Annotated in this window: 36 protein-coding genes, 1 tRNA gene and 10 pseudogenes (1 of these 47 running past the window's edge); 23 read left to right on the plus strand and 24 right to left on the minus strand. The window is 41.8% G+C overall.

Annotation, left to right across the window (positions count from 1 at the left end; translation table 11 throughout):
- Positions 1–393 precede the first annotated feature (393 nt).
- From bchL to ACLFKQ_RS08230, 3 genes are all read left to right on the plus strand, one after another.
- Entirely contained in the window at positions 394–1266 is an 873-nt protein-coding gene (bchL, locus tag ACLFKQ_RS08220; RefSeq protein WP_448999310.1) for a ferredoxin:protochlorophyllide reductase (ATP-dependent) iron-sulfur ATP-binding protein, read from the plus strand.
- Between the two features lie 260 nt (positions 1267–1526).
- Positions 1527–2930: a ferredoxin:protochlorophyllide reductase (ATP-dependent) subunit N gene (locus ACLFKQ_RS08225; RefSeq protein WP_448999311.1), complete on the plus strand. Its 1404-nt coding sequence runs from the start codon at positions 1527–1529 to the stop codon at positions 2928–2930.
- A gap of 260 nt (positions 2931–3190) precedes the next feature.
- A complete protein-coding gene (locus ACLFKQ_RS08230; protein WP_448999312.1) occupies positions 3191–4663 on the plus strand; it encodes a leucyl aminopeptidase in 1473 nt (490 codons plus the stop codon).
- Positions 4664–4886: 223 nt separating this feature from the next.
- Here the strand turns inward: ACLFKQ_RS08230 and ACLFKQ_RS08235 are convergent, their stop codons facing one another.
- Positions 4887–8867, minus strand: coding sequence for an EAL domain-containing protein (locus ACLFKQ_RS08235; protein ID WP_448999313.1), 3981 nt, complete (start codon positions 8865–8867; stop codon positions 4887–4889).
- A gap of 297 nt (positions 8868–9164) precedes the next feature.
- Here ACLFKQ_RS08235 and ACLFKQ_RS08240 point away from each other — a divergent pair, with 297 nt between their 5' ends.
- Positions 9165–10712, plus strand: a complete 1548-nt coding sequence (locus ACLFKQ_RS08240; protein WP_448999314.1) for an iron uptake porin — start codon at positions 9165–9167, stop codon at positions 10710–10712.
- A gap of 164 nt (positions 10713–10876) precedes the next feature.
- Here ACLFKQ_RS08240 and ACLFKQ_RS08245 read toward each other — a convergent pair whose 3' ends face one another.
- The 3 genes from ACLFKQ_RS08245 to ACLFKQ_RS08255 form a co-directional block, all read right to left on the minus strand.
- Positions 10877–11437: a retropepsin-like aspartic protease family protein gene (locus ACLFKQ_RS08245; protein ID WP_448999315.1), complete on the minus strand. Its 561-nt coding sequence runs from the start codon at positions 11435–11437 to the stop codon at positions 10877–10879.
- Between the two features lie 234 nt (positions 11438–11671).
- A complete protein-coding gene (locus ACLFKQ_RS08250; protein ID WP_448999316.1) occupies positions 11672–13714 on the minus strand; it encodes an EAL domain-containing protein in 2043 nt (680 codons plus the stop codon).
- A 78-nt stretch (positions 13715–13792) separates the two neighbouring features.
- Positions 13793–15694 carry a PAS domain S-box protein gene (locus ACLFKQ_RS08255; protein WP_448999317.1) on the minus strand — a complete coding sequence of 634 codons (1902 nt, stop codon included), beginning with the start codon at positions 15692–15694 and terminating at the stop codon, positions 13793–13795.
- A 684-nt stretch (positions 15695–16378) separates the two neighbouring features.
- Between ACLFKQ_RS08255 and ACLFKQ_RS08260 the strand changes: the two are divergent.
- The 4 genes and pseudogenes from ACLFKQ_RS08260 to ACLFKQ_RS08275 all read left to right on the plus strand — a co-directional run.
- Positions 16379–17676, plus strand: a pseudogene (locus ACLFKQ_RS08260) (IS110 family transposase); the annotation flags it as partial.
- Between the two features lie 724 nt (positions 17677–18400).
- Positions 18401–18808 (plus strand): annotated as a pseudogene (locus ACLFKQ_RS08265) (IS1634 family transposase); the annotation flags it as partial.
- Positions 18809–18921: 113 nt separating this feature from the next.
- Positions 18922–20094, plus strand: a complete 1173-nt coding sequence (locus ACLFKQ_RS08270) for a transposase (RefSeq protein ID WP_448998177.1) — start codon at positions 18922–18924, stop codon at positions 20092–20094.
- Between the two features lie 385 nt (positions 20095–20479).
- Positions 20480–20722 carry a hypothetical protein gene (locus ACLFKQ_RS08275; RefSeq protein ID WP_448999318.1) on the plus strand — a complete coding sequence of 81 codons (243 nt, stop codon included), beginning with the start codon at positions 20480–20482 and terminating at the stop codon, positions 20720–20722.
- On the opposite strand, the gene ACLFKQ_RS08280 is transcribed toward ACLFKQ_RS08275, so the two are convergent.
- A complete protein-coding gene (locus tag ACLFKQ_RS08280) occupies positions 20649–21098 on the minus strand; it encodes a leucine-rich repeat domain-containing protein (protein WP_448999319.1) in 450 nt (149 codons plus the stop codon). The two genes, ACLFKQ_RS08275 and ACLFKQ_RS08280, sit on opposite strands and share 74 nt — an antisense overlap.
- A 351-nt stretch (positions 21099–21449) precedes the next feature.
- Between ACLFKQ_RS08280 and ACLFKQ_RS08285 the strand changes: the two genes are divergently transcribed.
- Positions 21450–22682, plus strand: a complete 1233-nt coding sequence (locus ACLFKQ_RS08285) for a sodium-dependent bicarbonate transport family permease (protein ID WP_448999320.1) — start codon at positions 21450–21452, stop codon at positions 22680–22682.
- Positions 22683–23256: 574 nt separating this feature from the next.
- Positions 23257–23823, plus strand: a pseudogene (locus ACLFKQ_RS08290) (reverse transcriptase N-terminal domain-containing protein); the annotation flags it as partial.
- 30 nt (positions 23824–23853) lie between these two features.
- On the opposite strand, the gene ACLFKQ_RS08295 reads toward ACLFKQ_RS08290, so the two are convergent.
- Positions 23854–24285, minus strand: a complete 432-nt coding sequence (locus ACLFKQ_RS08295) for a hypothetical protein (protein ID WP_448999321.1) — start codon at positions 24283–24285, stop codon at positions 23854–23856.
- A 145-nt stretch (positions 24286–24430) separates the two neighbouring features.
- Here ACLFKQ_RS08295 and ACLFKQ_RS08300 point away from each other — a divergent pair, with 145 nt between their 5' ends.
- The 4 genes from ACLFKQ_RS08300 (at position 24431) to ACLFKQ_RS08315 (ending at position 29944) form a co-directional block, all read left to right on the plus strand.
- Complete coding sequence (locus tag ACLFKQ_RS08300; RefSeq protein ID WP_448998433.1) at positions 24431–25756, plus strand: ISNCY family transposase; 1326 nt, start codon at positions 24431–24433, stop codon at positions 25754–25756.
- A 444-nt stretch (positions 25757–26200) separates the two neighbouring features.
- Positions 26201–26620, plus strand: a complete 420-nt coding sequence (locus tag ACLFKQ_RS08305) for a hypothetical protein (protein WP_448998286.1) — start codon at positions 26201–26203, stop codon at positions 26618–26620.
- A 103-nt stretch (positions 26621–26723) separates the two neighbouring features.
- A complete protein-coding gene (locus ACLFKQ_RS08310; protein WP_448998287.1) occupies positions 26724–28562 on the plus strand; it encodes a glycoside hydrolase family 15 protein in 1839 nt (612 codons plus the stop codon).
- 467 nt (positions 28563–29029) lie between these two features.
- The gene (locus tag ACLFKQ_RS08315) at positions 29030–29944 is read left to right on the plus strand and encodes a DUF5996 family protein (RefSeq protein WP_448999322.1); all 915 of its coding nucleotides are present in this window, start codon (positions 29030–29032) and stop codon (positions 29942–29944) included.
- Positions 29945–29960: 16 nt separating this feature from the next.
- Here ACLFKQ_RS08315 and ACLFKQ_RS08320 read toward each other — a convergent pair whose 3' ends face one another.
- Both ACLFKQ_RS08320 and ACLFKQ_RS08325 read right to left on the minus strand, forming a co-directional pair.
- The gene (locus tag ACLFKQ_RS08320; RefSeq protein WP_448999323.1) at positions 29961–30173 is read right to left on the minus strand and encodes a hypothetical protein; all 213 of its coding nucleotides are present in this window, start codon (positions 30171–30173) and stop codon (positions 29961–29963) included.
- Positions 30174–30184: 11 nt separating this feature from the next.
- A pseudogene (locus ACLFKQ_RS08325) lies at positions 30185–30694 on the minus strand (transposase).
- A gap of 711 nt (positions 30695–31405) precedes the next feature.
- Here ACLFKQ_RS08325 and ACLFKQ_RS08330 point away from each other — a divergent pair.
- Positions 31406–31765 carry a hypothetical protein gene (locus tag ACLFKQ_RS08330; RefSeq protein WP_448999324.1) on the plus strand — a complete coding sequence of 120 codons (360 nt, stop codon included), beginning with the start codon at positions 31406–31408 and terminating at the stop codon, positions 31763–31765.
- Positions 31746–32963 (plus strand): mechanosensitive ion channel family protein, encoded by a 1218-nt coding sequence (locus ACLFKQ_RS08335; protein ID WP_448999325.1) that lies wholly within the window; start codon positions 31746–31748, stop codon positions 32961–32963. The genes ACLFKQ_RS08330 and ACLFKQ_RS08335 overlap by 20 nt, the downstream gene beginning before the upstream one ends.
- A 488-nt stretch (positions 32964–33451) precedes the next feature.
- Here the strand turns inward: ACLFKQ_RS08335 and ACLFKQ_RS08340 are convergent, their stop codons facing one another.
- From ACLFKQ_RS08340 to ACLFKQ_RS08360, 5 genes and pseudogenes are all read right to left on the minus strand, one after another.
- The gene (locus ACLFKQ_RS08340) at positions 33452–33640 is read right to left on the minus strand and encodes a hypothetical protein (protein ID WP_448999326.1); all 189 of its coding nucleotides are present in this window, start codon (positions 33638–33640) and stop codon (positions 33452–33454) included.
- A 33-nt stretch (positions 33641–33673) separates the two neighbouring features.
- Positions 33674–33850, minus strand: a complete 177-nt coding sequence (locus tag ACLFKQ_RS08345; protein WP_448999327.1) for a hypothetical protein — start codon at positions 33848–33850, stop codon at positions 33674–33676.
- A 64-nt stretch (positions 33851–33914) separates the two neighbouring features.
- Positions 33915–34421: pseudogene (locus ACLFKQ_RS08350) on the minus strand (ISKra4-like element ISPle2 family transposase); the annotation flags it as partial.
- 552 nt (positions 34422–34973) lie between these two features.
- Positions 34974–38276: a Swt1 family HEPN domain-containing protein gene (locus ACLFKQ_RS08355; RefSeq protein WP_448999328.1), complete on the minus strand. Its 3303-nt coding sequence runs from the start codon at positions 38274–38276 to the stop codon at positions 34974–34976.
- Between the two features lie 66 nt (positions 38277–38342).
- Positions 38343–41231, minus strand: a pseudogene (locus ACLFKQ_RS08360) (DUF1156 domain-containing protein).
- A 325-nt stretch (positions 41232–41556) separates the two neighbouring features.
- On the opposite strand from ACLFKQ_RS08360, the pseudogene ACLFKQ_RS08365 reads away from it, so the two are divergent.
- Both ACLFKQ_RS08365 and ACLFKQ_RS08370 read left to right on the plus strand, forming a co-directional pair.
- Positions 41557–41856: pseudogene (locus ACLFKQ_RS08365) on the plus strand (type II toxin-antitoxin system RelE/ParE family toxin).
- Positions 41857–41875: 19 nt separating this feature from the next.
- Positions 41876–42955: a HigA family addiction module antitoxin gene (locus tag ACLFKQ_RS08370; protein ID WP_448999329.1), complete on the plus strand. Its 1080-nt coding sequence runs from the start codon at positions 41876–41878 to the stop codon at positions 42953–42955.
- A gap of 69 nt (positions 42956–43024) precedes the next feature.
- Here ACLFKQ_RS08370 and ACLFKQ_RS08375 read toward each other — a convergent pair whose 3' ends face one another.
- Positions 43025–46621: a helicase-related protein gene (locus ACLFKQ_RS08375; protein WP_448999330.1), complete on the minus strand. Its 3597-nt coding sequence runs from the start codon at positions 46619–46621 to the stop codon at positions 43025–43027.
- A 251-nt stretch (positions 46622–46872) separates the two neighbouring features.
- Positions 46873–48042, minus strand: a complete 1170-nt coding sequence (locus ACLFKQ_RS08380) for a tyrosine-type recombinase/integrase (protein ID WP_448999331.1) — start codon at positions 48040–48042, stop codon at positions 46873–46875.
- 206 nt (positions 48043–48248) lie between these two features.
- Between ACLFKQ_RS08380 and ACLFKQ_RS08385 the strand changes: the two genes are divergently transcribed.
- Positions 48249–48322, plus strand: a tRNA-Pro gene (locus ACLFKQ_RS08385).
- A gap of 103 nt (positions 48323–48425) precedes the next feature.
- Here ACLFKQ_RS08385 and ACLFKQ_RS08390 read toward each other — a convergent pair.
- Together ACLFKQ_RS08390 and ACLFKQ_RS08395 are read right to left on the minus strand one after the other, a co-directional pair.
- Positions 48426–48680 (minus strand): sigma factor-like helix-turn-helix DNA-binding protein, encoded by a 255-nt coding sequence (locus ACLFKQ_RS08390; RefSeq protein WP_448999332.1) that lies wholly within the window; start codon positions 48678–48680, stop codon positions 48426–48428.
- Between the two features lie 28 nt (positions 48681–48708).
- Positions 48709–48858: a hypothetical protein gene (locus ACLFKQ_RS08395; protein WP_448999333.1), complete on the minus strand. Its 150-nt coding sequence runs from the start codon at positions 48856–48858 to the stop codon at positions 48709–48711.
- Between the two features lie 249 nt (positions 48859–49107).
- On the opposite strand from ACLFKQ_RS08395, the gene ACLFKQ_RS08400 reads away from it, so the two are divergent.
- The 3 genes from ACLFKQ_RS08400 to ACLFKQ_RS08410 all read left to right on the plus strand — a co-directional run bounded on the left by ACLFKQ_RS08400 (position 49108) and on the right by ACLFKQ_RS08410 (position 50737).
- Positions 49108–49353 carry a DUF4160 domain-containing protein gene (locus tag ACLFKQ_RS08400; RefSeq protein WP_448999334.1) on the plus strand — a complete coding sequence of 82 codons (246 nt, stop codon included), beginning with the start codon at positions 49108–49110 and terminating at the stop codon, positions 49351–49353.
- A gap of 5 nt (positions 49354–49358) precedes the next feature.
- Positions 49359–49781, plus strand: a complete 423-nt coding sequence (locus tag ACLFKQ_RS08405; RefSeq protein WP_448999335.1) for a DUF2442 domain-containing protein — start codon at positions 49359–49361, stop codon at positions 49779–49781.
- A gap of 101 nt (positions 49782–49882) precedes the next feature.
- Entirely contained in the window at positions 49883–50737 is an 855-nt protein-coding gene (locus ACLFKQ_RS08410; RefSeq protein WP_448999336.1) for a tyrosine-type recombinase/integrase, read from the plus strand.
- Positions 50738–50948: 211 nt separating this feature from the next.
- Here the strand turns inward: ACLFKQ_RS08410 and ACLFKQ_RS08415 are convergent.
- The 5 genes and pseudogenes from ACLFKQ_RS08415 to ACLFKQ_RS08435 form a co-directional block, all read right to left on the minus strand.
- Positions 50949–51644: pseudogene (locus ACLFKQ_RS08415) on the minus strand (IS1 family transposase).
- A 78-nt stretch (positions 51645–51722) separates the two neighbouring features.
- A pseudogene (locus ACLFKQ_RS08420) lies at positions 51723–52466 on the minus strand (IS481 family transposase); the annotation flags it as partial.
- Between the two features lie 20 nt (positions 52467–52486).
- A complete protein-coding gene (locus ACLFKQ_RS08425; protein ID WP_448999337.1) occupies positions 52487–52843 on the minus strand; it encodes a hypothetical protein in 357 nt (118 codons plus the stop codon).
- Between the two features lie 247 nt (positions 52844–53090).
- Positions 53091–54416 carry an ISNCY family transposase gene (locus ACLFKQ_RS08430; RefSeq protein WP_448998174.1) on the minus strand — a complete coding sequence of 442 codons (1326 nt, stop codon included), beginning with the start codon at positions 54414–54416 and terminating at the stop codon, positions 53091–53093.
- An 83-nt stretch (positions 54417–54499) separates the two neighbouring features.
- Positions 54500–55414 carry a transposase gene (locus tag ACLFKQ_RS08435; RefSeq protein WP_448999338.1) on the minus strand — a complete coding sequence of 305 codons (915 nt, stop codon included), beginning with the start codon at positions 55412–55414 and terminating at the stop codon, positions 54500–54502.
- A gap of 130 nt (positions 55415–55544) precedes the next feature.
- Here ACLFKQ_RS08435 and ACLFKQ_RS08440 point away from each other — a divergent pair.
- Positions 55545–55916: pseudogene (locus ACLFKQ_RS08440) on the plus strand (IS701 family transposase); the annotation flags it as partial.
- Positions 55917–55934: 18 nt separating this feature from the next.
- Here the strand turns inward: ACLFKQ_RS08440 and ACLFKQ_RS08445 are convergent.
- On the minus strand, positions 55935–57200 hold the full coding sequence (locus tag ACLFKQ_RS08445; RefSeq protein ID WP_448999339.1) for an IS701 family transposase: 1266 nt from the start codon (positions 57198–57200) through the stop codon (positions 55935–55937).
- Positions 57201–57308: 108 nt separating this feature from the next.
- A protein-coding gene (locus ACLFKQ_RS08450; protein ID WP_448999340.1) for a hypothetical protein crosses the window boundary here: on the minus strand, positions 57309–57671 show its 3' portion. Its footprint extends 3 nt past the window's final position; the window shows 363 of its 366 coding nt (coding positions 4–366); the start codon falls outside the window, past its right edge; the stop codon is at positions 57309–57311.

Consider the following 57671-nt stretch of genomic DNA (forward strand, 5'->3'; position numbering starts at 1 on the left):
TATCACTACGCTCGTATATCCCTCAGAGTATAGCTTTTAGCTGGCTAGTATTTGTAGTTGTTGAAGCACCGAGTTACAGGGACTGCGACAAATAGTCATGGCAATGATTATTTTTGCTTTTTGTTTTTATTTAATGAAATTGAAACTATAAAAATCAACTTAAGTCTATAAATCCGCTCCAAAACAGACTAGTAAGAACCAGAGCCGACAAAATACTTTTTTGTTTTATTAACTCTGTTTTAGAAATAATTTCATTCTAGAACTACCTTTATTTTCGAGAAGAGTTAATTGATAATGCAGACATGAAAGCTTTGGCGAGGTAAAACCTGACAAGAGCGATCGCTATTTATATAAATAAATATCCCTATTAAGAACTTCAGGAGAACAACTCAAATGAGTCAGATTAGATTAGCAGTTTATGGCAAAGGCGGTATTGGCAAATCTACGACTAGCTGTAATATTTCCGCAGCCTTGGCAAAAAGAGGTAAAAAAGTCTTACAAATTGGTTGCGATCCTAAACACGACAGTACCTTTACTCTTACGGGATTTTTAATTCCCACTATCATCGATACTCTACAAGAAAAAGACTTTCACTACGAAGACATCTGGCCCGAAGATGTAATTTATGAAGGATACGGCGGTGTGCACTGCGTAGAGGCTGGCGGTCCTCCTGCTGGTGCTGGTTGTGGCGGCTATGTCGTCGGAGAAACAGTAAAACTACTTAAAGAATTAAACGCTTTCGACGAATACGATGTGATTCTCTTCGACGTACTCGGTGATGTAGTTTGTGGTGGTTTTGCCGCACCCCTCAACTATGCCGACTACTGCATGATCGTTACCGATAATGGTTTTGACGCTTTGTTTGCCGCCAACCGTATTGCAGCTTCAGTTAGAGAAAAAGCCCGTACTCACTCCTTACGTCTGGCTGGATTGATTGGCAACCGTACTTCTAAAAGAGATTTAATCGATAAATATGTTTCTCACGTACCGATGCCAGTCTTAGAGATCCTGCCTTTAATTGAAGACATTCGCATTTCTCGCGTTAAGGGTAAAACACTCTTTGAGATGGCTGATGGGGATCCTGCACTAGAATTTGTCTGCAACTACTATCTCAACATCGCCGATCAAATATTGGCACAGCCAGAAGGCGTAGTTCCTAGCGAAGCCCAAGACAGAGAGCTTTTCTCTTTGCTGTCTGACTACTATCTCAATCCTCCAGTTGAGAAACAAACAGAAGAAGACGAACTAGATCTAATGATGGTTTAGTTACGCTCCCCAAGTTTGATTCTTGCCCCCCTAGTCCCCAAGTTTGAGGGAAGTACTAAAAGTCTCAAAAGCTCTAAGCTATTTACCTGAGAGAACACATCAAAGTATCCCAGAATTGGGGGATTTAGGAGCTGGATAAAGTAAGTAAAAGCTTTTTTAAAGTTTGCCATCGCTTCTGGCAAGCATAAAGCAGAATTAGCTAAAAAACAAACAAAAACTAATTTAGAAAATCTCGACCGATTTAGAGAGGAAATAAAAACATGACCGCTACACAACAACCTAGTGCGTTGAACTTCGACTGCGAAACTGGTAATTATCATACCTTTTGTCCAATTAGCTGCGTGGCATGGCTTTATCAAAAAATTGAAGATAGTTTCTTTTTAGTAATTGGCACCAAAACCTGCGGTTACTTCCTGCAGAATGCGATGGGAGTAATGATTTTCGCCGAACCTCGCTACGCCATGGCAGAATTAGAAGAAGGTGATATTTCCGCCCAACTCAAGGACTACGAAGAATTAAAAAGACTCTGTTTGCAAATTAAGCGCGATCGCAACCCTAGCGTAATCGTCTGGATTGGTACTTGTACTACCGAAATCATCAAGATGGACTTGGAAGGATTAGCACCCAAATTAGAAGCCGAGATTGGTATTCCCATCGTAACCGCTCGCGCTAACGGTTTGGACTACGCCTTTACTCAGGGAGAAGACACCGTACTTGCTGCCATGGCGCACAAGTGCCCTAAAGAAGCCCCCCAAGCCGAAGCCGAAAAAGAAGAACGCAATGCCATTTCTAAGTTACTCAACTTTGGTAAGAAGAAAGAAGAAAGCAATCGCGAAGAACCAGAATACAAAGACCATCCACCTCTAGTATTATTCGGTTCTTTACCCGATCCGGTTGTTACCAACCTTACTTTGGAACTAAAAAAACAGGGTGTTAAAGTCTCTGGTTGGCTACCTTCCAAGCGCTATACTGAATTACCAGTAATTGAAGAAGGCTACTATGTAGCTGGCGTTAACCCGTTCCTCAGCCGTACCGCTACTACCTTAATGCGTCGCCGCAAAACTAAACTCATTGGCGCACCTTTCCCCATTGGTCCTGATGGTACTCGTGCTTGGATCGAGAAAATTTGTTCTGTCTTTGGCATCGAACCCCAAGGCTTGCAAGAAAGAGAAGCTAAAATTTGGCAAAATCTAGAAGACTATATCCAGCTAATTCGGGGTAAGTCAGTTTTCTTTATGGGAGATAACTTACTAGAAATTTCCCTAGCCCGTTTTCTAATCCGTTGCGGCATGACTTGCCAGGAAATTGGTATTCCTTACATGGATAAGCGTTATCAAAAAGCAGAACTCGATCTTCTAGAAAAAACTTGTCAGGATATGGGCGTACCCGTTCCTACCATTGTCGAAAAACCCGACAACTACAACCAACTCCAACGCATCAAGGAACAAAAGCCAGACCTCGTAATCACCGGTATGGCACACGCCAACCCCTTAGAAGCCAGAGGCATCAATACTAAGTGGTCGGTAGAATTCACCTTCGCCCAGATACACGGCTTTACCAATGCGCGGGATATTTTAGAGTTAGCCACTCGACCGATGCGTCGCAATCAAAATCTAAAAGAATTGGGTTGGGAGAAGTTAGTCAAAGAAGAAGCTAAAGTCTAGAAAATCATCTAAATACCCAGAATCTAGGTCTGAACCGGGGTGAGCGAAATTTACCGTGGAAAAATTATTTTTTGCGTTGTTTAAGTAATTTAAGTAAGAAGTATAAACTCATTACTTCTTTCTTTTTTATTCCCACACCTTTTTCGTTCACCCTCTTAATCAGAACCCATTCTCTTTACTTCTGTTTTTCTTGTCTAAATCCACCCAACATAGTAGTTAAACTTAACTATAGTTACTTTACGAGATAAAGACGAGAAAGGATGCAGATTAAAGCAACCGAGACATCATTACTAGATTGGACTGGCGATCTCCTCGCCATAGGATTTTTTGAAGGAGAAACCAAATTAACAGGAGATTTGGCACAACTGGATGAGAAATTAGCCGGTACCCTTAAAGAATTAATTGCTGACGAAGAATTTGAAGGTAAAACAGGAAGTACGGCAATCAGTCGTGTTGGCGGTAAAAACCTCGTACGCAAAATTGCCTTAATAGGATTGGGCAAATCAGAAGACCTCAAATTAGACACCTGGCGCAGTGCCACAGCCGCGATCGCCCGTTTGGCAGCAAAAGAGAAAACTCTCGGTATTAGTCTGCCTGTCGGCTCGGAAACTGCCGATAAGATCGCCCAGGCAATGGCGGAAGCAATTGTCTTGGCACTGCATCAAGATAATCGGTTTAAGTCAGAACCAGAAGACAAACAAACCAAATTAGAAACCGTAGACCTAATCGGTTTGAACGGTCGAGATGCGGCAATTGCTAGGGGGGAAACTATCGCCTCTGGGGTAATTTTAGCCAGAGAATTGGTCAACGCTCCTGCAAATGCCATTGACCCCGTAACCATGGCAGAAACCGCCCAGAAGCTCGCTGAAGAATGTGGTTTGGGGATTGAAATTTTAGACAGAGATGCCTGCGAACAATTCGAGCAAGGCATGGGAGCTTATTTAGGTGTTGCTAAAGCTTCTGATTTACCACCAAAGTTTATTCACCTTACTTATAAACCAGAAGGAACTGCCAAACGCAAAATTGCCATTGTCGGTAAAAGCGTTACCTTTGACTCTGGCGGTTTGAATCTTAAAGTTAGCGGCAGCGGTATCGAAACTATGAAAATGGATATGGGAGGAGGTGCAGCTACTCTCGGTGCGGCTAAAGCGATCGCCAAGCTCAAGCCAGATGTGGAAGTTCACTTTATCTGTGCGGCAACCGAAAATATGATTAGCGGTCACGGAATGCACCCGGGAGACATACTCAAAGCCTCCAACGGTAAAACTATCGAAGTCAATAATACTGATGCCGAAGGTCGATTGACACTTGCCGATGCTTTGGTTTTTGCCGAAAAATTAGAAGTCGATGCGATCGTCGATTTGGCTACTCTTACTGGTGCTTGTATCGTCGCTCTGGGTAACAATATAGCTGGTTTGTGGAGTAGTGATGAATCTCTGGCTGAAGAGATCCAAACTGCTGCTGAATCAGCAGGAGAAAAATTCTGGCAGTTGCCCTTAGAAGAGAAATACTTTGAAGGCTTAAAGTCAGAGATTGCCGATATGAAAAATACTGGACCTCGTGCTGGGGGTTCCATTACTGCAGCTTTATTTCTCAAGCAATTTGTCAAAGATACGCCTTGGGCGCATCTAGACATTGCAGGTCCGGTTTGGGCAGAAAAGCCCCAAGGCATCGATAACAAAGGCGGAACTGGCTTTCCTGTAAGAACTTTGGTCAACTGGGTTACTAGCTAGATTTGGGTTGGATAACTATAGATTTAGATTAGTAACCGAAATCATCTTGTAATTTGAATAAATAGATAGGGGAAAAATCAGATTTTTTCCCCTATTGTTTGAGCAATGCTCAATCGATTGCTGGATTTTACATCCAGCGACCGATTGAGTAGCGTTATGGGCTTAGCGTTGTTTGCTATTGTGTTACTATTTGAATGCTAATTTGAATTTGGTTACAGATTCCTCAACTGAGATCGACTGCTTTTAACCATTTCTCTATGGTCGTGCTATCCCTGGGAGGAGAGAACCAGTAACCTTGTCCATAAGGACAGCCCAATGACTGAAGAAACGTTAATTGTTCGACTTTTTCTATGCCCTCGGCGATTACCTCTATTCCTAGTTCATCTGCCGTACTTACTATGGCGCGGACAATGGCATCATTAGAGCTATTATCTTGCTGGCGAGCGATAAAAGAATGATCGATCTTAATGCTGTTAATCGGGAAACGCTGCAAATAACTTAACGAAGAATAACCCGTGCCAAAGTCATCGAGACAAACCTGAATTTGTCTGTGTTGTAGTTGCTGGAAAATTTTTGCGGTTGATTGGGCATTTTCAATCAATACGCTTTCGGTAATTTCTAGCTTTAGCTTTTGCCCTTCTAGTCCAGTTTCAGCAAGAATGCGATCGATTTGTGGGATTAGATCCAGTCGGGCAAACTGCTTGCCAGAAAGATTAACAGATATACTCAAAGGAAGATCGGGATGAAATTGCTCTTGCCAGTGACGAAGTTGATGACAAGCTTGCCGCAGTACCAAGCGATCTAGGGGAATAATTAGTCCGGTTTCTTCAGCCAGGGCAATAAAATCATGGGGACAAATTATTCCTTGCTCTGGATGCTCCCAGCGTACTAACGCCTCAAAACCCTGAAGTAAATTAGTTGCTAGAGAAAAGATCGGTTGATAATAAACAACAAGTTGGTGAGAATCAAGTGCTCGCCTCAATTGATTTTCCAAAGTCAGTTGCTTGAGTGCCCGAGCGTGCATGGAGGAAGTAAATACTTCATGGCGTGCTTTACCTCGAACTTTAGCAACATACATTGCCGAGTCGGCATCTCGTAAGAGAGAATCAGCTTTAATGTAGTGTTCGGAACTGAGAGTAATGCCAATACTAGCCGAAACGAAAACCTCATGACTATTGAGAACGAAGGGAAGCCTTAGCTCGTGTTGAATTCTTTCCGCCATTCGTATAGCATCATCTATGCTACTGATATTTTCTAGAAGAATGACAAATTCATCTCCCCCTAGACGAGCGATAGTATCGCTAGCTCTTTGGCATTTTTGCAGACGCCGTGCCAGAGCAATTAGTAATTGGTCTCCTACTAAATGTCCCCAACTGTCGTTGATAACTTTGAAACGGTCTAGATCTAAAAAAAGTACGGCAAATCGCTCTTCTTGATAACGTTGGTTGCGCTCGAGCGACCTTTTTAAGCGATCCATTAACAATGTTCGATTGGGTAATCCCGTTAATGTGTCATGAAGGTTATCGTGTCGCAATTGTTCTTCCGCTTCTCTGCGCTCGGTTATATCCTCGGCTACTCCGCACCAGCGGTAAACTTCTCCTTTTTCATCCAGAATTGGAAAACAGCGATCCCATACCCAACGCAGCGCACCATCGGGACGGATAATGCGATATTCACAGCGAGTAGTTTCTCCTCGTTTTTGACGCTCTAGAGAATCGATGACTACAGAGCGGTCTTCTGGATGTACGGTTTCGAGAAAGGAAGAAAGCCTTTCGTACAAGCTCTGGCGGGTACGTCCCCAAATTGTTTCGTAAGCAGGGTTAATATATAGTATTTTGCCCTCTCTAGGATCTGATAGATAAAAAATTTCATGAATATTTTCAGCAATTTGGCGAAATTTTGCTTCACTCTCTCGTAATGCTTTCTCTGCTCGTTTGCGATCGCTAATTTTGCGGACGATTGCAATTATTTGGTCTGTCTCTATAGGAACGAGGCGAGCTTCATAATATTCCTCCCCGCTATTCATGGGTAAAGAATACTCGATACTTACTAAAGATTTAGTTTGTAACACTCTAGCGATCGCTTCTTGGCATTTTTCTCCTACCTCTCGAGGCAATACCTCTAAGAACGATGTTCCAAGAAAAGATTGAGGCGAAGTATATAACTCGGTTCGATGAGGTGCTTGATAATCTAAAATGATTCCCTGGGAATTTACCCGAAAAAATAGATCGGGAAAAGCACTCAACATCGCTTGCATTTCTGCATTTTTTTGTTTCAAATCATTTTCTGCTCGTTTGCGGAAAGTAATATCTTGCCCGATACCGATACTCGTTCCATCAGAAAGTCGTATATTTGCCCAAGAAGTATCGATAATTCGTCCATTGCGAATCCGAGTTTTGAAATCCAACCAGCCTGAAGAAGTAGGTTTGAGCATCAAGTCTAAAACCTGTTGCCGGTCGGCTGGATTGGGATAACATACGGCGAGTACATCGAGCTCTTGTAAATCCCTTACCGACCAACCTAAAGTTTCTTCGAAAGCTCGGTTGGCCATTTTAATCTGTCCGTTGCGGTCGTAAAATATTAACATCACCGGAACGTTGTCAAAAATTGTTTGAAGAATTTCTGTTTGCTGTTTGAGAACTTTCTCTGTCTCGATACGCTCGGCAATTTTCTCTTGAAGTTTTTGGTTGGCTATAGCTAAGGCTGCAGTTCGCTGCTGCACTCTCACCTCTAAGTTCCGATTAAGTTGCTTGAGGGCTTCTTCTGCGTGTTTGCGCTCGGTAATGTCGATTTGAATTCCAGCTATCCCTATATAATCGCCTCGTTCGTCATAAGTTATTTTGCCAATGCCCCTCAGCCAGCGTACCCTATTATCGGGTAACAGCACTCGGTATTCTAGATTTAAGTTAGTTTTTTGTTGAAGAATTTGTTTGATGCGAGAACTTACTCTGTCTCGTTCTTCCGGATGAATGACCTTAAGCCAGTTTTTATAATTTGCTTGACAGCTATTTGGTTCGTACCCTAATAGTTTAAAAGTCTGTTCCGACCAAATAGCTTGATTTTGGTTGTTTGTCCACTGCCACATTCCCGCTTTGGCAGCTTTGAGAGCAAGAGACAAACGTTCTTCACTATTTCGTAGAGTTGCTTCTGCTACTTTGCGCTCGGTAATATCTCGCTGAATGCCAAAGTGTCCTGTTATTCTGCCTCGCGCGTCATAAAAACAGATATAGTCTCCTTCAATCCAAATTGGTGTGCCATCAAGCTTGCACTCATAGGTTTCGAGCTGCAACTTGCCGCGGTCGAAGAAACGCCGCCAGATTTCTCTACCATAGGTAGGTTGGTGAGCATAAAAGTCGTTGGGAGTTAAACCTAAAAACTGCTCCTCAGTAGCACCATATTGCTCTAAAATAGCCTGATTTGCCTTGGTTATTCGCTGGTGAGCAAAAACGTAATCGAGGGTTTTTTCCTTGTCAACCGTATCGTCCCACTGTACCGGCTCATCTAACATCATGAAAAAGAAGCCATCGAGGGACTGGGAAAAAAATAACTCTAGCTGACTTCTAACTTTTTGTAGCTGCTCTTCGGTCTGTTTGCGCTCGGTTATATCTGTGACAAAGCCTCCCAAACTCAAAAGCTCTCCTCGTTCGTCAAAAATACCCTGTCCTCTTTCCCAAACCCATTTTTGTTCTCCAGATTTAGTAATAATCCGATATGTACATTCATAGGCTTCTCTCGCTGCAATTGCTTGTTGTACCAGTTCCCAGACTGAATCTCGATCCTCGGGATGAACTTCTCGTCCACAAGTAATCGTCCGCTCGACTAGATATTCTTCCTGTTTGTAACCCGTGACTTCATAAACTCGTTGGCTAATAAATTCAGGAGTGTAATCAGAATCTTTGGCAACTAGATAAAAGTAACCGGGCATGTTACTAATTAAATTTGAGAATCGACATTCGCTGGCTCGCAGAGTAGCTTCAACTTGCTGTTGCCCGTCAATTTTTTGCTTTAATTCCTCGTTGGCTTCTTGCAATCGGTCTCGAGCTTGCTGGAGAAGATAGAGCCACCGGACGACTAAGGCGATCGCAATCAGCAATAATAATCCAATTAGTGCCACTAAAATCAAAACAGATAAACTCGAAGCTTCAGACCGATTCAAACAGAGTTGCCCAGTCTCTGCTCGACCAATAAAAACTGCACTCAACATGAATTTAGTTGCTTATCTTCAAAATTTAAATCCCGATATAAATATTTAATTTTAATTTTTTTAGTTTTTAAAATTTTATCCTTTCACTAAAATTTAATTCACAAAATACGTTTTAGATGGTCAGCTCCAAACAATTTAGCATTAGCGAGCGCCGCAATTGCAGATTTATGTATAGCTCAATACACAAATTTTGAAAATAAGTTTTATAATTTTAGGCTAATTGCTACCAGGTTAACGTCGTATTAAAATCCGACAAACAAACTAAGTGGCTGATTTTTTTACAGGGTGTGAGGAAAAATGTTCAAACTAATAACCAAACTATTACTGGTCAGTCCAGCGATCGCTGGTATTGTCCTGAGCTGGCAATCATCTATCATCGCTCAAACTCCAGTAGAAGAAAATACCATACTCGATGGTGTCAATCGCTATAGCCAAGAAAGCAACGACAACTCGGTCAATCAAGTAACCAACGTCAATCAACTTCGCGACGTAGAGCCTACAGACTGGGCTTATGAAGCTCTCCGGAGCTTAGTCGACCGTTATGGCTGTATTGCAGGTTATCCCAACCAAACCTATCGCGGTTCTCAAGCTTTAACTCGTTACGAATTTGCCGCTGGTTTGAATTCTTGTCTCAATCAAATCGAGCGTCTGATTGCTTCTTCCGAGGCAGTTACTAGAGAAGATTTAGATACGATGAGCCGTCTCGCTCAAGAATTTGAAGCAGAGCTTGCTACCTTAGGTGGACGCATCGATAATCTTGAAAGTCGTACTGCTTTCTTGGAAGACAATCAATTTTCCACTACTACCAAACTCGAAGGCGAGGTTGTTTTTGGTATTGCTAGCGAATTTAACTACGATAACGAAACTGTTTTTCAAGACCGGGTTCGTTTGGCTTTCGTCTCTAGTTTTACGGGTGAAGACGCTCTATATACCCGTTTAGATGCCTCTAATGCCAGCCCGTTTGAGGAAATAGATACTGGAGCTTTGACCTATCAGACTGCCGATAGCGACAACGAGGTTAGTATTGGTTGGCTAGCTTACTACTTCCCTATCGGCGACAAAATTGACGTATATTTACCCGCCGCTTTTCCTCTATGGCAGGATTTCGTACCTACACTTAGTCCCTATTTAGATGCCTTTACCGGAGCGACTGGTTCTCTATCCAGTTTTGCTGAATCTAGCCCAATCTATAAAATCGGTTTGGCTTCTGGTGGGGGCTTGGGAGTAAACTATACTCCTCTAGAGTTTGTAACTATCAGTGGGGGATATTTTGCCGATACATCCTTCGATCCATCCGAAGGCAACGGTCTATTTAACGGTGGTTATTCGGCGCTCGGACAGGTCACTCTTAGTTTCTTAGAAGATCGTTTACAAGTAGCTGGAACTTACGTTCGAGGATACTTTACTGATGAAAACCCCGAAATCTTCGATTTAGGTGTTGGTGTATCTAGCGGCGTCAATCCATTTGATACCGCTACTGCTACTAACTCTTATGGTGTAGAAGCTGCTTTTCAATTCACTGACCGTATTGCCTTTAATGCTTTTGGAGTTTACACCGATGCCAATGAACTAGGAGGTGATGGTGAAGAGGATATTTGGTCTTATGGTGCGGGAGTTGCTTTTCCCGACTTAGGAAAAGAAGGTAACTTAGGGGCGATTTTTGCTGGTGCCGAACCTTATGGAGGAAATAGTGATGTTCCGATTCATCTGGAAGGTTTTTACAAATATCAGCTTAACGATAATATCTCTCTTACTCCTGGGGTAATTTATATTATTTCACCCAATGGTAATAACGATGAGGATGATGCTATAGTTGGCGTGCTTAGAACCACCTTTACCTTCTAGACTTATTCTCAGTTTTTTGGAGTGTAAATCGACCTCGTCTAAACACGAGAATAAATTTCTGAGATAGAGGGAAAGATTTTAATTTCTAAGTCCAAAAAGTACTGATTTTGAAATAGATGGTGTTTAATTCAGAATTCTTTTGAAAGAATTCTGAATTTTTTTGTTTATCTCTCTCGTAATTTAACCGCACCATACTCAATAGTCAGATCGTAGTTACCAAAAAAGTTCTGACCCAAAAGACCTATAGGCATAGACGGAGAAACTACTACGGGAACATTTTCTGCTACCGCACCTGCGGTCGCAATCGATCGTACTTGACCCCAGGGAAAATAAACTAATTCGTTGCTCGGGGTTTGTATTGGCAAACTTCCTTGAGATTTGAATCCGAGGATTTTTGCCATCTGCTCGGTCAAAACTGTAATACTCGCTCCCGTATCTAACATCATTTCAAACTCATACTTATCATTAAACTTGACTTTAATTACAGGAATTCCTGCATTTCTTCTTACAATTGGTATGGTATGTACTCCTGGCTCATAGGCTGGTTTAGAACGAGATTGACCCAGGTTGGGCGAGTTAGGAGAATAATTGCCACAAAGATAGCTCAAATCCAGTGGCTTGCCGTTGGCATCTTGCATAAAACAAGCTTGTTCTTGAGCCTGAGCTTCGCTCGAAAAGTAAACTAAAGTCAAAGATAGTAGTAACAAGTTAGATATGTTTTTCATCGTCTAGTAAAAACTTTAGTCAAAGGTAAAAAATGTTCTTTTATTTAAGATTTCCCTAAGACCACAGTTTAATTAACAATCGATTATTAATATCTAGTCAAATAATTTAGAGTAGTAGTAATCGATCTTAGCTACATTCAATCTAAACTTTAGAGAATATTAGAGAAAAATTATTGTTGTCTTTTGGCTTTTTTAAATACCATTATTAGTTTTTCGACAACACCGAATGAACTACTAGATAGCTGCGGAAAATAAAAATCCCTGTCCGTATTGACACTCTAAATTTTGTAGTAGATGCAATTGCTTTAAAGTTTCAATTCCTTCAGCTACTACGTCTAATTGTAGATTTTTGCCTAAAGCCACGATCGCCCGCACGATTTCCAAACTTTCTGGTTCGCTATCGATTTTGCTAATAAAAGAACGGTCGATTTTGATCGAACTTACGGGAAACCGATGTAAATAGCTTAGAGAAGAATAACCCGTACCAAAATCATCTAAAGATACATCGATGCCAAATTTTCTTAATTTTAACAGGAAGATTGCAGCGAGATCGGGATCGATCATCATGGCACTTTCGGTAATTTCCAATCGTAAATTACGAGGTGACAAACCAGTTGTGCGGACAATTTCCTCAATCTTTTCAATAAGATTAGTTTGTAAAAATAGCTTGCTAGAGAGATTGACGCTAATCTTTGCCGACGAGGCAACCCGCTGTCTTTGTTGCCAGACTTTCATTTGACGACAGGCTTCTCGTAATACCCACCAGTCAATTGCAAAGATTAATCCGCTTTCTTCGGCAATGGGAATAAATTCCGCAGGAGAAATCGCTCCCCATTGAGAATGATGCCAGCGTACCAAAGCTTCAAATCCAACGATACTTCGAGTGACTAACGAGACGATGGGTTGATAGTAAATTGTAAGTTCCTTACGCTCGATCGCCCCTCTCAATTCATTTTCTAACTGCGAAGCGATCGCGATCGAATCGCGAGTAATCGGATCGAAAATTTCATAGCAATTTCTCCCCTTAGCTTTGGCACGATACATTGCCATATCGGCATCGCGCATCACTTCCTCGATGCGCTGGTAGCCAATGGAACTCAGGACGATTCCAATACTGGTGCTGGTATATATTTCCCGTCCTTCAATGTTAAACGTAACGATCAACTCCTGCTGAATTCTGCGGGCGACTTTAACCCCTTCGCTCTCATCTTGAAGACTTTCGAGTAAGATGGCAAATTCATCTCCACCCAAACGAGCTACAGTATCGTTGGGACGTACTGAGTTTTCCAGTCTCGAGGCAACTGCAGCCAGTAAGCGATCGCCAATTAGATGACCGAGACTGTCGTTAACTACTTTAAAGCGATCGAGATCTAGTAGTAAGACTCCAAATAAATAATCTGAATTTCGCTTAACTCGTTCGATTGCATCGGTAAGAAGTTCGTTGAACCAAACACGATTGGCCAAATTGGTTAAAGAATCGTAGTATGCCTGACGATGTAGTTTTTTAGCTACTAATCGTTGCTGGCTAACATCCCGAAAGACGATTACCACACCGATGTTAGAGTTTTTGTTGTCTTTAATTGAAGTTACGGTAGCCTCAATGGGAATTTCACGACCGTTTTTGTTGACTAACAAGGTATGTTTTGGTAAATGAAGAATTTCACCCGTGGCTAAAGTTGTCTCTATAGGATTGACAATTACTTTACGGCTAATTTCATTAATTAAATTAAAAACTTCTAATAAGTTTTTACCTACTGCTTGCGGTGATGTCCATCCCGTTATTTGTTCTGCCACAGCATTGAGGGAAGTAGTACGGCTATGAGTATCGGTAGTAATTACCCCATCTCCAATACTATCAAGCACTGTAGACAACCACTTCTGACTTTCCCGTAATTGTCGCTCTACTTGATGTTTGTAAAGTGCAATTTCAATCGCGATTTTGATTTCTTGTTCCTGAAATGGTTTGAGTATGTACCCGAAGGGTTGACTAATTTTGGCTCTTTTTAAAGTATCGGGATCTGAATGAGCAGTAACATATATTATTGGAATATCAAAATTTTGATAAATTACATTAGCTGCGGTAATGCCATCCATATCGCCAATCAGCCTGATATCCATCAGAATCAAATCTGGTTTTAGCTGCGCTGCTTTTTCTATAGCTGACTCACCAGAATCGGCTATAGCGGGTACACCATAGCCCATAAACTCTAAAATTGCTTGTAAATCCTGAGCGACAATAGTTTCGTCTTCTACAACTAACAAAGTATTATGGGACATTTAGGATAACATGAGCGATTAATATTTTTATTTATATATATCTAGTATTTGGTTTAGTACTTAACTACACATTACCTACTATGAGGATGGAGCCAAGTTTTTTCCTAAGGACAAAATTATTTTATATTGAGTTCCTCTATCGGTATTCAACTCTATTTTGCCACGAAGCTGCTCGGTTAAATTTCTAACTAATTTTAGTCCTAAGGTTTGACTTTTTTCTAAATTAAAATTCGCTGGCAAACCTTTACCATTGTCGGCAATAGTTAACAGTATATTATTATCATAATTGGCTTCAAGTTTAACTTTAATTTCTCCATTAATATTAGGTTCAAAAGCATATTTTAAGGCATTGGAAACTAGTTCGTTAATAATTAAACCACAAGGGACTGCCGCATCAAGGTCTAGCCAAAAATTTTGAATGATTTCAGTTTTTAACTCGACTTTTTTTCCTGTGATTAGATAAGAGCGAAATAAGCTATGGGTTAGATCGCAGATATATTCTGACAAGTTGATTCGAGAAACATTTTCCGATTGATAGAGTTTTTCATGAATTAAAGCAATAGACTGAACTCTATTTTGAATTTCTCGTAATTGTTCGACCGTAGACTGGTCTTGTAAAGTACGAGTTTGAAGGTTTAGCAGACTACAAATTACTTGTAAATTATTTTTAACCCGATGGTGAATTTCTTTAATTCGAATTTGTTTCTGCTTTAAACTTGCAGCCTGTTTACGCTCGGTAATATCTTCAGCTACATAAGAAAATCTCAAGCCAGCAGATGTATCGTGTTTGTCGAGGAGATCGCAAAAATTAACTGGAGATATACTAACTGAAATATAGTTTGCCTCGCATTCGAAGGAATGAATGTATTCAAAATGAGTAGACTTGTATTTAAATTGGCTGTGATAACAACCATCGATCCATTTATCGACAATTTCTGAGTAATTCATCGTCTCTCTAAATGAACTTCCTGGCAAATTTTGCAGTTTTAAACCAAATAATTTTGCCGAAGCTGCATTGCCGGATATATGAACTAGATCGTCGCCAACCAACTCCACAATACCCATGGCGATTCTACTGCCGCATACGAATCCGATCGAGAGTTCGGTTCGATCTTTAACCATTAAGCGATAGTGTTCTTCACTAGCACGCAACTCTAATTCTGCTTGTTTGCGAGCGGCAATATCTTGAATTTGTGAGATGAAATATAAAGGTTTCTCGTGCTCGTCTTTCACTAAAGAGACGCTGAGGAGCACCCAAACCAAATGTCCTCGTTTGTGAATGTAGCGTTTTTCTATCTGATAGTTACGAATTTTCCCCTCCAACATTTGATTTTTATATTCGAGAGCCAGTTCCAAATCCTTAGCATAAGTAATATCTCGAACAGTTAGCTCCAGTAATTCTTTCTTTGAGTAACCAACAATTTCACATAGGGAACGATTTACCTGTAACCACTTACCATCGGGTGCCACTAAAGCCATACCGATGGGTGCGTATTTAAATGCACTGCGAAAACGTTTTTCACTTTCTCGCAATGCATTTGCTGTCTGTTGGTTTTTAGCTATTTCTCCTTCTAATTGCTGGTTAATAGCTTTTAATTGAGTCGGGTTAGGCAAAGCCAAAGCATGAGAAACCAGAGGAATAATTTTAATTGCAGTGTACGAAGAAACTAATGCAGTCAAAGCTTTGACCATACCCGACAACCAATAGTCGGGATGCCATATCGTCCAACTCTCCAGAACGTGAGTCGTACCGCACAAGATAATAAAAACAGCAAATAACCAAAATATTTTCGGGAAGGATAGATCTTCACGTCGCCAAGGAAAATAAGCTAGAGTAATGGGAATGGAATAATAGGCGATCGCGGTAATTAACTCGGACGAGGCGTGTAGCCAAACCAGATTAGATTGCCAGAGATAGCATGAACCATGAGGCATAAATTGGGTAGTTGCTAAGTTATTTAGAAACACAAAATATTTCATGCTGTTAAATTGTCAATATTCCCCATTAATGCTTTGTTTTCCAAATAAACTGCCAAATAGATAGTTGTTAAACAATCAATTTAAGCGTATAACAAAATTACAAATTCAGAACATTTTTTTCGGCAACAGCTGTTGGAGACAATTTAGTAATTTGAAAAAGTGCCTAACGTCAAGTGGGCGATAACAGCAGTTTTCGTTTGGGTAGACCATATCTCGATCTGAGACAGGAGTCAGAGGAAAAAAGTAGATCGGTTGTGTTCTATTCAACTGAAAAGCGCAGTAACCCTCTTATGTCACTTTCCGATATTTCATATTAGGAAAAGGTTTTCAAGGGAAACAATATCAATTCATTGAGCCATTTGTAGTCAAATTTTCGTCATCCGCCCGCCTAAAAAAATTTCTATTCAGAAACAACTCCGCGAGCGCATAGATAGTAGATAATGGTCACAGAACTTAGAAATTGCTCTAGTTTTCGGAGTCTGACAGAAGCGTTCCATGAGCGGCGATTGCTCATAATGAATAAAAGAAACAAAATCAGTCACAGAGGAGAAAACCCCTTAATATTAATGGTGGTCGCCTGACAGTTAAGACCGAACCCTCATTGGTGCGATTGCGCCCGCACAGAAGCGTGGTTCTAGATGTTTAAGGGAATGAAATTGGTGAAGCCACAATTGGGCTATCCCGTTTAGGAGAATTACTAGTGATTTGTATGCTTTAGCCAATTGGTTAAAAGAGTGCCAAGTCAAGACAGTAGCAATGGAATCAACGGGAGTGTACTGGATTCCTCTATTGCAAATTCTGGAAACTCAAGGTTTGGAAGTCAAGTTAGTCAATGCCCATCATGTCAAAACCGTCCCTGGACGTAACAGTGATGTACTTGACTGTCAATGGTTACAGCAATTACACAGTTATGGTCTGTTATCTGGTTCATTTCGACCCGATGACCAAATCTGCGTTCTGCGTAGTTATATTCGTCAACGAGATAGGCTAATTAAAAGTGCCAGTACTCACGTTCAACGAATGCAGAAAGCTCTTAGGCAAATGAATCTGCAACTGCATCGGGTGATTAGTGATATTACTGGCATCACTGGCATAGCAATTATTCGTGCTATTGTGGCTGGAGAAAGAAACCCCCAAGTCTTACTGCTTTGAAAAATCCCCGCATCAAGAGTAGTGTCTCAGAGATAGCTCAAGCCTTAACTGGAGATTACCGTGTCGAACACATTTTTGTGCTGCAACAGGAATTACAACTTTATGAAGTCTATCAAAAAGCGATCGCTGAATGCGACCGAAAAATTGAGCAATGTCTAGCTTAGTTTGCTAATCAAATTGATGTCGAAACTTCACCCATTCTTCCCGCTAAAAATCGACGCCATAAACCTCAAGGGAATCAACCTAATTTTGACTTGACAACTCATCTCTATCGTATTAGTGGTGTTGATTTCACTCGAATTGATGGGCTTGGGGTTTTGACGGTACAGACAATTCTTTCTGAAGTTGGGCTTGACCCGACTCGCTTTGCTTCTGTCAAACATTTTTGTTCTTGGTTGGGTTTATGTCCTGCTTCTCGTATAACTGGAGGTAAGATTAAAAGTTCTCAGACTCGTTGTGTCGTTAATCGAGCAGCTAATGCCTTCCGAATGGCAGCTCAAGCTCTCAAAAATAGTCGTTCTGCTTTGGGTGCATTCTCTCGTCGTCTGCGAACCCGTTTGGGTACTCCTCAAGCACTTACAGCTACAGCACATAAAGCGGTGCGACCCCCCTGGGGTTTCCCCAGCATGGGAACGCGCACCAAGACAATAGCACGGCTTTTCTATTATCTTTGGACCAGAGGTGAGGCTTATGTCGATCCAGGAGTTGATTATTACGAACAAAAATATCAAGAGCGACTCGTTCAAAACCTGACCAAAAAATCTCACTCTCTCGGCTTTGATTTGACTCCTCAGTCCGTCTCACCCTCTGTGACTGATTTTGTTTCTTAGGAGAGGGTTAGATCGAGGTAGTGCCATTCCCGTAGCTTGGAAAATAGTTAAAGGGACAGAAACAGGTAGTTGGAAACCGTATTGGAAAGAACTGTTTTAATCTCTCAACAATGTTGTGCCGACAGATTGGAAGGTAATTGTTAGTGCTGATAGAGGATTGTCTGCTCTTTGGCTGTACGAACAGATTGTGGAATTAGGTTGGCATCCGTTTTTACGAATTAATCACTAGGGTCAATATCGACGACAAAATTTATCTTTATGGCATCCTCTATCAACAGTTGTAACTGATACTGACCAGAGTTGGTCTGGACAAGTGACTTGCTTTAAAAGCAATCCGATTGATTGTACTCTTCTAGCTCGATGGGATGATGGTTATACTGACCCTTGGTTAATTCTCACGGATTTAAAATCAACTTAGGATGCAACTGGTCTGTTTGCCAAGATAGGGGATTATTGATGGTATATTGCCGAATTTTTTCTAAAGCAGAGCGATTGCGGATAATATGTTCGTACACGACTTGGCAAAATTCAATGACCAATTACCAAAAAATAAGGCTTACAGCCCTGGTGATTTAAGCTGCAATGACTATTTCTCGTTAATTGATAACCAAAATTGCCAAGTCGTGTTCGTAATAATTACGCTGCCATACGGGTGTGTCTGGGGCATCGCGTAAAATATTAATATCTCATCGTTCGCTTAAATCAAAAATTGCTAAGGAAATAAAATCGACCCTATCGTCGTGTTCGTCAAACAACTTTGTCTCTGACTTACCAACGTTGTGAACCAGCGATGGCTCATCAACAATCGATTGCTGGCTGGCGATTATATGTCACCAACGCTCACACAGAACGCCTTAGTTTGCAGCCAGCAGTGAACTCTTATCGTGAACAATGTCAGCCTGAAAGAGGTTTTCATCGTTTTAAACGGGGTCATCTTCCCGCTTTAGCAATCTATTTTCAGGATGAAGAGCGGATTCGAGGGTTGATGTTTTTGCTCACGATCGCTTTAACGCTTTTCACCTTAATGGAATTTGTGGTACGTCGCCAATTAGCGGTGACACAGCAATCTCTTTCGGGACTTTATCCTGGATTACCTAAACGTAGTACTTCTCGTCCTACCGCAGAAAAGTTGTGAGCCTGACTGCCTGACACAAGTAACTAAAAGTACTGATATACGGTAACTGAAAAGAAAAGGGAGAGAATTCATGGTTAGCTAAAAATAGATGTTTTTAAGCTTTGTATTCCATGTCTACCTCTACCCCACTTTATAATCAACTGTTCAGATTGCTAAGTCAACATAGTAACTATCGCGATCTACGGCATTTAAAAGCCTTAGTGTGGATGATTATCGGTTTAATCCATAGCGGTAAAATCTGCTTGAGCGAATGGGAATGCTACATCCCCAGTCGTGCTAGAAAAGCCCAAAGTTTTGAAAGAAAGTGGCAAAGATTTGTCAGTAATCAGCGAATTCGAGTTAGAAGCTTGTATGTCCCGTTAGTTCTGGGAGCAATCAAAAACTGGCATTCTCAACGCCTTTATTTAGCACTAGACACAACTATGCTCTGGAATCGGTTTTGCATCATTCACCTTTCAATTGTTTGCGGTGGAAGGGCAAGACCATTCTTGTGGAAAGTATTAGAACACAAAAGTTCGACAGTCGCTTTTACCGAATACAAACTAATGTTGAGATTAGCCGCAAAATTACTATCTGATTATTCCAATATCATGCTCTTAGCTGACCGTGGTTTCGCTAATCATGAATTAGTCAATTGGCTGCAAGATAGTAAGTGGCATTACTGTCTGCGATTACCCTGCGATGTCATTCTACACGGAGTCAGAAAGCATCCAATTGAATTAAAGTATCTCTGTCCGCCAAAAGCTCAAGCAGTTCTGTGTCATGACGTTGGTTTATGGCTCGATGGTAAATACCGTTGCAACGTTGTCCTGGCAAACGTTAAAGGAGTCAAAGAGCCTTGGGCTATGATTACCGATGAAAATCCATCCTTACAGACTCTTTGGCAATACGGACTGCGTTTCCGTGTTGAAGAATTATTTTTAGATTCTCAATCAGGAGTATTTCAGTTGGAAGACTCGAAAATCCGCCATGCTAAAGCTTTAGAACGTCTATATTTAATTGTCGCACTGGCTCTTCTTTTTGCCACTTGTCATGGTATAACGCTTCAATTAAAAGGACTTAGAACTCAGGTAGACCCTCACTGGAAAAGAGGCCTAAGCTATCTCAAAATTGGTTGGCGATGGCTCAAGGGCGTTTTGCATAAAGGTCGCGATTTGTTCTTTCCTAGTGCTTTGTTATCTCAAGATGTTCAACCTTGTTTTGCTTCTCTAAAAGCTAAGAAACACCAATATGATGCTATCTGGTTCAGTCGTATTCAGGAAATCAAATGTTATTCCAATTGACTTTTCCTAAGATGTGTCAGGCAGTCAGGTTGTGAGCTGCTTTTTCAGGGCTGACTTTGTATCTTTAACCTGATAGCTCAAGAGAAATTACCTCTCTCAACCCCCTATCTTCACTTGATTCTAGCTTCTTTATTTCTCTAGTGATTTTCTAAATGAGCGAACCGTGAGTAGTATAAGCCGCCGGCTGATTCCTCCGCAACCGCCCGAATCAACGAAGGCTAATAGGAATCAGGTGCGGTATAGCCGAGCAGGTTCAATTTATAAGTTTCGCTTATCAAAAGATTCGGCAAGTTTGAAGCAATATTTTATAAAAAATGCTGCTTGTTAGCCAGGCATTGCATAAACTTAAAAATATGATGTTTGCTTGTACTATACCTTTATGTCTATGAATAAGTTTGAATCGAGGCAGTCACAGCCAAAGTTGGATACGGATGAGGGGTGGGTCGTGCAGGTATATGGCAGTAATCGCCGCTTGCTCTGTGTTTTAGAACCCTCCCACGGTTGGATCTTCTTGATCGGTTGCGGTGTTGGTTTACTGCTTTCAGCAATTTGGATTAACGCCGCTCGTTACAGTCCCCCCTTAGAGCCGACCCCACCAACAGAGTCACCCGCATTGCAACTGGATTGATACGACTCATAGTAGGGCGAAGTATTTTCCTTGAGACATCGTAATTGGACCTCAAGGCGACCATGGTGCGACCCATCACAGAGACGGGTTGACTAAGGCAACATCTGCACGGGTTTCGGATAGGTCGATGGAATGGGTCGGCGAGAAGAGACAGACACTCTCTGGTTGCACAAGGCAGCTGGCTCAATCTAGCCAAGCCGGTCGTTTCTGCGACCGGGGTGTTGTAAAGGTTTAGCCAGGTAAGTTGTGCGAGATTTTTGAGCGGCGCAATATCAGCTACTGAGGTATTGAACCGTAAAAGTTCTTCGAGTTCATGCAAGTTAGCTAGGGGGGAGATGTCTTTGATGGGATTGTTGCCCAGGGAGAGCGATCGCAATTCACATTAATTTACCAGATGCGGGGATCGCCAAACAAAAGAAAAACTTATGATTTGAATTTGACATTGCGATTCAAATCCATGTTGGGGAGGGCAAAAATCTGTGCATTTTAAGATAGACTTAAGTGTATAGAAATTTAGCTCTTGATAGATCGAGATATATGGAGAGTGATGCGGGACAGCTATCACCTTCCAGCCCCGTTCGGAGAGCAGCCATCTCTGAACACACCTGTCAACAGGTTCTCGCGTAACACCTGTGCTGTAGGGGTGAAGCACTTTACCCTTACTTTTTAAGCTCACTTATCACAATAATCGCTCCTCGTTAGAGGAAGCGGAGGAGGTATTATATTAATGGATTTCTTATCCGATTTCTTGACGCGCTTCGTGGATAAGTTGCAGTCCCCGACACTCGGCTTTCTGATTGGTGGTATGGTCGTCGCCGCCCTCAATAGCCGACTGCAAATTCCAGATGCGATCTATAAGTTCATCGTCTTCATGCTGCTCATTAAAGTTGGTCTGAGCGGCGGCATTGCGATCCGCAACGCCAATCTGGCGGAGATGCTGTTGCCCGCGGTGTTCGCTGCGGTAATCGGGATCCTTGTCGTGTTAATCGCGCGCAACACGTTGGCTAGGCTGCCGGGCATCAGAACCGTAGATGCCATTGCGACCGGGGGCTTATTTGGTGCCGTGAGTGGCTCTACCCTCGCCGCCGGCATAACGATGCTGGAATCGGAAGGTATGCAATACGAGCCCTGGGCCGGCGCACTCTATCCCTTCATGGACATCCCAGCGCTTGTGACTGCGATCGTCTTGGCCAGCATTTATACGGGCAAGCAAAAGTCTCTCAGCAAGCAGGAGTCTCTCAGCAAGCAGGAGTATCCCAGCGGGCAGCGCGTTACCGCAGGTGGGTATCCCAGCGGGCAGCGCATTACCGCAGGCGGATATCCCAGCCAGCCGAGCGGTACCGCAGGCGAGTATCCCAGCCAGCCGAACTATCCCACCAGCCGGCATGAGTACCGCAGCCAGCAGCGCATTACCGCAGGCGGATATCCCAGCCAGCCGAGCGGTACCGCAAGCAAGCGGGTTGAGATATGGCCCATCGTGAAGGAAAGCCTCCAGGGCTCTGCCCTATCGGCACTGCTACTCGGTCTCGCTCTAGGCATACTAACCCAGCCAGAAAGTGTCTATGAGAGCTTCTACAATCCCCTCTTCCGCGGTCTGCTTTCGATCCTAATGCTGATCCTAGGTATGGAGGCCTGGGCAAGGATCGGCGAGCTGCGCAAGGTAGCCCAGTGGTACGCCGTATATGCCGTGGTGGCACCGCTGCTGCATGGGTTCATTGGCTTCGGTTTCGGCATGGTCGCCCACTTCACCACGGGATTCAGCCCTGGCGGCGTTGTGCTTCTGTCCGTCATCGCCGCCTCCAGTTCAGACATCTCAGGACCGCCCACTTTACGAGCCGGCATTCCCAAGGCCAATCCCTCCGCCTACATCGGCGCGTCCACAGCCGTTGGCACACCGATTGCGCTTGCCATTGGAATACCGTTCTTCATCGGGCTCGCCCAGGCGCTGATGGGCAGCTGATCCAGCCTTTGTATAGCAACGGAACGTGCGGTTCGTTCTTAGCGAAAGTGGATAATAACCATATAAACTAAGGCTTCTAGGAATTTCCCTAGATGACAACTGTTCTGATGATGAAGGTGAAAGTCCTTCCTCTGAAACTCACAGATGACTCCTAACCTGTCCACGATGACCCGACTCGGAATTCGGGAGATCGAAGCTGGAAACTAGGGCGTAATCAGACCTCAATTGCAGAGGACACTGACGCTAATGGGGAGTTCCCACGGAGAAAAAGAGCCTAGAAAAGCAACCTATGCTAGTGCGGACGCAATCAAAGTTATCCGACATCGCCTGAGTTATGTATCCCGCCGTAGTTGTCTCCGACTAACGGCAAGAGTATGGGGTTCAGTGCGGTTGAATTGGCGACTCCTAAAGGAACGAAAAAAATCATCATTACGGAACGAATAAAAACGAATCTAGGGTCTGTAGATAGGTCGTATCTACGGTAGACCAGACGAGAGGATTAATCCCTTAGATTTGGGTAGGACAGCGAGTAACTTCGCTGAGGAACTCAGAATACACTTGCCTTGAGTAGAGCATGATTAGACACACTAATAAACATAGTAGTGAATCTTGGGAATTTTTACCTTGGAAGAAATTACAGGTAAATCTCTTTCGCCTACAAAAGCGCGTGTACAAAGCGGTTCGAGCAGGAGATATGCAAAAAGCAAGGTCACTGCAAAAACTGATTCTGCGCTCTCAGGCAGCGAGATTCTTGGCTATCCGTCAAGTAACACAGTTAAACGCTGGCAAGAAAACGGCTGGAGTCGATGGAAAACTAGCCCTGACTTTCAAGGAAAGGTTGGAACTCGAAGAACAACTAAGGTTAAAAGCTAATGCATGGAAACATAAAGGGTTGCGCCAAATCCCCATTCCCAAAAAGGATGGAACAAAACGCATTCTAAAAGTCCCGACAATTAGTGACAGAGCTTGGCAATGTCTCGCTAAATATGCCTTATAACCAGCCCATGAAGCAATATTCCATGCTCAGAGTTATGGATTTAGAACAGGACGTTCGACGCATGATGCCCAGAAAAAACTGTTCCATAACCTGCGCTCCCAGAGCAACGGTATCCAAAAACGAGTAATCGAATTGGATATCAAGATAATGCTTCGATTAGACATCTTGATACTCCTATGAAAAACGCAAGTGTTTGATGTGACCAGCTTGAAGTCGCTGTAATTGAGTCAGGGTATTGGGTTCATCGGGAAATAGATAAAGTTGGGTTTTCTCATCACGGGCGATCGCGATCGTGCCGTTATGAATGCGATCGTAAAACCAATGCTTCGAGAAGTTTAACCTCTGAGCAAGTTGAGACACAGTGAGATAACCTTCAATGTGACGAGGATGAGATTGGCTTCGTTGTTGAAAGATACGATGCTCAAGACGAATACGTTTGACGGTTGAGGGGAAGAGAGTCAATCCCATTGGGGAACGAAAGCCCTCCGTAGTAAGTTGTGCAGCTACCTCATCGTCGTGGAATCCTTGTCGAGCCAGAGCAACAATACGAGCTTCTAGTTCCTCACCATTAGTCAATTCAGCCAGTGAACCAACCGGAATCAGCAATTCTCATTTTAAAAATTCCCAGAGAAAAATAGATGAGAAATGAACGTTTGTTAGCAAATAACTTTCGCTAACAAAAACCACTCTGATTAAGATTCGGGTGAATTAGATTAAAGTAAAAGGCATTAAATTCTCACAGAGTAGCAACATGGGTCTAGCAATAGGAATGCCTGAATTACTATCGATGCTGAGTGCCGAGTTAAATAATCTTCCCGAGGAACGAAAACCAAGCAATAATACTAAATATACGGTTGAAGAAGCTCACTTAAGTGCATTTTCTGTATTTTTTATGCAATCTCCTTCTTTTTTAGACCATCAACGTTTGATGAAAAGTCAGAAAGGGAAAAATAATGCCCAGAGTTTGTTTGGCATCGAGAACATCCCCTGTGATCCTCAGATTCGCACCCTGCTCAATTTGGTGCCAGCTTCGACGGTATTTGGCGTTTTTCGCTCAGTCTATAATGGTTTGTCCAAGACAGGGAACCTATCGCCCTATCGTTGCTTCGGTGGAGGATTTTTGCTGACACTTGATGGAACTGAATATTTCTCCTCCAAGAAGATTCACTGTTGTCATTGTTGCCATCGGACTCATAAAAACGGCAGTACTACCTATTTTCATGCTGCGGTTACTCCGGTACTGGTGGCTCCAGGACGACCACAGCTCATCAGTTTAGAACCAGAATTCATCACTTCCCAAGATGGTCATGATAAACAAGACTGGGAGAACGCTGCCGCTAAGCGTTGGATTGCTGCTCATCCCCGCGACCCAGAAGACCTCCCTGTAACTTTACTTGGGGATGACCTCTACTGCAATCAACCCATCTGTGAAACGGCTTTGGCTCATGGTTATCATTTTATCTTTGTCTGTAAGCGTACATCTCATTCAGAACTTTATGAGTGGGTGGATTACCTCGAACGAGTCGGGGAGGTGAAAACTCTAACCCAGTTGGAGATTCGAGGACGAAAATGTTTGTCTTACTACTACCGCTTTGTGAATAAAATTCCCCTCAGAGCTACCCAACCAGCCCTGGACGTAAACTGGTGTGAGGTAACGGTTACAGATACCAGCGACGAGAAAACCTTGTATTACAATGCCTTTGCTACTTGCCATGAAATCGAGCGACAGAATGCGATCGAGATTGTCACTGCTGCTCGTGCGCGCTCGAAGCTCGAAAATGAAGGGAATAATATTCTCAAAACTAAAGGCTATCATCTCGAACACAACTTGGGTCACGGTGAAAACCACCAGGCGGAACTTCTATTCTGCCTTAATTGGTTAGCTTATCTCTTCCACACCAGTTGGGATTTAGTCCACATCACTTATCGTGCCGTTCGCTCGATGTTAGTTACTCGCCAAACTTTCTTCAATGATGTTCGGGCACTAACCAGATATTTATGGTTTGAGAGTTGGCAGACTTTGTGGGAGTTTATGCTGAGGGAGGGAAAAGCAACTGACAGGGTTAATTCTAGCTAAATTTCGCGACTGTTGAACCAGAACCAATTCGCGCCCTTTATAGCTCTACAGAGTAATAGGTAGTCGTTCCAAGTATTACTCGGCTTTTTCATGGCTCAAAATGAACTTCCTCGGAAATGATGGCTGCTTCTAAGCTTACTTTGGCTCACAATTAATTAACTCTTCGCTTTGTGCGCAAAAATTTTTCGCGCACAAGTTCCTGTTTCTCATTTTTCATTCTGTATTTTCTTTCGTTCAGGTTTCAAAATGAGAATTGCTGATGAGTAATGACTCTAACTTGACTTAAGATCGTCCCCAGTAATTTGGTTAAGGCGGACTGAAATTCGAATAGTTCAGATTAAGAATCTTAAAGCTAGATTGGTTCGAGGTAATTTTAAGTAACAAAAGCGATATGGTACTGACCATTTGGTTTTAGGCTGAAGTCAGAGTTCATGAGGAGCGATTATGCAATCTGCCTTTATCGCTATCCGTCTGGCCGCTGGTTTAGCAGTTGGTTTTTGGGGTCTTTCTAAGCTCCTGTTCGTTCAAAGTTGGGTGGGACCTTACCAAAATGTTTTCTATAAGACACTTCCTTTCACCGCCCCTCTGTGGGTTTATCTGTTAGGCATCGTTCAACTGGTGCTCGCTGGTGCAATTGTGTTTAACTACTTTCGTAAGCCGGCTGCTTGGAGCGCCGTAGTTTTTTCGGTGGTCAATCTGGTCGTGAGTTTCGCTGCACTAACGAGACCCGAAAATCCAATTGTTGCCAATCCGGCTCCTTTGGGAATCAAGCTAATTTGGTTTTTCTTTAATCCCATCGCTATTACTTTACTACTGATTGGTGTAGGATTAATGCCCGATGTACGAGCCAGAAAAACTGACTAGATACAATTTTCCAAAACTGGCGTTCCAAGCGGCTTTGGGTACTGAGATCGAATTTAAATAAATATACTACATATAATAAATTTAGATTATAAATTTAGATTAGATGAAAACTTATCAGCCAATTGAAAACTACGGCATTATTGGTAACATGCATACCACTGCCTTGATTGGGCTGAATGGTTCAATTGACTGGTTTTGTTATCCCAGACACGACTCTCCCAGCGTCTTGGCGGCGATTCTCGATAGCGAGAAAGGGGGGCACTTTCGAATTTATCCTTGCCTCGAGCGAGTCACTCACAAACAGTTTTACTGGCCAGAAACCAATGTTCTGGTTACTCGCTTTTTAGCGGCTTGTGGCTTCGGTGAAATCATTGATTTTATGCCGGTCAATCTATCTCAGGACGAACCAGGCTATCGCTGGCTAGTACGACAAGTGAAAGTGATTCGCTGTAGCATGAAATTTCGCTTGGAATGCTATCCGGCCTTCAATTATGCCCGGGATAAGTGTCAAACGACTTTAACTGAGAAGGGAGCAATCTTTAGCTCTGACAGACTCAATCTGGGCTTAGTCACCGATGTGCCCCTACAAGAAAATCAACGTGGAGCCTGGGCAGAGTTTACCCTAGAGCAAGGACAGACTGCGATCTTTGGATTTGGCGAAGTGGAGTCAAATCGAAAAGAATGGAAAGTTTTCCTCAGTTGTGAACGAACTCAAGAATTATTCGAAGGGACGATTGACTATTGGCGAAGTTGGCTTTCACGGTGTCTCTACAAAGGACGCTGCCGGGAAATGGTGGAGCGTTCCGCTTTGGCTTTAAAGCTATTAACCTATGAACCAACAGGAGCAATTATCGCAGCGCCAACCTGTGGTCTACCGGAAGAATTGGGTGGGGAACGTAACTGGGATTATCGCTATACTTGGATTCGGGATGCGGCTTTTACGCTATACGGCTTGCTACGCATTGGCTTTACTGAAGAAGCGGGTCAGTTCATGAATTGGCTCGAAGGACGTTGCTATGAGTTAAAGCCAAATGGACCTTTGCAGACCGTTTATGGTATTAATGGGGAACAGGAGCTCGAAGAAGAGATTTTAGGGCATCTAGAAGGCTATCGCGGTTCTGCCCCCGTTCGTATTGGCAATGGTGCCGTGAATCAGCTTCAGTTAGACATCTACGGGGAACTCTTGGACTCGGTGTACTTATACAATAAACACGGTACGCCAATTTCCTACGATTTATGGCGGCAGCTACAGCGGCTTCTAGCTTGGGTATGTGATAACTGGCAGCGCCCTGACGAAGGGATTTGGGAGATGCGAGGGGGAGTTCGGCATTTTGTCTATTCTAAGCTAATGTGTTGGGTAGCACTCGACCGGGGGCTGCGCCTTGCTAGGAAACGCTCTTTTCCGGCCGAACGCCAGCACTGGCTGCAGGTTCGAGACCAAATTTACGAGGAGCTCATAGCTAGAGGATGGAGTGAGGAACGGCAGGCTTTCGTACAGTCGTACGGCAGTGAGGCTCTCGATGCGAGTACCTTAATTATGCCTTTGGTCTTTTTCATGTCTCCCAAAGATCCGCGGATGTTAAAAACGATTGCTGCCATAGCACGAGCACCGGAACGAGGAGGGTTAGTTTCCAGTAGCTTAGTCTATCGTTACGACCCCCAGACTTCCCAAGATGGTTTGTCTGGACGTGAAGGCACATTCAATCTCTGCAGCTTTTGGTTGGTAGAAGCACTGACTCGCGCCGGAAGAACTGCTCCCGAACAACTCTCACGAGCTCGCATCCTGTTTGAGGAAATGCTTAGCTATGCCAATCATCTGGGACTGTATGCTGAGGAAACCGGACCTAGCGGTGAAGCATTGGGCAATTTTCCTCAAGCCTTTACTCACTTAGCACTGATTAGTGCGGCCTGGAATCTCAATCAGTCTCTCGAGAACAGGTAGTCCTTACAAAACAGTATCTGAGAAGCGCTCGCGCTGTTTGAGCAAAGTTTAGCCATCAAACTGGAACGAATAATTATCGCTCCAGCCACACTTATTGCTAGCAAGTAGCTAGTTTGGCTTTGATGGACTGATAAAAGACCCGATCTTAGAGATTAATGTAGGTTTGTTGTTTATCCAGATTAATTATCGGATGAAAGAATAGTTATGAGGTGTGATCGCTCTCACCGCTCAAATAATTAATGAACATCGACACCATGGCAAGCTAACGGCTAATTCACGAGTTGGGCTAAATAAACATCTCAAAAACTGAATTCATATCTTTGACGCTAAATGATTTAAGTTTCTTTCGACTTTTGGTAGGCGGTCGCCCATCATTTTACCGCTCGCACCAATCTGTATAGATAGTTCTAAAATAATTGTTATTTGTTGTTTGTTTGCACTTTGACTGATTTTAAAATTTTGAATCAATGTCTAATTACTGGCCAGAACTAAGTCTCGATGCTTGGCAAGACACTTACAGCACTTTGCATATGTGGACTCAGATCGTGGGAAAAATTCGCTTAGTGCAGACTCCCTGGATCAATCATTCCTGGCATGTACCCTTATATCTGACCGCACGAGGACTAACTACCTCTACTATTCCTTACGGCAGCCGCGTTTTTCAAATAGACTTTGACTTTATAGACCATCAACTCAGAATTTCTACTAACGACGGTCAGATACAGACAATTCAACTGCAACCACGTTCGGTAGCGAACTTTTATCAAGCGGTAATGGATGCTCTAACTAGCTTGGAACTGACGGTCGCGATCGATACCATGCCTAACGAAGTTACCGAGCCAATTTCTTTCAAGAAAGACGAAACTCACCATGCCTACGATGCAGAATATGCCAATCGGTTTTGGCGGATACTGCTGCAAAGCGAACGCATCTTTCGTGAATTTCGCTCTTATTTTAACGGCAAGGTCAGCCCCGTACATTTTTTCTGGGGGAGTTTCGACCTAGCAGTTACGCGCTTTTCGGGACGAACTGCTCCCGAACATCCTGGTGGTGTCCCCAACCTGCCCGATGCTGTTGCCAAAGAAGCTTATTCTCATGAGGTGAGCAGTGCTGGATTCTGGCCGGGTGAGGGGTTGGGCTATCCCGCTTATTACTCGTATGCTTACCCCACTCTTGATGGATTTAGTCAAGCTGCCGTTCAGCCCGAAGCTGCCTTTTTCCACGAAGAATTAGGAGAATTTATCCTACCCTATGACTCAGTGCGCGAGGCTGAAAATCCAGACCAATTATTGCTATCTTTTCTTCAAAGCACTTATGAAGCAGAGGCCAACTTAGCCAATTGGGAGCGGGATGCTCTACGGCAAACCTGGTTCAAAGATTGAAAACTTCACTGAGTATTTAGATCTTGCCAAACGGTTGACCCCATCGCCTCCATGTCTCTTTGTTAAACGGGGGAAAAAATCTAAGAATCAATTCTCGCTCCAGCTTTAATCTACTCCTGCGTAGCGAAGCCATGCCGTCAGGCTTATCTCTCGGCGTATCGTACCAAAAGGCAGAACACATCTTGACTTCTAAGTCATACTTGCGGTGCAGTTCTATTATAGAACCCATTTGAGATCTATCTAAGAAGCAACTAATCTTTTGAGCATCAGTCTGACAAAACAAAGGTTAATCTTGGTGGTGGCATTCTCCAGAGTTCGTTCAAAATTCTTGACCAAACTTTTACATCTCTCAATCCAGGAGTTGGTTCTTTCAATTACCCATCTGGCTCTAACTAGAACAAAGCCCGTTTTTCTTGCCTGTTGCTTCTGAGCTTTTGAAGGTTTGGGTGACAACTCAAACCTAATCTTGGTCATGATTTGAGGATAAATTTGCTTCAATTCCTAAATCAGTTTTGGCGGATGATATCCATTGTCAAGTAGAATCGTAATCTTGGGAATGTTGACAGGTTTAGATTTAAAGTAATCAATGTTATCTGACAACATTTCAATTAATCCTCGGTCATCAGATACCGAAGCTTTAGTAGAGTGACTAAAGAAAGGAAACCCCAAAGTATCTACTGCTAAATTTGTTCGAGAAGAAAACTTAGACAAGCTAGCTCGACAAAGGGTAATGTAATAGGGATAATTCATCAAAACTTGATTAGAACTGGCTTGGGCTATGGATTTGCCTACCATAACTTTTTTATTTATCCTTGTTGATGATGCTATCTCATATCCCGTTCTCACCAAATTAAACTTATTGATAATAGTCTTTCATCTTTTTGGAGACAATTTTACTCAATTTATTAACCAGCTTGCTTTCTGTCCTCTTGTCCTCTGCTACGGACTATTTTCATATTTTCTTGAGGCACTACCAAATGTTGCTGAAATTTAGGTCTGTCATTCGCCTAGCGGGACTTTGACAAAAAACTGGGTTCAAAAAGGGGTGAAAGCCTGATATATCAATTATTTAACCTCAAAACAGCTAAATTCTTAATATATCTGGGTTTCAGGCGATTTTACCTCGACGAGGTAAAATCGCCGTCTGGTGAGGCTTTCACCCCTTTTTGAACCCAGTTTTTTGTCAAAGTCCCGCTAGGTTTAACTAGTTTACTGGTCTGCTGGCTGATAATTGGCTGGCATACTCAAGTTTTAGGACAGATTTCGCTGAATAATCAAATCGACAGCACTAATCTACCTCCTTTAGAAGTAACGCGCTACGGCAATCTTGAGGTAACTTGGGTCAAGTCGGCTCTCGATCGACACAAACTCTTCCAAATTGCCTCTCCTACTGTAATCGATCGCAGTAGTTTCGAAGGCGAACGCCTTGCTGTAGAACTGAGAGCCAAAAATATTCAAGCTATGCTGCGGCTTGCAGTCAATAAAATTAAAGGAGATCTACGTACCCAAGTAACTAAAATATTAGCTCCTCAATCGGCTGAGAAACTAGACTCATTCTCAGCAAAAGTATTCGTTTCTACATTAAGAGAACGTCCGGTAGTTCAAGTCAAGACTTTCAAGAGTTCGCTTTCCCTAACTATTGCCACAGTGACTCAGTCAGATGTTAAATTTTACAGTCAAACTGCCGAGCAGATCGCCATTAACTGGCAAAAGAGCATTAGTGAAGAAATCGAGCGAATTGAATATTTGACTTCCACCTCGAGTAGTTCGCCGTCGCTTCTGGCAAGCAGTCGCTATTTTGGTGGGGATATTAGTTTTTAGTAGTATTTTAGGATTAATTTATTGGATACTCGGTCGTCGGCTTGGCAAGCTACAGTTAAAATACGATGCGGGAATTGAAGCCTCAAAATCGGCAACGGCAAAGATGCAGACTACACTGCAAGATAACTCCACAGAAAATTCCGGACCGGCAGCAGTTCCCAACTTAGAGACTGGTTGGTCAGAAAGCGCTCGCGACAGGGATATTTTTGAGAATGTATCCCAGCGACAAAAGAGCAGATCCGCTCGGATGAGAATCTACAAATTGTTGCGGTGGTTGTTAATATGGCTAGTTATTATCGGTTGGTATTTAAGCATCTACTCGATCACCACCCGTTTTCCCCTATTAATGCGCTATAGCCAAGCCATTTTATCCCAACCATTAAAATTACTGGTGATTTGGTTTCTAGTCGGTCTCTCACTTCAGGTGGCTAAAACTTCCATCCATCGCTCGATAGATGTTTGGAAAACTAACTCTTACTTGAGCTTTGGCGAATCACAGCGTAAATCGCTGCGTTTGACAACTATTACCACTGCCTTAGAAGGATTTACTGCTTCTATTTTGATTGGAGTAGGTGTAGTGCTGACTCTAACCTTGTTTAATATCTCTACCGGTTCGATTCTGGCAGGTGGTGCGGTAATTGGTTTGGCTCTTTCCTTTGGGACGCAAAATCTAGTTAAAGATGTGGTCAATGGTTCTCTAATCTTGTTGGAAGATCGCTTTGCAGTAGGAGATGTCATCATTATTAACGGGATGGATGGCTTTGTCGAAGGCTTTAACCTCCGCATTACTCAACTACGCAATCCTGAAGGACAACTCATTACAATTCCCAATAGTGCGATCGCCGAAGTCAGAAATTTAACCCGTCTGTGGTCGCGAGTCGATTTTACTATCGAAGTCGCCTACGAGAACGATCCCGATAAAGTTTTACAGGTTCTAGAGGAAGTAGCGCGAGAAATGTATGAGAGTCCCGAGTGGCAAGATAAAATCCCTTCTCCTCCCAAAATTTTGGGCATAGATGACCTTTCTCATTCGGGAATGCTAATTCGAGTTTGGCTGGTCACTGCTCCACTCCAACAATGGCTAGTGGGAAGAGAATATCGTCTGCGAGTCCGTCGCGCCTTCGAGAAACACGAGATTGTTATCGGTAGACCACAGTGGGTCAACTATGGGGCACCTCTAAATGGAGGGAGTTGCTGAATGACCAGTCGCTCTTGACCCTCAAAGCTTGAAATTTTCTAGCCAAGGCTGATTCTTAAACTAGCATTTTCTCTCTATCCTTAGAGCGGCGAGCAGCAAAGGGTAATGGAAACTATCAATCGCCTCAATGCAACTATGGGTAAAGATCTGACGGGGAGACAACCGCTAAAAACTAGAGACAGCAAGAGAGAAAGCGCGTTTAGTCACCTTCCCAAAATATGAGTCTAGGAAGTACGTATAAATACAAAGAGTTACAGAGAACCAGGCAAATACTTAAATCATCTTGAGCAAGATGAAGGGTCGATTTAAAAATCAGGAAAAATAATTGTCTGATAAATTAAACAGACAATTATTCAAGAAAATGTTGCCCCAATTCTATCTAGATTATCTCAAAACTTATCTCCCTGATGGGGTGAACGAAAAAAAGATGTGGGGAAAGAAAACCATATTAGCGTAAATAATACGATAACCAAACCCCTACCCTAATTTTAAGTACGCTCACTAATTCTACTGGCTTCTTCCAATAAATCTTCTCGACCCAATTCCAATGTATGTCGCACTTGTTCTAAAGCCGAAATAGAGAGCCGATTACGATACATTTCGACAGCTTCTAAAAAAGCCGAGCTACCTGCTTTGCCAATATATTTGTAACGAGAAGAATTGCCCTTTTTGGTCACAAATATCGGTTGGGTCGATTGCCACTTATAATACTAATAAGCTCCACCCTTTCCTTTAGCTCGAAAACGAATAATAGAGCTAGTCAGTTTGGCAACGGGAAAGTTAGCTTGAATATTTTCAATCTCTCGATTGATTTCATCAATCAAACCTTGTACTTGTGCGATCCTCTCGGCTAAATCTAATTGCTGTTGTTGTTTATTTTTGACCACTATTAAATGTAAAAAACACCAAGGTTATGGCAATAATTACGCTAACATGCTAACAACATTGTACGGGATCGCGACCAAAAAGATGAAAATGGTTGAAATCAAATTCTTGTCTTTGTAGAATATTACCAGTATGTTCAACTTGATTGGCTAGGCTTTTTTCCGTTAATTCCAAATGAGTCCATCTTTGAAAAAGACGATGAGAATTGGGGAATTCACTACTAACTCCCAAGGCACAAGCTAATTCTAAGACTATTGGTAGCCATTTATCTTGGGGTAATCCTAATTCTCGATCGACTTTTGCCCTGAGACCATCACCTGTTTGATAAACTCTGCGTTTAACGCTTATTTCACCTAATGGTGTATAGTACCTTTTCGACCATTTTGTTCTTGGGGTAGAGTATAATTGTTCTTTTTCTTCAATACGTGCTTGTACTAATTTTTGTTGCACAAAATTTCCCAATTTTAGCCAGATATCATGAAATTCCGTGACAAACTCGGACAAATTATTCCAGTCTGGTAATGAAAAAAGTGTTTCATTTATTTGGGACAGAATTGACTGGAAGTTATTCATTTTCTGTTGTAAGGAGTCGAAGGTTTAATTAGGTCTTACCTATGTTATTGTGAAACGCACGCTAACAAATCTCTCCTTCTCCACATCTTTTTTCGCTCACCCTTCTATTTCTCTCTCTGCGTGAGGATTACTAAAGCTAGAGAATTGAAGCGTGATTACAGATACGGATGATCAAGTCTGAGTTTTCATAATGTTGTTCTCCTTTGATTTAAGTGAATAAACTCAAAAAAAGGGTCAGCCCGAAGACCAACCCTGTAAAAAATAAATGTCTAGTTGTAGTTTTTGTTTTTTCAGTTGTTTTGTACTGCACCCCCAGGGGGGCTATGCAGTGATACACAATCAGCCTTTTTATCTCCATAAGAAAAACGTTAAATACAAAGCCAAAATTCTTATGCAAAAAAATCCCGCCAAGTTTTTATTTACAAAGAAGGCGGGGGTGGTTATCGATATTAGTGATTAAAAAATACAGCGTAAATAATTTTGCTCGTATCTTAAGATTTTTTGATTTTCAATCTCATAAAGAGCGATGGTTATTTAGCATGTCTCTATTGCCTATTCTTCCTCAAATTCCTGGGATTTAAACTTTAGAGTGCGGCAGTTTTCATTTACCGTGCGAATAACATTATCTGGTATTCCATTTTCTACTCTAGCTTCAATTTCTAAAGTAACTTTCACATTAGCACCTACCAAACTGGTTAAATGTTGTAATACTTCGTCAGCAATCTGCGAAGCATCTCGATTCAAACGTTCTGAGTCTAACTCTACCGAACCGTAGAAACGATGTTTTTTCTTTGGCGCAGGTGAATTTATTATTGGTGGGTCAATAATAGGAGGGTCAACGATAGGTGGTTTAATAATTGGCGGTGGTGAAGGAGGAGTTTGTTCTATTGCTATTTGTTGTTGTGCCACGTCGGGTTTAACTAATAAAGATGAACTACCCATAGTAGGAATAATTCGCTCACCAACTTCTAGACCGATATATTTCTGCTTACTTTCGTCATAACCTCCAGTCGCATAAGCAAAGTTTTCCTGCCATAGAAGATTACCTACTCCTTCAGATATAGCTTCAATTAAAACCTGTTCGTTTTTAAGTCTGGGTAAATAGAGATAGTTGGTGAAATATTTCCAGAGTGTTTTTAAATTGATATGATTGCTATTTTTCCAAATGTACTTATCGAGAATCTGATTTGCCAGCAGAGATGCGGCATAAGTAAGAATTAAATGTTCCTCATGAACTAATTTACGACTAGCCTGTAAGACTGAAGAATCTCTGCCCTGAAGTCTATATTCTTCCCATTCAACTTCTCCCGTAGGTTCGGGTTGGTCTGGAACGAGTAGCCACTGATAAGCATCTTGCAGCAACATTTTAACAGTGTTGTCGGCATCGTTTAGCTTGGCTGCTGCTTGTTTATTTTGAAAAGGATTTAAATTGAGAACCTCTTTGTCTTCGACAATTGATTCCCAAGCTAAATATTGATTTACCCACTGAAATAAATTTTCTTTTTTGTTTTGGTCTGGGGCGAGAAAAACCAGAAGATTTTTGCAGTAGCGAGGAGCAGTATCTTTTTGTTCCAGTATCTGTTTAGCTTCAACTAATGCTTCACTGTTTTGAGCTTTTGTACTATGAGTAAGATTGGGGTGAAGCAAAACTAATCTAACTCCCATTGTTTCTTCGTCGGATATATCGGATGAAGAACTAGGAGCGATGTGTATTCCAGCAAAATCACCTGTTGCTCTCTCTTTTTTAAGTCTTTTAATGATTTCATCCCAGGTTTGGTCTTCTCTAACCTGGGTAGCACGGTCAATAGCGGTGCGGGTTACATTAGGTTGAGTATCAATCCAGTATCTCTCGCTGTTATCAACATAGAAATAGGTTGCCTGGTTAGTGAGTCGGCGTAAGGCATCGCCAAAGGTTGCTACATTCTCTCCTGGTTGAGTACAACCTAATTTAATCCGACGAATATCTACACCCTTGTTGGCGGCTTTTTGCAGTGGTGCAGAACCCATATAAATAGTTCTAGTTACACGACGACAAGCCGAATAGCGTCCTAAATTAGAATTTTGTCCGTCGAGATATACGGGAAGGGAGTTAGTTCCATCTACATCTTTGTCAATTATGGGCAACCAATTATCTTCCAAATAGCGGGTTAATTCTGACTGTACCTGGGAATCTGCCATCGGTACGTTTGCAGGTAAAATCATTAAGTTTTTATCATTTTCTTGCCATAAGTAGCTAATTACCTTTGCCATCAAACGTAATACCCCACGAGTACGTTGAAACTTGTCTAAACTCGACCAATCGCTGTAAAGTCGTTCAAATAGTTCGGGATGGATGGGATAAGCATCTTTCATTCGTCTTTCAAAATCTTTTTCGCGACATTCTGCGGGAAATTCCGTTTTTTGGTCGCGATACATCTGGCTGAAAGTACGAATTACTGTATCGCGGGCGGTAAATAAAGTGGGGTCGATAATATCTTTAAAGAGACGACGGCGAACGATATGAAAGCTTTCTTCTGCGGTAGCAGGTCGCCAGGGAGATTCTACCCTACCAATAGCATTTTTAAGACGTTCTGTGGCTTCATGACCTCTTTCTCCGCCCTTTTCAATGTCTGATGCGGGGATACTGACTACTAGTAAAGTTTGGTCGGCATTTTTAGCTGATTCACTCAGAGTTTGAACAAAAGTAAAATGAGTATCGAAGCTGCCTGCAGGCAAATCGCTCACTTCATGCAGTTGACGGGCATAAGCTACCCATTCATCAATGAGAATTAGACAGGGTGCGTAACGATTGAATAGTTCTTTGAGCTTATCCCCAGGATTGGTAGAGGTACGGTCTGCATCTGCGACCATTTCAAAACCTTCTTTTCCCCCTAATTGGTAAGCGATTTCACCCCAGAGAGTTCTGACTATTGTGCCATCATTTTTCTCGTGAGGAATCCCAGGAGAAATTTTTTGACCGACAATGACTACAGTGTTGACATTTGGGGGAGGATTATCGATGCCCGATTCGGTAAAGATAGCCTCGCTTCCAGGTAAATCTTGTGCGGAAACACCCAAGCAGAGATGATAGAGAGCTAGCATGGCGTGGGTTTTACCACCACCAAAGTTAGTTTGTAGTTCGATTACGGGGTCACCTCCTCTACCACTAAGACGTATCAAAGCATTAACGAGCAGGTTTTTAAGTCCTTCTGTAAGGTAGGTGCGACGAAAAAACTCTGTAGGGTCGCGATATTCATCGGCACAGTTTTTATCATCCAAGTAAACCTGCCACAAATCCGCAGCGAATTCTGCTTGTTGAAAGCGTCCCGAAGCCACATCGTCGTGAGGAGTCACAATTTCTCGCCAGGGCTTTAAACCACCTTGAGGATTGCTTTCAATAGCAATATTAGATGCTTTACGTTTTTCCCAACGAGCTTGTTCTTCAAAGCGCAGACGCAGTAGTTCCTGTTTTTGCTTTTCCACAGCATCTGCTTGAGGCGAAGAAATAGCCGAAAGTAGTCTAGCGATACTATCTAGAGCGCGATAAGTATCGTCAGTAGAAAAATTACGACCGTGCGCCCAATCATTGCGAGTTTCTCGTAATTCACTAACTAAAGAACGGTCGCTATGTCCTAGAGTTTTTTTGAAGACATCCTGCCATTTATCACACATGAGAATGAAGAGAGCCGAGATATCTTCTTGAAGAATTTCGTCTACCTTTTTTTTGGTGCTGTAATTATCAGGAATACTCGAAGTAGCAGCCAAAACCCATTTATCTCGGTATACCGAGCGCATCTCACGTTCTATAAATGGATACAAGCCCTCTTTTAAGGTATCTAATGCTCTGCCTACTCTTTCTTTGTTGGTGATAGCCATGCGGAAAACTCTAGCGGTGATGTAATTTAGAGTTCCCAATCTTTGGTAACAAATTAAGATATTTGTTTAAATATTAAGTTTTCCCTGAACTGATTTTGGTTGTCGTTGCTCCATTGCCGCTAAACGGGAGATTTCCGACCAAGAAGTAACGAGACTGTTATAAGAGATTGCTTCAGTTGTCCAGCCGTGTCTATCGCAAATTACATACAACTGATAGGCTAAATCTCGACAGACTTCACCTTTTTCTCCTAACCGAGCTAGTAATGAAGCTGCCTCTGTTTCTCCTTGTTTATCGAGAGTGTGGATTAATTGCTGAGTTGCTTCCCATTGAGGGATACGGTTATCGTCTGCGGGATTCCAAGTTTCGGATAATTCTTCTCGTTTGAGCAGTCTGACTTTACCGTTTTTGGCTTGCAGAATGCCTGCTTCTTCTAAACCTTTGATACTTGTATTTTTGGCTTTAGAGAGGGTTTCGGCATCGCCATACTGTCCTTCTTCAAACTGTTACTGTTCAAACCAAGTCAAAGCCCAACGGGTATCAGGGTCAAATTCTCCTTCCTGCTCATTGAGAAATTCATCGATATAGGAGTTGATTATTTGCAAAGCGGTACGGACGCGCATGGGATTACCGTCTGCTTCTAATACCTTGCTGTAGCGAGAAAATACAGACATTCCTAAGCCAATACTGGCTTGTGCTAAATCTACAGGAGCGATATTGCCTTGTTGTAAGGTTGCTAAATCGTTGGGAAATTCTTTTTGGAGTTGTTTGAGAAATTGACGGCGGGTAGCTGATGGAGCATCATCTGGACGAGCGCGACAAACTAAAACTATGGAAGAAGCCAGAGCATTTGATGAATGTCCTCTCATTCTATTGGCTAATTCTGTCCGCATTGGTAATGTACCAGTAATCGAAAACCCAGCCCTTATTAAGCCTTCGAGCATGGTTTCCCAACCAGTTGAAGCAATATTGTGGCTTGTCCCGTTTTGTATTGCTTCGCTTTCAGTTTGTTTAAAAGCGTAATAGACAGAAAAAGGATAGCTATCATGAGCAGTTTTTCTTACTTGAGTAAAAACCTTTTCCAATCCATCTTCAAAGAACTTTTGTGCTTTTACTCGACTACCATGACGATGTTGGTCTGCTACTAATTCTGCTTCTTTGGGAGTAGCCAAAGTAGTAAATAGTTCGGGATGAATTTTGTTTAACGAGCGTCGCATCCAAACATAGAAAAAGTCAGATAAATCTGAATAAGGGACAGCATCATAGTATGGTGGGTCAGTAGAGACTATTATTGGCTTTAAGTTTTTACCAGAAATATTTGTTGCATCTGCCTGTCGAACAAAACCTTTTGAGTTACAAGAAGAAAGTTCGATTACTTTTACAACCCAGTCTGATGCACCAACAAAATTACCAGTTGAATCACTTAGCGGGTTAGTTTCTACATAATCCCAGGTCATAGAAATAGATTGCCGTGCAAAAGTATTACGGGTACTATCTCTACTAACATCCCAAGAACAAATAGTAGAATTTCTATCAGACAACCTATCAACAGCAAATCCCAAATAAGTCGCTACAGCATCACTATAAGCAGTTGCGCTTGTTCCTTCTGAACTTAGCGATAAACCATCATCTTTTATTCCATTAGCGATTGCATCTTTTTTAATTGCCTCTTTGACTTCACTTACCAAATCACTGAAAGTATTTAGAGCAACCAATTGACGATTAGTAAAAAGGTCGCAATGTCTGGTCATTCCATAGCGAGGAGTACCCATATACTGAGGATGGGTAGAAAGTTCTGTTTCAGGTTTCCATTCTGGCTTTGCTGACGCAGCAATTCTTTCATGTTCATTATCGGGAGATAGATAAATTCTTCCCCTATCGCCTTCAGCCACAATAGCCATCAACTGAGCATCTATCCGTCCCGCTTTTCCTTCACTGCGAACATAATCAAGATTGGTAGGAGTAGCACAAGCAAGACATACAGCCCCTTTTCTGCTAGTTGTTCCATCAATAAGATTTCCCTTACCAGTTTTGACTTCAAACTTAATCACTGGCAGACTTTTACTTTTATCAATAATTGGTTCTACCCAAGCCTCTTTACCCTTTTTCTTAGAAAGCTGAAACGACCGCACCAATGGCATTTGGCAACCACAAGCAGGATTAGGACATTTAACCGTTCGCGCCCATAACCAAGCAATTACAGTAGCTTCACCACCACCATGTTCGTCGGGTAACTCAACCTTGGGATAAAGATGTCCGATACGTTTTTCTGCTTCATCTCGCATCCATTGACCGTAGTAGCGTACATCTTCCGCTAGTCCCTGCGCTCCCCGCCATTGATTGATGTCTTTGGTTTTTCGTGCTTCTGGATTGACTGGTGGTTTATCTTTGAATTTGGGCGGAATCTCTATCAAAGCCTTGGTAATTAACACTGCCACAGGATTCAAATCGCTGCCATGAGCCTCAATGCCCAATCTTTGAGCTTCTAAAGGTATCGAACCGCCACCACAAAAAGGGTCGTAAACTGGCGGAGCATGTTCTTGAAGATATTTTCTGACTGCTTCTGGTTTGGTAGGTGGTTCGTCCCCTCTATCCCATGCCAAACAACGAGCAATTTCTTTCTGTGCTGCTTCAATGACGGGAGAAGTACCACTCTCATCGGTTTTTATATCATCCCAAGAAACCAAACCCCGTACTACCTGCTTGGACTTCCCTCTTACTTCTTCCGTTTCAATTTTGCCGATTAAGTCGTGTAATCGTTGTCTTTCAGCCTGTTGTTCCTCTTCTGTCGGAAACTTATCGGGATGTGCTGATGGGTCATCTACCAACGAAGCGAATAATACCGCCCGACAAGCAGCCAGAGGTCGTCTTGCCCACCACAAATGCAGCGTAGAAGGATGTCCGTGACGAATCGATTTTTCTCTTGCTGATTCTTGGTTGATTGCTTCAAGAGGCATGGAAACTTCGATGAGCTTTTTGCTGGTAAGTCATAAAGTTGGCAGATAGAACAACCAACTATTCTTGCTTCTCTGTCGAGCGATACGCCTCAGTAATTCTTGAGAAAATTAATATTCTCAGTAAATACAGTTAAATAAATTCTATTTCGGTAGATATTGTTAAACATATTTCGCTACAGTCCTGTGAAAGTAACTCTATTAAATCTTCATAGTTATCGGGTATGAAATAGGTATACAATAATTATAAACTGGTTGATTCACCCCAAGACTGAATCAACCAGTTTATAATGCGGAAGACTCTTCTGTATTTAATAGAAGGTGAGATGTGAGGTTTGAATTTAAGAAAAAGAAAATAAAATTACTTTATACAGAGGAAAAAGATGCTCACAAATATCCTGGGGTTGTAGATAACTTCTTTGAAGTTATGGCAATTATTGCAGCAGCCGAAAGCGAACAAGATTTATATGCCAATAAAGGTCTGAGATTTGAAAAACTCTCAGGTAAGCGAGGTTAAAAAAATCAAAGGTCGTTACGTCTGAATCAACAATGGCGTTTAATTGTAGTACTCGAAAAAGATGAAGACGGCAAATATATCCTAATTGTCGATATCGAGGACTATCACTAGGGAAGGGGAGAAGGCAGAAATGAGCAACATTTTAACACCAGCGAGAGTAATATCACCAGGACGCATTTTAGAGCGAGAATTAGATGCGCGGGGTTGGACTCAAAAAGATTTAGCCGAAATTACCAATCGTCCAGCGCAAACAATCAACGAAATCATTAAAGGAACAAAACAAATTACTCCAGAAACAGCTAGAGAATTATCGGCAGCGTTGGGAACTACTGCGGAATTCTGGACTAACTTAGAAACCAATTATCGCTTAAATCTGGCAAAAAAAAAGCAGAAAGAAGAAGAAATTGAGCGTCGGAGTCGTTTGTACACTCTTGCGCCGATTTCCGAATTGATTAAACGCCAATGGATAAAATCTACAGAATCTTTGGATGAGCTTGAGCAATCTGTATGTAAATTTTTAGATATTAAATCTCCACAAGAAACTCCTCAATTTTCGGTTAACTTTCGTCACAGTCAAATTCTTGAACCAGAATACACTGCCAAAATTGCTTGGTGTAAAAGAGTAGAGTACGTTGTTAGTAAGCAAACACTTGAAGAGTTCGAGCTAAATAAACTTCAAAAAGCAATTCCCGAACTTCTTAGATGTGCCGAACGAGAGGAAGATGTAGCCCGTGTTCCTCAAATGCTAATCAATTTGGGCGTTCATTTTGCGATTGTTCCTCATCTAAACAAAACATATTTAGATGGTGCTGCTTTTTACTTGGGAAATCATCCAGTAGTCGCTCTTACCTTGAGACATAATAGAATCGATTGTTTTTGGTTTAGTCTGATGCACGAACTCGGTCACATTGTTGCTGGACATCGAGGTGTGTATCTGGATAACTTGGACGAACTAGAAAAAAATTCAGAAGAAGAGGAAGCAAATAAACTAGCTCGTAATTGGTTAATTGATGAGCAAGCCTTGAATTCTTTTGTTGAAACCAAATCAAAATTTTCCAAAACAGCAATAACTAACTTTGCTCAGGCTCAAAATAGACATCCAGGTATTATTCTCGGTCGTCTTCAGCATGAAAATTTAGTTCCCTATCGAAATTTGCGAGTGCTATTAACTAAAGTAAAACCTTTCTTATCTGATTGGATTTATGATTGAGCTTATTTTATCTGCTGACAAACTCAATCAGCGATAAATTGCAAGTGACTGCGTTTTTCCAATTCTTTATCAGGCTGGTTTTTGACTGCGTTCTCTCAATTCTCTTAAATTGTAATTAACGCTAGTAACATCGAAGTCAGGCTCTTTCTGAAATGCTTGTTTGATATAGAAAATCTTACAGCCATCATCTACTATATAGCTACTGGAATGCTCTTTAGCTTTCCAAGCATCATTTTCGCCAAACTCTTTTGATGGTGGTACTTCAACTAAAGCCAAAATATAATCATTAAGTTTATTTAAAGCCGTCATAATTTCGTTTTTCGTTACAGTTATGGTTTCAGCTTGTTTAATTCTGCCTTTTACTTCAATAAATCTCAGCTTTCCAGTTTCGGGAATACGGGATTCGATATCGTAACCGCATTTGAGATGGCTAACATCTTGCGGTTCGTGTCCTAGTTTTCTCTCTGCTGCTATCACAGCATCCATCGCTAATTTTTCTACCCGTTTGGTTTCCCTGGCAAACATCTGGGCTTCTGGTTCTCTCTTACCCAGTAATCTCTGGAGTAAACCCATTGACACAACTAATGCTCCCCCTACTACTACAGGAGGCAAAGGAGATAAACGTCTCTCCTGCTGTAATTCATCGATACGTCGGGCTAATCTAGCTTGTAGCTCATCGGCTCTAGCTCTAGCTTTGGCAGAGTTAATCTTAGCGTTAATTTTCCCTGCTTCTTCCTGTTGTTTGAGTTCGGCAGCGCGATAGTCCCAATAGTTAATTTCTTTGGTAAGTTTGTCTTTAACTGCTACCAGGGTTTTATCGATAAGTTCTTCTTTGTGCTGCTTGACCTCTTGCAGATGTTGGGGAACTATCTGAGAAATAGCATATTTGGTTGCTTCAGCTTCAATGTCTTTTGGTAAATTGGACTCATTTAAAAAGTTTTCCACTACAGTTTGTTCGGCTTCTAAGAGAGGTCGATAATCGAGATAGGGAGCATAACCTGCATTGCGAATTAAGATCTCTTCTAGTTTTTCTTCACCAGTGGTAGATGGAAATAAAATTTCTACATACTGCATTCTACGAGATACAATTCTTCTCTTCCCCGATATATCGGTTTTGGCATCCTGAATTGAGTGTTGGAGAGTAACTAAAATTCTTACTTCTTCGCTAGGGTCATTTTCATCTACTAAAATACTTCCCTGTTTGAGTACGTCCGGATGACGCTCTAAAACCAAATCGATGGTGGCATCTAGGAGAGAATGACCAGGACAGATAAAGGCAGCTAGAGGCTTACCAGGAACACTAATTAGCTCTTTATCAAAACAGATTCTTTCATAGCGCATCATTATTGGTTCTCTGGTTCCGATTTGACGACCTCGATTGCGAATCAAAGCAGGAACGTTACTAATCTGGTAGCGTTTGGGTTCTCTCTGACGAATCACTCCCCCTAGATGCTGGAAGGCTTCGATAAAGAATGAGCCGATAAAATGGGGTTGCAGTTTTCTAGCTTCGGCTCGTTCCATTGCCTCGCGAATACGCTGAATTTTGGTAATATCCATCGCATCCCGCGCTAAAACCTTTTCTGAAAGCAGGTCTTGTAAGTGTTCTCGATTTAAACGATTAGATACTTGTTTCAGTTTGGCTCTAACCTCTGGCGAATCCCCATAACGGATAGCATCAATTAATAATTTTCTTAACTCAACACCGTCAATAGCTTTACCTAGAACATCAAAAACCTTACCCCCTAATGCTTTCTGCTCTACCTCTAGTTTTCTAAGTAGCTTGAGATAAACGTCCCCTTCTCTAGTTTCGGCTGCGACGAGATTCCAAAGATGACAGACTTCTGTTTGTCCGATACGGTGAATCCTACCAAATTGTTGTTCGAGACGATTGGGATTCCAAGGGAGGTCATAATTAACCATCAAATGCGCTCGTTGTAGGTTAATTCCTTCTCCCGCAGCATCAGTAGCAATTAATACCTGTATCTCTGGGTCTTGGGTAAAGGCTTCTTGAGCTTTACGTCGTTCTTCTCTTCCCGAACCCCCACTGATAATTACTACGGTTTCCTGCTTGCCAATTAGGTTACGAATTCTGTCTGCCAAATAGTTGAGTGTGTCTCGATGTTCGGTAAAAATGACCAGTTTGCGGCGATGTCCTTTCACATCAAATAATTCAGCTTCATTTTGCAGGATTTGACTCAGTTCTTCCCATTTCCTATCCGTACCGCCAAGCTTAACCTGTAAGGCTAAATTTTCTAATTTTTGCAGTAGGGCAATTTCTAATTTGAGTTCTGCTATAGTTCGAGCAGCCGTAGCTTGGTCAACCAATTCTTCTTCGGTGGCTTCTCGTTCGTCATTAGGCATATCGTCTTCAAATTCATCCCAGTCTTCTTCTTGGACTCTAGGAAGATTTTGCCAATCTAGCTCTATTTCCTGTCCCCGTTTGATTAACTCTTCTTCTCTGAGACGTTTTTCTAATCTTTCTCGTCTTCTTTTTAAAGATTGATAAATAGCTTCTGGAGAAGAGGCTAGCCTTCTTTGAAGAATAGTTAGAGCAAACCCAACCGTTCCTTTTCTACCGTTATTACTCAAAGCATCGGCGCGGTTGAATTCTTCCCGCACGTACCCAGTAACTTCTGAATATAATTTTGCTTCTAAATCTGACAGATGATATTCAACGGTATACGCTTTCCGTTCTGGAAAAAGTGGTTTACCATCGAACTTGAGCAGGTCTTCTTTGACCAATCGCCGCATCAAGTCTGAAGTATCTACTGTATGTACCCCATCGCGGAATTTACCTTCAAAACGGTCTCCATCCAGCAAAGCCATAAATAACTGAAAGTCGGTTTCTTTACCGTTATGAGGTGTAGCAGTCAGGAGCAAAAAATGGCGGGTCAAACTGGATAACAACTTGCCTAGCTTATAGCGTTTGGTTTCTCTAATCTCACCACCATAGAAAGAAGCCGACATCTTATGTGCCTCATCGCAGACAATAACATCCCAATCAGTCTGTTCTAGTTTGGCTTGTAGGTCGTCATTACGACTCAGCTTGTCCAAACGGACAATACTTAAAGGCATTTCGGCAAACGCATTACCGCTACGGGCTGCTTCTATGCGGTCATTAGTAACAATCTCAAAGGGTAAATGAAATCGTCGGAATAGCTCATCTTGCCACTGGTTAGCCAGAGAGCCTGGACAAACAATTAAACAGCGATGTAAGTCACCTCGAATCCGCAATTCTGAAATGAGCAGTCCCGTCATAATAGTTTTTCCCGCACCAGGGTCGTCTGCTAGTAAAAACCGCAATGGTTGGCGGGGTAACATATCTCCGTAAACCGCAGTAATCTGATGGGGAAGTGGTTCGACTAAGGACGTATGTACCGCCAGCATGGGGTCAAATAGATGCGCCAATTGAATACGATGGGCTTCGCTAACCAAACGGAACATTCTACTGTTACCGTTAAAACTCCAGGGCAGAGATGAGGTGACAATTTCTAATTCTGCTGCGCGTTCTCGAAAGATTAGTTCGTCACCTGTAACTCCATTAGTATCCCTGTAGGTAAGGGTGACAACATCCGAACCGTGCCATTGGGTATCGATAACTGTAATTAGTTGATTGGGTAATACTCCTTTGACCGTTGCTCCTTTAGTTAATTCCTCTAAGCGCATTCATCTCTACCACTTTCTCTAGACTTTTTCCAAGTTAGCCCATTATTTTTGGAATTAAGTTAGGGGAATAAGTCTAGCTAAGGAAGTGATAGGTATTTGAGCATTTTTAAATTAGAGGTCATAGTTAAAATCGTAATTTTCCGAGGACAGCTTGAGAATTAATTTGGTTAACTTGTTAAAATTCTTACAAGGATTTAAATAGTATCTTTGAACTAAAAGAGGAGGCTATTACTTCTCCTCTTTTTTGTAAGTTAAAGTTCTGGCACTTCAAATTGTTCTTTACTGGCTAAGTAATGCTTACATATCATCTCTGTACTATTCCCAGACAATCTAGCCACAGTAGCAATATCAAATCCTTCCCTAATAAGCCGAGTAATAAATGAGTGCCTGAGACTGTAAGAACGTAAAGCTTTATCTAATATCCCATCACAAATTAAGCCTTCTATTACCGTTTTCCAATAACGGCGATTGAACGTTTTCTGGTTGATATAACCTAGTGAAACACTCGGAAATATGAGATTGTGTTCGTTTTTGATTTTAGCCATTGAATTAATCAATGCCTTAAGCTGTTGATTGACTGGGAATAGTCTAGTCTCGTGTGTCTTGGTATGGGGTAATAAGACACCCTGACTGTATGCTTTGTTAAATCGAATGTAAAGCCTATCATTTTTCTGTTTGATCTCATCCCAAGTTAAGGCATGACATTCACTTGGTCGGCATCCTACAAGGCTAATAAAATCAATCATTGGGGCATAGTATGAGTGGGGATAAACGCTACATACTTTCACATATTTATCCTCATAAAAAGCATTGACTATGGCTTTTACTTCTTTAGGTTCATAAGCTTCTATTTGTTTTTTACTGCGTTTCTCTATCGGTATCGCAGCATAGACATTACGTTCTATTTTCCCTGTTTTGACTGCTAAATTAACTGATGGATGGAGGCAGTTAGAAAAGATAGGCAATATAGAGCCTGGACTATAGCGACTAAGTAAATGGGCTATGAACTCGCTGGCTTTATCAAGTTTTAAAAGTTCTTTTGGCGTTCTACCTAAATAGTGTTTCTCATATTGCTTCCAGTGCTTCTTTCTTGTAGTAGCAGCCACCCTATTTTTACTTGTGTCTTTGTAAGTTTCCCAAAGGTCAATTAAACTAGGTTGTTTATTGGCTATTTCAAGCTTGGTAGCACGTCTGACACTATATTTTGCAAGTGTATGGTCATAATTTCCCGTCTCAATATCTGAATTTATTACAGTTGCAAGTCTAATAGCTGAAGCCCATACAACATCATTATCTTTGCCTACCGTTAAATCTTCTTTTGTGTTTGTGGGATATGTGAAGCGAATTTTAATTGAACCGTTTCTCACTGACAGGCTGATGCGCCCAATTTTAGCTTTTCTCTCTTCGTTGTTGATATACATAGTGTTTCACCCATCAGGTGCTAACACACGATTTACACACGATTTAAAAAGAGAACAAAAAAATAGGCTTATTTGACCAGCCAAATTGAAGATGTCGCTAAAGTCTTTAAATAACTTAAGAATAGCTACACCCCTCTATCTAACTAAATCACAAAATTATTTACGCTATTTACACGAAACAATGTTATGATAAATATTCGTGAAAACGGGGCGTGGCGCAGCTTGGTAGCGCACCACTTTGGGGTAGTGGGGGTCGTGGGTTCAAATCCCGCCGCTCCGATACATATATAGTAAGGGTTTTGGGGCTTTAGCCTTTGGATATCTATTTGGTTATTCTTATAATGACACCAATTCGACACCAAATCTAATGCTTAATAATAACTTTAAGCTGCTGAAACTAAGGCTTCAGATTTAGCTGAAACATTTGATAAATAACCCCAACGTCTTCCAGATTTAATATCCTTAACCGTACTTCGGGAAATATTGAACTGAGAGGCAATCTCTTTTTGAGTTAATTGAGTTTGAGATAAATAATGCTTAATCTGTTTGACCTGAAACTCAGTTAATTTAGCAAACCCATTATTCTCACCTTGGGTATTTACTTTGGGTCTTAGTCTGTTGCTGTGGGCGTGAGACATATTCTCGGATGCTGTAGCCCATTCCAGATTACAGGCATGCTAGATACTTTTTCAAGTAGTCGATCGCCTCTCCAGTCTCACCAGCTAGACCCATACACCAGATAGCGATCGCTTTGTCTTTTGAGTCTGGCTTACTGAAAGTGAGCAATGCCTTTTGCTGGTAATCTTTAAAATCCATGTTTTTGACCTATCGCCTCTCACCTGCCAATCTTTCAATCTCTCAACTACATTTGGGTTAGCTTTTCCATCTCTACGATAACGATAGATTAGTACGCTACTGAGATTCATCAGACTGCTCAGTTCGCTATCGCTCAATCCTTCATCTGTTGATGGTTCTGGTTCTGGTTCGGCACTAACGACAGTTTTTACTCCCGATAACTTAGCTTCTACTTACCATTACCTAAGCGGTTGGGATTAAAATATAGTAATGGCTACTCTATTGAGGATAGAGGGATACATAGTGAGGATTTGGTCAAATGACCATTTGCCCCGGCACGTTCATGTTTTCAAAGGTGATGGTGAATGCGTAATTAATCTCGTTGGCGAAGGTGGTAATCCCGAACTACGGGAGTTTTACAATCTGAAGCGTAAAGAAGTAGCCAAGGCAATCCGTATAGTAGCCGACAACCAACAGAAGTTAATCGAAGCGTGGAATAGAATACACGGAGTATAAAAACAATGGCACAGTTAAGCGAACAGCAGATAGAAGCTCAGATTGATGCGGCAATCGCCCGTCAACCAGAAATAGATGCAGTAGAGCCAAGAGCCAATCAGGTACTATTCGATGACGGTAGGATTATTGTTCACTTTAACAATGGTGCGGTATTTTCTTTTCTAACCAAATCGGTAGAGGCGATCGCCTCGTTGTCAGAAGAAATACTAGCTACCGTCGAACTAACACCATCGGGCAAAGGATTGAGATGGGATGAGCCAGACATCGACTTAAGCATTCAGGGTTTGTTGTTGGGAATGTTTGGTAGCAACGTCTGGATGCACGAGATAGCAGCTAAAGGGGGTCAATCTACATCAGAAAAGAAACAGGCAGCATCGAGAGCCAACGGCAAGAAGGGTGGTAGACCGAGAAAAGTTGATTCAAAGTAATAGCTAAAAAATCTTAAATATCGTCTTGACTAATTTGATAGATAATAAAGTGCAACAAAACCCCCCTATATTGTTATACTTTTTCCAATACCTCTGTATTAATGACGAATCAGAACAAAGTTACTAATACAGCGAGCGATCGCGAGTTAATTTTAATTTGGTTGGTTGGGAAATCGGAAACGACCCAGATAAGTTATCGCTCGACGGTGGAAAAGTTCATCGAGTTTATTGATAAACCGTTGTCTGAGGTGAAGTTAGAAGATTTACAGCTATGGGAGCGAGGATTAAAGGCTCGATTTAAGCTTACCACTGTAGCGAACAAAGTTTTAGTAATTAAGTCGCTATTTAGTTTTGCTGTCAAGACGGGGTATTTAACTTTGAATGTAGGCAGCTTCATTAAGCCACCGAAGGCTAAAGACGATTTGGCGGAGAAGATTTTAGATGTATCCGATGTGCAGCGATTGATTAAGTATGGGGTCAAGAACGAACGCGATCGCTTAATATTACTTCTCATGTACGGCTGTGGCTTGAGGGTGTCAGAAGTTGTGGGGCTAACTTGGAATGATTTTAAAAAGCATGGTGGCTGCGGAAAAGTAACGGTATTGGGGAAGGGTTCTAAAACTAGAGTAATAATTATCCCCGATTGGCTGTGGGCGAGGGTTAAAGAGTTTGAAAAATACCATCGCGTCAACCAGTACGTTTTTATTAGTCGTCATCATAATAAGATGAATCGCGTTGTGGTGCATACGATGATTAAACGAGCCTGTAAGCGGGCGGGTATTGATGAGAGGGCATCCGCGCACTGGTTAAGACATTCTCACGTTTCCCACTCTCTAGAAGCTGGCTGTAATTTGAGGTTGCTACAGCAGAGTTTGGGTCATGCGAGTGTGACTACTACCGAGAGATATCTGCATATATCACGCGATGCTGGTAGTAGTCAGTTTATTGATTTTTAGATGGTTTGGATTGGGGAAGGGCGGTAAGCTCTCTGGGCATGGCTTCGCTACGCGCTCCCTGGGAAAGACTCGTCATAGCAGATCGAGAAGCTTGAAAATTAGTTGGTGTTTGAGCTTAATTTTCTGGCGGTTACTTCAAGCTAGAATACACTTTCGACCATCAGAGTGTAGCAGTTTTAAAAAATACGGCATTGCTGAATTAAGACATGAATCAATAAGGAACGGGAACATCGAAAAATCTGAGATAGTGAATTAGCTGTCGGATTGAATGCTTGAGCATCTCAACTGATGTTTGAATAACAAAGCGTTTTGCGGTGTAATCGAGCTAAATAATGTCTCAGCCTGGTGTTTTCTCCTTCAACTCTGGTCATATAAGTTTTACAAATTATTTGGTCGCCGTCGGGAATAAAACCAGGATATACTTTCCAGCCATCGGTAACATAGAAATAACACTGCCATTTTTGGACAATCTCCCAGAGTGGTTCAAAAGTTTCGGAACTGCGATCGCCCAAAACCCACCCTAAAATTCCTGGTCTGAAGTGATCTACTGCTGTCCAGAGCCAAATCTGGTTTTTTTCTGACCAACAAAGGTTTCCAATTCATCTAATTCTCCTACTTGTGGAATTGTTTCTGGCTCATAAGCATCTGCAAGTAATCTTCCAACTTCTCTGACCCCAGTAATGATGGTGGTATGGTGGACTCCTTTGACTCTTTCTATGGCTCTAAAACCCATGCCGTTAACATACATTTTTAAGCATTCACCCTTAGTCTCTTCTGAATCGCCACGACTGGTTTCGTAATCAGTAATGAACTGGCGATCGCAATTGACACAAATATAATTTTGTTTTCCTTGTCTGTTTTTTCCATTCTTTCGGATGTGTTCCGATTTACATTCTCGACATTGCATGATTTTTCGCTAATTCATATTTTAATTATGCAACGCCGGAATTACATTCTCGGCTACAGTTGGTAATTCAACCCTTCCAATAGCTGAGGGGGGTAAAGTTAATTGTTGGGCGAGAGCTTCAATACGGTCGGCTCTTTTTTGAGTATTGGTTTTTTTGAAACTACGATAACTATGGAGAGGTATGGGTTTTCCTATAGGTGCGTAAGGACCATAACGACGGTCTTGATGTTCTACATAAAGCTCATGGTCGAACAACCCCCACCACAAGATTACTTTTTCTCCTGCTAAATCGGGTTCGACTTCATAGGCTACCCCCTCAACAATAATCCGCGCATCTATCCCTACCTTGCGCTTTTCAGGTTCTCTGGTAAAGGTACAAAATCTCTCCCAACTGCACATTTGCCTAATGCCATCTTTGGTTAGATTAGAGAGCCAATCTTCAATCCTAGAATGGGATTCTCTTCTGTGAGGTTGTTTATTGTAGTAAAGCAAAAACTGCATGAGCCGAGTATTGGCTTCGGTCACGGTTTCTGGTGGGTGGAGATGATAGAGAGTTTCCAACATCTCTTTAACGGTGCGGAAAGGTCGCTCTACTTTGCCTTTGGCACGGGCTGTAACTCTTCTACCATCTTTTCCTCTAGGGACATGGGTGCGTACTTCTATTCCCAGATAATTCATGACTTTCTGGAAAACCCGACTGCGAGCAATTGGTCCGTTGTCTAGGTAAATCATTGAGGAGATTCCTTGAAAAAGAAATTCTTGATTATCTTTGGCAGACATGGCATTGAATAAGAATTTTAATGCTGCTCCTGTATCTTCCCCCTGATTGACTGACAAAACTTTTAGGAAATATTGTAGGAATATGTTTGAACCTTAAACTCCAACTGAAAAAAGCGTTGGTTATGTTGTTTAAGTGATGCCATTGCAGGAGTCGGGTCTTGATTACCACAGAAGGTCACAGAACGAATTAACTTCCAACCATTAACAACTGCAGCTTTGACCCAATCCCAACCAATACGGAAATAGCTATTGCCACGAAACCAATGAGTATCAACCCATCGTCGTTTACCGCTATCGACTACCTCAACGCCTTGTGCGCTAGTATAAAGAGTAGCTACAGCCAAAATAAACCATAAGCGGCATAAAGCACAGACATCTCGAATCATGGAACGTTGAATATTGCACCCAGCAATTCTCATTTTGAAACCTGAACGGAAGAAAATAGAGGGTAAAAGATAAAAATTGGGAACTTGTTCGCGAAACTTTTTCGCGAACAAAGTCGAAGAGTTAATTGATTGTGAGTCAAAGTAAGCTCCGGAGCAGCTATCATCCCTGAGCAAGTTCGTTTTGAGCCATGAAAAAGCCAAGTAATACTTGGAACAACCAGCTATTACTTTGTAGAGCTATAAGGGGCGCGAATTGGTTCAGGTTCAACAGTCGCGAAATTTAGCTAGAGTTAACCCCGTCAGGTGCTTTTCCCTCCCTCAGCATAAACTCGAACAAAGTCTGCCAACTCTCAAACCATAAATATCTGGTCAGTGCCCGAAGCTCGTTGAAGAAGGTTTGGCGAGTAACCAACATGGAGCGAACGGCACGATAAGTGATGTGGATTAAATCCAGAGTGGTGTGGAAGAGATAGGCTAATAAATTAAGGCAAAATAGAAGTTCTGCCTGGTGGTTTTGACCGTGACCAAAATTATGTTCGAGATGATAAACCTTAGTTTTGAGAATATTATTCCCTTCATTTTCTACCTTCCAGCGTGCACGAGCAGCAGTGACAATCTCGGACACATTCTGGGCATGAATTTCATGGCAAGTAGCAAAGGCATTGTAGTATAGAGTTTTCTGGTTGCTGGTATCTGTTACCGTCACCTCACACCAGTTTACGTCCAGGGCTGGTTGGGTGGCTCTGAGGGGAATTTTATTCACAAAACGATAGTGATCAGACAAACGCTTTCGTCCATGGAACTCAATCTCGGTCAGAGTTTGCACTTCACCGACTCGTTCGAGGTAATCCACCCAGTCATAAACTTCTGGATGGGAGCTTCGCTTACAGACGAAGATAAAATGATAGCCATGGTTCAAAGCCTTTTCACAGATGGGTTGGTTACAGTAGAGGTCATCCCCAAGTAAAGTTACAGGCGGGTCTTGTGGCTCACAGGCATGGGCAGCAATCCAACGCTTGGCAGCAGCGTTTTCACAATCTTGTTTGTCGTGACCATCTTGGGGAGTGATGAATTCAGGTTCTAAACTGATGACCTGTGGTCGTCCTGGAGCCACTAATACTGGTGTTACAGCAGCGTGAAAATAGGTGGTGCTGCCGTTTTTATGTGTCTGATGGCAACAGTGACAGCAGTGAATCTTCTTGGACGAGAAATATTCAGTGCCATCGAGAGTCAGTAAAAATTCTCCACCAAAGCACTGATAGGGCTTGAGATTTCCCGTTTTTGACAAACCGTCATAGACGGAGCGAAAGACCCCAAACACCGTTGAAGCTGGCACCGGGTCGAGCAGGGTACGAATCTGATTATCACAGGGGATGCGCTCGATCCCAAACAGACTAGCCGCATTATCTCTCCCTTTCTGGGTTTTCATCAAGCGTTGATGGTCTAAAAATGACCTCGATTGCATGAAAAAGACCGAAAAAGCACTTTTTATCGCTTCTTCAACCCTATATTTGGTGTTATTGCCCTGTTTTCTTTCATCGGGCAGCTCATCTAACTCGTCGGTTAGCATCGATAATAATTCAGGCATCCCTATTGCTAAACCCATGTTGCCACTCCAGCGAAGGTTAATGCCTTTTACTTTAAGCTAATTGCCCCTTCTTGTTTTAGTTCTCTATGTTGAATAGAGAACTAATTCCCAATTCTTCTGCTTGTAACGATTCTGGACTGGGTTTCAATGTCATGAAATCTTAAAATGAGAATTGCTGTATTGCACCCTCCTGACTGGTCATCTAAAAAGTTTTCTTCGATATCGAAACGTAATCCATATTCAGCAAAAGTTTGTAGTGTGGTTTTTTCGTCACTCACAATTGCCCAAAGTTCTCCATTGACGTTATTACGACCAATAATTACATGAACTATGCCATAAAATTCCCCTTTGTGAATTCGGACATTATGTAGGCAAATTGCCTCTCCAAGAGCAAGATGAAAGCTTTGAGATTGACACCAATTGCCACGCCAAATCCAAGTATTACTTTTGATTCGGATACGAAAGTGCCATCCTAACTCGACAGTCAACATTTTCATTAACTCAGTATGCACAAAGCCCCTATCAGCTAGCAGCACTACCTTGACTGATTTTGCTAGTCTGGCTGGTGCTTGTTTGAGCATTTCTCGATAATCCGAAAATGAAATGCTAGCACTTTCGTGTTTCATTACCCTCCAGATTACAGGTAAAGCTCTGCCACGATGAATTACGCAGAGGCGGACTAAACAATATTCATCCCAAAAAAGCGAGGTGTCTAATGCCAGAAAAATACTTTCTTCTTGCCAATTCGCCAAAGCTGTCTTGATTAATGGTTTGTACAGACGATGAACATTGATTCGAGGATTATTTAACCATCTCTCTATTCTTCTTTGTCTGCTTTGGGCATATTTTCCGCGACAAGGAATATATATTGACCATTTTGTCAGATTTACGCTGTTTGTATCTATCAAAGCAATTATCATCCAAATGCAAGTTTTGAGATGGCATAGATGTGACCAGTTCACTGGTTGAGAAATCCATTGACCCAAGGCATTATAAAGACGGGAGTTTTGATTCACAGTATTCTGAAATTACGAGTAGTGTCTAATCTCAGAATGCTGACTCCCCTTGCCGTTTGTCAATCCTGTAACTTCCTACTGCTTCTTGATTTCAAGACTTGTATTCTTCTCTTTTGTCAGTCAATCAGGAAACTGGATTGAATATGGATTTAAACAAGTTAAAAATGAGTTAGGATGGGCTGATTTTAGACTAACAGATTATCCCAGTATTGAGAGATGGTGGGAATTAATAATGAGTGCTTATTTATTGGTGAGTATTCAAGCAAATTATTTTCAACTAGAAACAGTTAAAGCTAATGAAATTCCTCATCAGGGCAATTTTGAAGAAAATAAACCTCTGGAAATGTTCTTATTGCATCCTTGGTGGGAAGCTGGAACTAATTGGAAGAGTGCGCTGAATAATTTAAGATTAATCATTCAACCCTACATCTTTTATTGCCTACTTCACCCTTGGTTAGAAATTTTCAAAATTCCTCGAATCAAACAAGATTTTAGAGAATTAACGGTACTTAAACAAAAATCAAGCCCAAACAAAGCCCAAACTAGCTTTATAAGCTACGAATACGTCGCGATTTTGGTTCAACCATTGGACAAAACGATAAGATATACCTGTACGAAAAGCTTCTAATGCTTCAGGAAATGTCTCCAAAGGTTTGTTCGCCCAACGTCTTCTTAAACCTCCAGTAAGCTTATGCCAAAGGATAAAAGTATAGGCACAAAAAACTAGAATAAAATGTCTTTCCAAACTCTTCTTATCTCTAACTTGATACTCTTTTAATCCTAACCATCCCTTGGCTTCTCGATAGAAAACTTCTATCCAGTTTCTCTGAGCATAAGTTTGAACTATCCATTGCTCGGTTACTATTTCTCCCTCAACATTTGTGAGTAAGTAGTCAATATCTTCAGCATCTTCAAAGATTGGTGCACTCATGACGATAGCTATTTTTCTGATTCCTTCTAGCCTTGATATTTCTGCTTCTATTATTGCTACCCAGACGGTTCTAGGTTTTTCACCCTGGATTTGAATCTCCTTAAATTCCTCATCAGATAACCATTGAGCATATTCATCTACTCTGATTTTTTCTAATTGATTTGATGGAGTTTTAACCAAAATATTACGATTTTTAGCGATTCCTCCTATATACTTTAATTTCTTTTTTTCCAGTTCGAGTAAAACAGTTGTGTTGTTACCATAGGACGAATCTATTAATACTAGTCCTGGTCGATATCCCCTCTTCAAACTTTTATCGATTAATTCTAAGGCTAAGGTGGGTTTTTTCTTGAATTCTCTGTCTTTCTTTCCTTCGGGCAACGAATTACCATGTTGATATAGTTCTATGTCTAAAGGTAAGCTTTTTTGGCCATCATATAGATGAGTTGTTACTACAACATTGCCATTATCTGTTTTCCCAATTTCCCCAATATATTGACGACCTACTGCTGCGGTAAAGTTACCACTTTTTCTATGCCCAGAGTCATCAACAATTAGACTAAATCCCTTACTGATTCTCGTTTGATTACACTTGTTCATCACTTCTAAGCGACGTTCATTTATCTTGTTCGCTGACCAAGTTGCTTCAGTTAAGAAATGGTGTAATTTGTGGTATGTGACCTCTACTGCGTCTTTAGCCATTTGAGATACATTTTTTCGCTCACTTTCCCCTAATAATCCTCCTAAATAATGTCTGAATTCCCTTTTTTGCGCTTTAGTTCTCAGTAAATCATCAAACTTTTGACACCATCTATCGAAACAGGGAGGCATGGCTGCGGGAGTAGTTTCTTTCATAAAGTGCGATCGGGCTTTAGAATAATGTTAAAGTTAATCAGCAAAGGTATTCTATAGAGGGATTATTTTATGTAAAGCTATTCATCTAGTCTGACCAATCTAGAATTATTATCTTCTCATTTCCACTAAGTCTTCGTTTAAGTCTCTAATTTCTCCATAGTCATGGCTGAGATCTGCGAAAAATGTACCGCGGACTTTAATTGTCCCTTCTTGCTGTTGAAACCATAAGGTATCAATTCCAGTATTGCCAGCAAATGGACCTTTTTTTTCCAACCAGTGTAGGACTAAAACAGTTCCTCCTTCAGGATGGTTGCCTCGTGCGAGACATTTAAATACGCCCTCCTCATTTCCACAAGGGGTTGCATATTCTCCCCCAGTTTCGTCAAGAAAGATCGCTATGGGTTGCCAATTGTCTTGATGGCTGCGAAATTGCGCGCTAATTTTTTTGGCTCTGAGCCACTCTGGTACCGT

The sequence above is a fragment of the Myxosarcina sp. GI1(2024) genome, from assembly GCF_053543375.1.

Coding starts and splice junctions, on each gene's coding strand:
- ACLFKQ_RS08330 (WP_448999324.1), top strand. CDS start 31,406: ATGCTGCGGCTTGCAGTCAATAAAATTAAAGGAGATCTACGTACCCAA.
- ACLFKQ_RS08225 (WP_448999311.1), top strand. CDS start 1,527: ATGACCGCTACACAACAACCTAGTGCGTTGAACTTCGACTGCGAAACT.
- ACLFKQ_RS08410 (WP_448999336.1), top strand. CDS start 49,883: ATGACGAATCAGAACAAAGTTACTAATACAGCGAGCGATCGCGAGTTA.
- ACLFKQ_RS08430 (WP_448998174.1), bottom strand. CDS start 54,416: ATGGGTTTAGCAATAGGGATGCCTGAATTATTATCGATGCTAACCGAC.
- ACLFKQ_RS08445 (WP_448999339.1), bottom strand. CDS start 57,200: ATGAAAGAAACTACTCCCGCAGCCATGCCTCCCTGTTTCGATAGATGG.
- ACLFKQ_RS08285 (WP_448999320.1), top strand. CDS start 21,450: ATGGATTTCTTATCCGATTTCTTGACGCGCTTCGTGGATAAGTTGCAG.
- ACLFKQ_RS08395 (WP_448999333.1), bottom strand. CDS start 48,858: ATGGATTTTAAAGATTACCAGCAAAAGGCATTGCTCACTTTCAGTAAG.
- ACLFKQ_RS08235 (WP_448999313.1), bottom strand. CDS start 8,867: ATGTTGAGTGCAGTTTTTATTGGTCGAGCAGAGACTGGGCAACTCTGT.
- ACLFKQ_RS08245 (WP_448999315.1), bottom strand. CDS start 11,437: ATGAAAAACATATCTAACTTGTTACTACTATCTTTGACTTTAGTTTAC.
- ACLFKQ_RS08400 (WP_448999334.1), top strand. CDS start 49,108: ATGGCTACTCTATTGAGGATAGAGGGATACATAGTGAGGATTTGGTCA.
- ACLFKQ_RS08240 (WP_448999314.1), top strand. CDS start 9,165: ATGTTCAAACTAATAACCAAACTATTACTGGTCAGTCCAGCGATCGCT.
- bchL (WP_448999310.1), top strand. CDS start 394: ATGAGTCAGATTAGATTAGCAGTTTATGGCAAAGGCGGTATTGGCAAA.
- ACLFKQ_RS08380 (WP_448999331.1), bottom strand. CDS start 48,042: ATGTATATCAACAACGAAGAGAGAAAAGCTAAAATTGGGCGCATCAGC.
- ACLFKQ_RS08370 (WP_448999329.1), top strand. CDS start 41,876: ATGAGCAACATTTTAACACCAGCGAGAGTAATATCACCAGGACGCATT.
- ACLFKQ_RS08320 (WP_448999323.1), bottom strand. CDS start 30,173: ATGGGTTCTATAATAGAACTGCACCGCAAGTATGACTTAGAAGTCAAG.
- ACLFKQ_RS08310 (WP_448998287.1), top strand. CDS start 26,724: ATGAAAACTTATCAGCCAATTGAAAACTACGGCATTATTGGTAACATG.
- ACLFKQ_RS08230 (WP_448999312.1), top strand. CDS start 3,191: ATGCAGATTAAAGCAACCGAGACATCATTACTAGATTGGACTGGCGAT.
- ACLFKQ_RS08275 (WP_448999318.1), top strand. CDS start 20,480: ATGAATAAGTTTGAATCGAGGCAGTCACAGCCAAAGTTGGATACGGAT.
- ACLFKQ_RS08250 (WP_448999316.1), bottom strand. CDS start 13,714: ATGTCCCATAATACTTTGTTAGTTGTAGAAGACGAAACTATTGTCGCT.
- ACLFKQ_RS08405 (WP_448999335.1), top strand. CDS start 49,359: ATGGCACAGTTAAGCGAACAGCAGATAGAAGCTCAGATTGATGCGGCA.
- ACLFKQ_RS08300 (WP_448998433.1), top strand. CDS start 24,431: ATGGGTCTAGCAATAGGAATGCCTGAATTACTATCGATGCTGAGTGCC.
- ACLFKQ_RS08255 (WP_448999317.1), bottom strand. CDS start 15,694: ATGAAATATTTTGTGTTTCTAAATAACTTAGCAACTACCCAATTTATG.
- ACLFKQ_RS08375 (WP_448999330.1), bottom strand. CDS start 46,621: ATGCGCTTAGAGGAATTAACTAAAGGAGCAACGGTCAAAGGAGTATTA.
- ACLFKQ_RS08315 (WP_448999322.1), top strand. CDS start 29,030: ATGTCTAATTACTGGCCAGAACTAAGTCTCGATGCTTGGCAAGACACT.
- ACLFKQ_RS08270 (WP_448998177.1), top strand. CDS start 18,922: ATGTCTACCTCTACCCCACTTTATAATCAACTGTTCAGATTGCTAAGT.
- ACLFKQ_RS08305 (WP_448998286.1), top strand. CDS start 26,201: ATGCAATCTGCCTTTATCGCTATCCGTCTGGCCGCTGGTTTAGCAGTT.
- ACLFKQ_RS08425 (WP_448999337.1), bottom strand. CDS start 52,843: ATGAGAATTGCTGGGTGCAATATTCAACGTTCCATGATTCGAGATGTC.
- ACLFKQ_RS08355 (WP_448999328.1), bottom strand. CDS start 38,276: ATGGCTATCACCAACAAAGAAAGAGTAGGCAGAGCATTAGATACCTTA.
- ACLFKQ_RS08390 (WP_448999332.1), bottom strand. CDS start 48,680: ATGTCTCACGCCCACAGCAACAGACTAAGACCCAAAGTAAATACCCAA.